Annotated in this window: 55 protein-coding genes and 6 tRNA genes (1 of these 61 running past the window's edge); 25 read left to right on the plus strand and 36 right to left on the minus strand. The window is 65.4% G+C overall.

Going from position 1 to position 55,907, the window contains the following annotated elements:
• Positions 1–378 precede the first annotated feature (378 nt).
• Both WKB25_RS18315 and WKB25_RS18320 read right to left on the minus strand, forming a co-directional pair.
• Positions 379–1,269 (minus strand): M48 family metallopeptidase, encoded by an 891-nt coding sequence (locus WKB25_RS18315; RefSeq protein ID WP_100553057.1) that lies wholly within the window; start codon positions 1,267–1,269, stop codon positions 379–381.
• A gap of 102 nt (positions 1,270–1,371) precedes the next feature.
• On the minus strand, positions 1,372–3,255 hold the full coding sequence (locus WKB25_RS18320) for a formylglycine-generating enzyme family protein (RefSeq protein ID WP_340572194.1): 1,884 nt from the start codon (positions 3,253–3,255) through the stop codon (positions 1,372–1,374).
• 84 nt (positions 3,256–3,339) lie between these two features.
• Between WKB25_RS18320 and rnd the strand changes: the two genes are divergently transcribed.
• A complete protein-coding gene (gene rnd, locus WKB25_RS18325) occupies positions 3,340–4,419 on the plus strand; it encodes a ribonuclease D (RefSeq protein ID WP_340572196.1) in 1,080 nt (359 codons plus the stop codon).
• Between the two features lie 65 nt (positions 4,420–4,484).
• Here rnd and WKB25_RS18330 read toward each other — a convergent pair whose 3' ends face one another.
• Together WKB25_RS18330 and WKB25_RS18335 are read right to left on the minus strand one after the other, a co-directional pair.
• Positions 4,485–6,815 carry a TonB-dependent receptor gene (locus WKB25_RS18330; RefSeq protein WP_340572198.1) on the minus strand — a complete coding sequence of 777 codons (2,331 nt, stop codon included), beginning with the start codon at positions 6,813–6,815 and terminating at the stop codon, positions 4,485–4,487.
• Between the two features lie 153 nt (positions 6,816–6,968).
• Positions 6,969–7,559, minus strand: a complete 591-nt coding sequence (locus WKB25_RS18335; RefSeq protein ID WP_340572200.1) for a helix-turn-helix domain-containing protein — start codon at positions 7,557–7,559, stop codon at positions 6,969–6,971.
• A gap of 101 nt (positions 7,560–7,660) precedes the next feature.
• On the opposite strand from WKB25_RS18335, the gene WKB25_RS18340 reads away from it, so the two are divergent.
• The 4 genes from WKB25_RS18340 (at position 7,661) to WKB25_RS18355 (ending at position 10,745) form a co-directional block, all read left to right on the plus strand.
• Positions 7,661–8,716, plus strand: coding sequence for a sugar phosphate isomerase/epimerase family protein (locus WKB25_RS18340; RefSeq protein WP_340572202.1), 1,056 nt, complete (start codon positions 7,661–7,663; stop codon positions 8,714–8,716).
• A 20-nt stretch (positions 8,717–8,736) separates the two neighbouring features.
• Positions 8,737–9,630: an alpha/beta hydrolase gene (locus WKB25_RS18345; RefSeq protein WP_340572204.1), complete on the plus strand. Its 894-nt coding sequence runs from the start codon at positions 8,737–8,739 to the stop codon at positions 9,628–9,630.
• Positions 9,620–10,534: an alpha/beta hydrolase gene (locus tag WKB25_RS18350; RefSeq protein WP_340572206.1), complete on the plus strand. Its 915-nt coding sequence runs from the start codon at positions 9,620–9,622 to the stop codon at positions 10,532–10,534. The genes WKB25_RS18345 and WKB25_RS18350 overlap by 11 nt, the downstream gene beginning before the upstream one ends.
• 135 nt (positions 10,535–10,669) lie before the next feature.
• Positions 10,670–10,745: transfer RNA gene (locus WKB25_RS18355), tRNA-Ala, on the plus strand.
• Between the two features lie 55 nt (positions 10,746–10,800).
• Here the strand turns inward: WKB25_RS18355 and WKB25_RS18360 are convergent.
• Positions 10,801–10,974, minus strand: a complete 174-nt coding sequence (locus WKB25_RS18360) for a hypothetical protein (RefSeq protein ID WP_340572207.1) — start codon at positions 10,972–10,974, stop codon at positions 10,801–10,803.
• A gap of 180 nt (positions 10,975–11,154) precedes the next feature.
• Between WKB25_RS18360 and WKB25_RS18365 the strand changes: the two genes are divergently transcribed.
• Complete coding sequence (locus tag WKB25_RS18365) at positions 11,155–11,607, plus strand: hypothetical protein (protein ID WP_340572209.1); 453 nt, start codon at positions 11,155–11,157, stop codon at positions 11,605–11,607.
• A 68-nt stretch (positions 11,608–11,675) separates the two neighbouring features.
• On the opposite strand, the gene WKB25_RS18370 is transcribed toward WKB25_RS18365, so the two are convergent.
• Positions 11,676–12,695 (minus strand): NADP-dependent oxidoreductase, encoded by a 1,020-nt coding sequence (locus WKB25_RS18370; RefSeq protein ID WP_340572211.1) that lies wholly within the window; start codon positions 12,693–12,695, stop codon positions 11,676–11,678.
• 337 nt (positions 12,696–13,032) lie between these two features.
• On the opposite strand from WKB25_RS18370, the gene WKB25_RS18375 reads away from it, so the two are divergent.
• From WKB25_RS18375 to dxs, 7 genes are all read left to right on the plus strand, one after another.
• Positions 13,033–13,108 (plus strand) — tRNA-Phe (locus WKB25_RS18375).
• A 42-nt stretch (positions 13,109–13,150) separates the two neighbouring features.
• Positions 13,151–13,226 (plus strand) — tRNA-Phe (locus WKB25_RS18380).
• 185 nt (positions 13,227–13,411) lie between these two features.
• Positions 13,412–13,963, plus strand: coding sequence for a lipocalin family protein (locus tag WKB25_RS18385; RefSeq protein WP_340572212.1), 552 nt, complete (start codon positions 13,412–13,414; stop codon positions 13,961–13,963).
• A gap of 163 nt (positions 13,964–14,126) precedes the next feature.
• Positions 14,127–14,603 (plus strand): LEA type 2 family protein, encoded by a 477-nt coding sequence (locus tag WKB25_RS18390; protein WP_100460875.1) that lies wholly within the window; start codon positions 14,127–14,129, stop codon positions 14,601–14,603.
• Positions 14,604–14,668: 65 nt separating this feature from the next.
• Positions 14,669–16,459 (plus strand): acyl-CoA dehydrogenase C-terminal domain-containing protein, encoded by a 1,791-nt coding sequence (locus WKB25_RS18395; RefSeq protein ID WP_165377693.1) that lies wholly within the window; start codon positions 14,669–14,671, stop codon positions 16,457–16,459.
• Between the two features lie 474 nt (positions 16,460–16,933).
• Entirely contained in the window at positions 16,934–17,599 is a 666-nt protein-coding gene (locus WKB25_RS18400; RefSeq protein WP_025876340.1) for an HNH endonuclease, read from the plus strand.
• A 105-nt stretch (positions 17,600–17,704) separates the two neighbouring features.
• Entirely contained in the window at positions 17,705–19,612 is a 1,908-nt protein-coding gene (gene dxs, locus WKB25_RS18405) for a 1-deoxy-D-xylulose-5-phosphate synthase (RefSeq protein ID WP_340572213.1), read from the plus strand.
• Between the two features lie 319 nt (positions 19,613–19,931).
• Here the strand turns inward: dxs and WKB25_RS18410 are convergent, their stop codons facing one another.
• The 3 genes from WKB25_RS18410 to WKB25_RS18420 all read right to left on the minus strand — a co-directional run bounded on the left by WKB25_RS18410 (position 19,932) and on the right by WKB25_RS18420 (position 21,201).
• On the minus strand, positions 19,932–20,135 hold the full coding sequence (locus tag WKB25_RS18410) for a hypothetical protein (RefSeq protein ID WP_032978640.1): 204 nt from the start codon (positions 20,133–20,135) through the stop codon (positions 19,932–19,934).
• Between the two features lie 174 nt (positions 20,136–20,309).
• Positions 20,310–20,864 (minus strand): DUF3011 domain-containing protein, encoded by a 555-nt coding sequence (locus WKB25_RS18415; protein ID WP_340572216.1) that lies wholly within the window; start codon positions 20,862–20,864, stop codon positions 20,310–20,312.
• Between the two features lie 130 nt (positions 20,865–20,994).
• A complete protein-coding gene (locus WKB25_RS18420) occupies positions 20,995–21,201 on the minus strand; it encodes a hypothetical protein (protein ID WP_340572217.1) in 207 nt (68 codons plus the stop codon).
• A 175-nt stretch (positions 21,202–21,376) separates the two neighbouring features.
• On the opposite strand from WKB25_RS18420, the gene WKB25_RS18425 reads away from it, so the two are divergent.
• The 6 genes from WKB25_RS18425 (at position 21,377) to WKB25_RS18450 (ending at position 23,930) form a co-directional block, all read left to right on the plus strand.
• Positions 21,377–21,544, plus strand: a complete 168-nt coding sequence (locus WKB25_RS18425) for a transcriptional regulator (RefSeq protein ID WP_340572218.1) — start codon at positions 21,377–21,379, stop codon at positions 21,542–21,544.
• A 73-nt stretch (positions 21,545–21,617) separates the two neighbouring features.
• On the plus strand, positions 21,618–21,881 hold the full coding sequence (locus WKB25_RS18430) for a hypothetical protein (protein ID WP_340572219.1): 264 nt from the start codon (positions 21,618–21,620) through the stop codon (positions 21,879–21,881).
• A gap of 12 nt (positions 21,882–21,893) precedes the next feature.
• Entirely contained in the window at positions 21,894–22,127 is a 234-nt protein-coding gene (locus WKB25_RS18435) for a DUF1653 domain-containing protein (protein ID WP_340572221.1), read from the plus strand.
• Positions 22,128–22,179: 52 nt separating this feature from the next.
• A complete protein-coding gene (locus tag WKB25_RS18440; RefSeq protein WP_340572222.1) occupies positions 22,180–22,935 on the plus strand; it encodes a transporter in 756 nt (251 codons plus the stop codon).
• A 76-nt stretch (positions 22,936–23,011) separates the two neighbouring features.
• On the plus strand, positions 23,012–23,584 hold the full coding sequence (locus WKB25_RS18445) for a TetR/AcrR family transcriptional regulator (RefSeq protein WP_340572224.1): 573 nt from the start codon (positions 23,012–23,014) through the stop codon (positions 23,582–23,584).
• A 13-nt stretch (positions 23,585–23,597) separates the two neighbouring features.
• On the plus strand, positions 23,598–23,930 hold the full coding sequence (locus tag WKB25_RS18450) for an SMR family transporter (protein ID WP_089236273.1): 333 nt from the start codon (positions 23,598–23,600) through the stop codon (positions 23,928–23,930).
• Positions 23,931–23,955: 25 nt separating this feature from the next.
• Here the strand turns inward: WKB25_RS18450 and WKB25_RS18455 are convergent, their stop codons facing one another.
• From WKB25_RS18455 to WKB25_RS18465, 3 genes are all read right to left on the minus strand, one after another.
• Positions 23,956–24,129 (minus strand): DUF1328 domain-containing protein, encoded by a 174-nt coding sequence (locus tag WKB25_RS18455; RefSeq protein ID WP_025876319.1) that lies wholly within the window; start codon positions 24,127–24,129, stop codon positions 23,956–23,958.
• A gap of 104 nt (positions 24,130–24,233) precedes the next feature.
• Entirely contained in the window at positions 24,234–24,872 is a 639-nt protein-coding gene (locus WKB25_RS18460) for a LysE family translocator (RefSeq protein WP_205404746.1), read from the minus strand.
• Between the two features lie 99 nt (positions 24,873–24,971).
• Positions 24,972–25,604 carry a cation transporter gene (locus tag WKB25_RS18465; RefSeq protein WP_340572229.1) on the minus strand — a complete coding sequence of 211 codons (633 nt, stop codon included), beginning with the start codon at positions 25,602–25,604 and terminating at the stop codon, positions 24,972–24,974.
• Between the two features lie 160 nt (positions 25,605–25,764).
• Here WKB25_RS18465 and WKB25_RS18470 point away from each other — a divergent pair, with 160 nt between their 5' ends.
• Positions 25,765–26,457: an aspartate/glutamate racemase family protein gene (locus tag WKB25_RS18470; RefSeq protein WP_340572230.1), complete on the plus strand. Its 693-nt coding sequence runs from the start codon at positions 25,765–25,767 to the stop codon at positions 26,455–26,457.
• Between the two features lie 20 nt (positions 26,458–26,477).
• Here WKB25_RS18470 and WKB25_RS18475 read toward each other — a convergent pair whose 3' ends face one another.
• A complete protein-coding gene (locus WKB25_RS18475; protein WP_340572232.1) occupies positions 26,478–27,101 on the minus strand; it encodes a hypothetical protein in 624 nt (207 codons plus the stop codon).
• Positions 27,102–27,119: 18 nt separating this feature from the next.
• Between WKB25_RS18475 and WKB25_RS18480 the strand changes: the two genes are divergently transcribed.
• Positions 27,120–27,629 (plus strand): DUF3011 domain-containing protein, encoded by a 510-nt coding sequence (locus WKB25_RS18480; protein ID WP_340572234.1) that lies wholly within the window; start codon positions 27,120–27,122, stop codon positions 27,627–27,629.
• Between the two features lie 270 nt (positions 27,630–27,899).
• Here WKB25_RS18480 and WKB25_RS18485 read toward each other — a convergent pair whose 3' ends face one another.
• The 10 genes from WKB25_RS18485 to thrS form a co-directional block, all read right to left on the minus strand.
• Positions 27,900–28,784: a hypothetical protein gene (locus WKB25_RS18485; protein ID WP_340572235.1), complete on the minus strand. Its 885-nt coding sequence runs from the start codon at positions 28,782–28,784 to the stop codon at positions 27,900–27,902.
• 297 nt (positions 28,785–29,081) lie between these two features.
• A tRNA-Pro gene (locus tag WKB25_RS18490) sits at positions 29,082–29,158 on the minus strand.
• 67 nt (positions 29,159–29,225) lie between these two features.
• A complete protein-coding gene (locus tag WKB25_RS18495; protein ID WP_005410431.1) occupies positions 29,226–29,582 on the minus strand; it encodes a MerR family transcriptional regulator in 357 nt (118 codons plus the stop codon).
• Positions 29,563–29,862 carry an integration host factor subunit alpha gene (locus WKB25_RS18500; RefSeq protein ID WP_005410432.1) on the minus strand — a complete coding sequence of 100 codons (300 nt, stop codon included), beginning with the start codon at positions 29,860–29,862 and terminating at the stop codon, positions 29,563–29,565. Before WKB25_RS18500 ends, WKB25_RS18495 begins: the two co-directional genes overlap by 20 nt.
• 27 nt (positions 29,863–29,889) lie before the next feature.
• Positions 29,890–32,334, minus strand: coding sequence for a phenylalanine--tRNA ligase subunit beta (gene pheT / locus WKB25_RS18505; protein ID WP_340572237.1), 2,445 nt, complete (start codon positions 32,332–32,334; stop codon positions 29,890–29,892).
• Between the two features lie 86 nt (positions 32,335–32,420).
• Entirely contained in the window at positions 32,421–33,416 is a 996-nt protein-coding gene (gene pheS, locus WKB25_RS18510) for a phenylalanine--tRNA ligase subunit alpha (protein WP_089236281.1), read from the minus strand.
• 194 nt (positions 33,417–33,610) lie between these two features.
• Positions 33,611–33,970: a 50S ribosomal protein L20 gene (gene rplT / locus WKB25_RS18515; protein WP_005410435.1), complete on the minus strand. Its 360-nt coding sequence runs from the start codon at positions 33,968–33,970 to the stop codon at positions 33,611–33,613.
• An 11-nt stretch (positions 33,971–33,981) separates the two neighbouring features.
• The gene (rpmI, locus tag WKB25_RS18520; protein WP_002811096.1) at positions 33,982–34,179 is read right to left on the minus strand and encodes a 50S ribosomal protein L35; all 198 of its coding nucleotides are present in this window, start codon (positions 34,177–34,179) and stop codon (positions 33,982–33,984) included.
• Positions 34,180–34,453: 274 nt separating this feature from the next.
• On the minus strand, positions 34,454–34,996 hold the full coding sequence (gene infC, locus WKB25_RS18525; protein ID WP_089236282.1) for a translation initiation factor IF-3: 543 nt from the start codon (positions 34,994–34,996) through the stop codon (positions 34,454–34,456).
• 49 nt (positions 34,997–35,045) lie between these two features.
• Complete coding sequence (gene thrS / locus WKB25_RS18530; RefSeq protein WP_340572240.1) at positions 35,046–36,947, minus strand: threonine--tRNA ligase; 1,902 nt, start codon at positions 36,945–36,947, stop codon at positions 35,046–35,048.
• Positions 36,948–37,364: 417 nt separating this feature from the next.
• Between thrS and WKB25_RS18535 the strand changes: the two genes are divergently transcribed.
• From WKB25_RS18535 to WKB25_RS18545, 3 genes are read left to right on the plus strand one after another with little or no spacing between them, the layout of a single operon-like run.
• Positions 37,365–37,661 (plus strand): hypothetical protein, encoded by a 297-nt coding sequence (locus WKB25_RS18535; RefSeq protein ID WP_025876254.1) that lies wholly within the window; start codon positions 37,365–37,367, stop codon positions 37,659–37,661.
• Positions 37,661–37,924 (plus strand): hypothetical protein, encoded by a 264-nt coding sequence (locus tag WKB25_RS18540; RefSeq protein WP_340572241.1) that lies wholly within the window; start codon positions 37,661–37,663, stop codon positions 37,922–37,924. The genes WKB25_RS18535 and WKB25_RS18540 overlap by 1 nt, the downstream gene beginning before the upstream one ends.
• A 10-nt stretch (positions 37,925–37,934) precedes the next feature.
• Positions 37,935–39,494, plus strand: coding sequence for a PepSY-associated TM helix domain-containing protein (locus tag WKB25_RS18545; protein ID WP_340572243.1), 1,560 nt, complete (start codon positions 37,935–37,937; stop codon positions 39,492–39,494).
• A 59-nt stretch (positions 39,495–39,553) separates the two neighbouring features.
• Here WKB25_RS18545 and WKB25_RS18550 read toward each other — a convergent pair whose 3' ends face one another.
• Positions 39,554–40,744 (minus strand): glycoside hydrolase family 18 protein, encoded by a 1,191-nt coding sequence (locus tag WKB25_RS18550; protein ID WP_340572244.1) that lies wholly within the window; start codon positions 40,742–40,744, stop codon positions 39,554–39,556.
• Between the two features lie 205 nt (positions 40,745–40,949).
• Here WKB25_RS18550 and WKB25_RS18555 point away from each other — a divergent pair, with 205 nt between their 5' ends.
• Positions 40,950–41,954: a hypothetical protein gene (locus WKB25_RS18555; protein ID WP_340572246.1), complete on the plus strand. Its 1,005-nt coding sequence runs from the start codon at positions 40,950–40,952 to the stop codon at positions 41,952–41,954.
• Between the two features lie 131 nt (positions 41,955–42,085).
• Here WKB25_RS18555 and pnp read toward each other — a convergent pair whose 3' ends face one another.
• The 12 genes from pnp to nuoL form a co-directional block, all read right to left on the minus strand.
• Positions 42,086–44,194, minus strand: coding sequence for a polyribonucleotide nucleotidyltransferase (gene pnp, locus WKB25_RS18560; RefSeq protein ID WP_025876239.1), 2,109 nt, complete (start codon positions 44,192–44,194; stop codon positions 42,086–42,088).
• 147 nt (positions 44,195–44,341) lie between these two features.
• Positions 44,342–44,602 carry a 30S ribosomal protein S15 gene (gene rpsO / locus WKB25_RS18565; protein ID WP_005410445.1) on the minus strand — a complete coding sequence of 87 codons (261 nt, stop codon included), beginning with the start codon at positions 44,600–44,602 and terminating at the stop codon, positions 44,342–44,344.
• A 177-nt stretch (positions 44,603–44,779) separates the two neighbouring features.
• The gene (gene truB / locus WKB25_RS18570; RefSeq protein ID WP_340572249.1) at positions 44,780–45,688 is read right to left on the minus strand and encodes a tRNA pseudouridine(55) synthase TruB; all 909 of its coding nucleotides are present in this window, start codon (positions 45,686–45,688) and stop codon (positions 44,780–44,782) included.
• Positions 45,689–45,797: 109 nt separating this feature from the next.
• Positions 45,798–46,181: a 30S ribosome-binding factor RbfA gene (gene rbfA, locus WKB25_RS18575; RefSeq protein WP_089236289.1), complete on the minus strand. Its 384-nt coding sequence runs from the start codon at positions 46,179–46,181 to the stop codon at positions 45,798–45,800.
• A gap of 99 nt (positions 46,182–46,280) precedes the next feature.
• Positions 46,281–48,926 carry a translation initiation factor IF-2 gene (infB, locus tag WKB25_RS18580; protein ID WP_340572251.1) on the minus strand — a complete coding sequence of 882 codons (2,646 nt, stop codon included), beginning with the start codon at positions 48,924–48,926 and terminating at the stop codon, positions 46,281–46,283.
• A gap of 92 nt (positions 48,927–49,018) precedes the next feature.
• Positions 49,019–50,530, minus strand: coding sequence for a transcription termination factor NusA (gene nusA, locus WKB25_RS18585; protein WP_340572253.1), 1,512 nt, complete (start codon positions 50,528–50,530; stop codon positions 49,019–49,021).
• A 4-nt stretch (positions 50,531–50,534) separates the two neighbouring features.
• Complete coding sequence (gene rimP, locus WKB25_RS18590) at positions 50,535–51,125, minus strand: ribosome maturation factor RimP (protein ID WP_089236292.1); 591 nt, start codon at positions 51,123–51,125, stop codon at positions 50,535–50,537.
• Between the two features lie 356 nt (positions 51,126–51,481).
• Positions 51,482–51,558: transfer RNA gene (locus WKB25_RS18595), tRNA-Met, on the minus strand.
• Positions 51,559–51,642: 84 nt separating this feature from the next.
• Positions 51,643–51,719: transfer RNA gene (locus WKB25_RS18600), tRNA-Met, on the minus strand.
• A gap of 128 nt (positions 51,720–51,847) precedes the next feature.
• Positions 51,848–53,308: an NADH-quinone oxidoreductase subunit NuoN gene (gene nuoN, locus WKB25_RS18605; protein ID WP_340572255.1), complete on the minus strand. Its 1,461-nt coding sequence runs from the start codon at positions 53,306–53,308 to the stop codon at positions 51,848–51,850.
• Positions 53,309–53,323: 15 nt separating this feature from the next.
• Complete coding sequence (locus WKB25_RS18610) at positions 53,324–54,832, minus strand: NADH-quinone oxidoreductase subunit M (protein WP_312108567.1); 1,509 nt, start codon at positions 54,830–54,832, stop codon at positions 53,324–53,326.
• 23 nt (positions 54,833–54,855) lie between these two features.
• Positions 54,856–55,907 carry the 3' end of an NADH-quinone oxidoreductase subunit L gene (nuoL, locus tag WKB25_RS18615; protein ID WP_340572260.1) on the minus strand. The gene runs 1,108 nt beyond the window's last position, so only the last 1,052 of its 2,160 coding nucleotides appear in the window; its start codon lies beyond the right edge, outside the window — the gene reads right to left on this strand; it ends in the stop codon at positions 54,856–54,858.

A 55,907-nucleotide genomic window follows, 5' to 3' on the forward strand; every position in this document is an offset into this window, starting at 1 on the left:
CCCCCCCCCCCCCCCCCACCGCCGCGCCTTCGACAGTTTCCCGATGCCTGGTAGATCCACGCCATGCGTGGATGAATCTCCATCGAGGTCCAATATTTCGACAATTGATCGAAATGCATCCACGCATGGCGTGGATCTACCGTGTCGACCAAGGTCGGCACCTACCAACAGCAGCGGACAACTGCCGAAGGCGGGGTGGGTCCGGTTGCGGGGGCGTGAGCCGCATGGATGCGGCGACCGAGCTTACAGGGACGTACTTGCAGCGTCCCCCACAACCGGTCCCACCCCGCCATCCCACTGATAGCCCGCTGTTGCTGTTGCTTTGGCTGTTGCTCCAGACCTCTGCGGGTGCAGGGCGCAGCCCTGCCGAACCACCCTTTACCTTGCCTGCTCGCAGAACTTCTGCCGGTACTCCAGCGCCTTCGGCATCAACGCCTGCAGATTCTGGATGCGGGTGCCCGGATTGGGGTGAGTCGAGGAGAATTCCGGCGGCGACTGGCCGCCACCCGCCTGACCCATGCGCTGCCACAACGGCACCGCCTCGCGCGGATCGAAACACGCCGCCGCCGCCAGCATCAGGCCTACTTCATCAGCCTGCGTCTCGTGGCTGCGCGCATACGGCAACAGATAGCCGTAGCCCATTGCCGACATCATCATCTGTTGCTGCTGTGCATCCATGCCACTGGCGGCGCCGGCCATCTGGCCGATCTGGGTCAGCTTCTGCTGGGCCATGCGCTGTGCACCGTGGCGCAGCAACGCATGGGCGATTTCATGGCCCATCACCACTGCCATCGCATCGCGGGTGCGTGCAACGGGAATCAACCCCGTATAGACGGCCATCTTGCCGCCGGGCAGGCAGAAGGCGTTCGCCTGCTCGGACGGAATCACGTTGACCTCCCACTCGAAGTCGCGGGCGAAATGTGCCGGTTGCAGCCCGTGTTCCTGCGCCAGCGCGGTCTCGACCACGTCCACCTTGGCGATCAGTCGCTCGGCAATCGCCCGGACATCCCGCGAGACCTGTTCGTTCGGGCCCAGCGGGCGCTCCTGCGACAGGATCTGCTGATAGGCCTGCAGGCCAAGTGCCTTCTCCTGGCTGGCATCCAAGCTGCTGTCGATCAGCACCTTCTCGCCGGTATAGGGGTCGACCGCACGGTTGGAGAACCAGTAGAACGCCGCATAGCCGGCGGCCAGCAGCAGCACCCACCAGCGGATGTTGCCGAACAGGCCACGCCGCTGCTGCGGCGAGCGGGAAAAAGGATCATTGCGCATCGGCTGGTCTTCCGGCTGACCCCGCCGGTCGGCGGGCACGGCGCAATCTTAGTGCGACGCTGCCTGCGGCGGGTGAAGCCGACGCCGATGCGAGCGCGTCCGTCAGATACCGCGGACCAGGCGGAAGCCGATGCGCGCGTTGGTGGTATCCGAATCCTGCGACTGCCGCCAGGCCGCCCGGGTCTGCTCCGGGGCATTGGCCCAGTTGCCACCCCGGATCACCCGTGAACGGCAGCCCGGGTTGAACCAGGCCACACCATCGGCCGGCGCGCGCCGATAGCTGGCATGCCAACAGTCGGCCACCCACTCGCTCAGGTTGCCGCCCATGTCATGCAGCCCGAAGCCGTTTGCCTGGAAACTGGCCACGGGCGCCGGCCCCCACCAACCATCGCCATAGCCGACAAAGGCGTTGTGCCAATGCCTGCCGGAGGGTGAAGCGTCCTTGCTGCCGGTGTAATTGCCACTGCCTTCCGGCGGCAGCCCGGCGTCGCCCCACGGGTAACGGCCACTGCTGCCGGCACGCATCGCGTACTCGAACTCGGCCTCGCTGGGCAGGCGGTAGCTGCGGCCGGTCTGCTCGGAGAGCCAGGTCGCGTAGTTCTCCGCATCACGCACGCTGACGTGCATCACCGGCGAATTGCCCAGTGCCCGCCCGCCGTCATAGTCGGATCGCCAGTCCACCCCGCTGCGACGGATGAAATTGCCACTGCGCTCGTCATAGACCACCGAATGTCCACGCCGGGTCGCACGTGGACGGGCATTGGTCGCCTTCACATAACGCTCGAAATCACCCACGGTGATCTCGGTGATCGCCATCGCGAATCCGCGCTCGAAGCGCACATAGTGCGACGGCCGCTCCGCATCGGTCGCGCCCGGCTCGGTATCACTGGCGCCCATCTGGAATCCGCCGTGTGGCACCACGATCATCTGCGGTCCACGGCCGCCATCACGCAGCGCGTCGCTGAACACCTGCCCCGGCCGGAAGCTGCCGTAATGGGTCGCCAGCTCGATGCGCTCGCGCAGCTGCACCACCACCGCGTCGCCCGGCAAGGCGATGCGCAGCGCTTCGGCCAGCTTCTCGCGCGCAGGCTTCAGTCCCTGCGGGGTGGTCAGATCATGCAGGCCGCCATCGCGCAGCTGGACCAGCGCCGCGGTACGGATCTGCTCGATGCGCTCGAACGCATCGGCGATGGTCGGTGATGAGTCCCGCACCTTGCTGGCTTCTGCCAACCACGCGCCGGCACTGGCGAAATCACGGATGCGCGCGGCGTCCTCGGCCCGCCGGATCAGCCCGCTTTCCGCAGCGGCCAGACCCTGTCGTGCACGGCGGTTGTCCGGGTCCAGCGCCAGTGCCTCGCGGAAGTTGCCGATGGCGCCGTCGCCCGCTTCACCGATCCGGTCGGCACGCAGATCGTCCTCGCCCGCGCGGTTGTAGGCGACCACGCGCTGCGCCGTCTCCACCCGGCCCTGCAGGGCGCGCACCTTCTCATCCTTCGGCGCCAGGGCCAGCAGCACCAGCGCCTGGCCCCCGGCTTCGGCCAGTGCCTCACGCTGCTGCAAGGGCCGCTGCAGCAACGCATCGGCCTGCTGCAGCAACTTCTGTTTCGCGCGTTGCAGCCCCTGCCGCGCCTGCCGATCATCGGGTTCCTCTTCCTGCACCGCCAGCCACAGCGGAACTGCCGCATCGCCATCTTCGTACAGATGCCCCCGCGCGAATGCCTGATCGGCAGCCCGGCGCAGCTGTGCCAGCGTACGCCCCTGGCGATCGACCCGCGGTGGCGTCCACTGCTGGATGTCCTCGTCCGCATCGTCACCGGCAATGGTCACCGTGCCCTGCCTGCTAGCAGGTGCCGGACCGGCCTCTGGTGCGGGATCGGCCGGCTGGCCTGCGGTGCCACCGGAGGTCTGCGCAGGGGGCGACGGCGTGCAACCGGCCAGGCCCACGGCCAAGGCGGTAAACAGCGCGGGCGACAGCAGAAAACGCAAGCAGGGCCTCCTTCGGCACGGATGCGGACCGACGTTAGGCTATTCTCACCTGCCTGAGCAAACACGAGTAGTAGGCCCCGACCTGTGGCAACCTGGATCACCACCCCCGCCGAGCTGGACACATACCGCCAGCAGCGGCCGACCCGCATCGGCCTGGATACCGAATTCATCCGTGAACGCACCTTCTGGCCGCAGCTGGCGCTGGTGCAGATGGCCGTCGGCGAGGACATCCTGCTGATCGACCCGTTGATTCCCGGCATGCCCGAGGCGTTGGCACCGTGGCTGGCCGATGAATCCATCACCAAGGTGATGCACAGCGCCAGCGAAGACCTGGTGGCGTTCAAGTGGACCTGCGGCGTGCTGCCGCGCCCGTTGTTCGACACCCAGATCGGCGCCGCCCTGGCCGGTATCGGTGCTGGCATGGGCTACCAGAAGCTGGTGCAGGAGATCACCGGGGTAGCACTGGAAAAGGGCGAAACCCGCTCGGACTGGATGCGCAGGCCGCTGTCGGAGTCGCAGCTGAAGTACGCCGCCGACGACGTCGAGCATCTGTTCGCGATGCATGATGCGATTTCCGCCAAGCTGGAATCGCTGGGGCGCCAGCAGTGGCTGCACGACGACGGCGAGCGCCTGCTGGCCAGCGTCGCCAATGACGAGGACCGCTGGCCCCACCTGGGCATGCGCTCGGCGCAGTTCCTCGACGCGCCCGCGCAGCGCCGCCTGCTGCGCCTGCTGCGCTGGCGCGATGTGCAGGCGCGCGCCAGCGACCGTCCGCGCAGCTGGATCCTGGACAATGAACTGGCGGCGACCCTGGCACGCACCCCGCCAGCCGACGTGGCTGCATTGAGCAAGCTGTTCGAACAGTTCCCGAAGGCGCCGCGCAAGCTTGCTGCTGCCGTATGGCAGGCGCTGGATACGCCGTTGGCCGACGAAACCGATGCGCCGTTGGCGATGCAGGCCAGCGATGCCAGCAAGCAGCTGCTGAAGAAGCTGCAGGATGCGGTGGCCGAACGCAGCCGCGAGCTCGGCCTGGCCGACGGCGTGCTGGCCTCACGCAAGCATCTGGAAAGCTATCTGGAGCATCGGCAGTGGCCTGCCGCACTGGCCGGTTGGCGCCAGCAGGAACTGGAGCCGCGGTTGCAGGCATTGCTGCCGGCACTCTGAGGAACCGCGGACAACGAAAAACGGCGCTCGATGAGCGCCGTTTTCGATACTCCAACCGATAGTGCTTACCAGTTCATGTTCAGCGAAACACCCACGGTGCGCGGCTCGTTGTAGACCGCGGCCATGTAGTTCTCGATCACACCCTTGAGGTTCTTCTCGTTGGTGATGTTGCGCGCGAACAGCGCCACTTCGTAGGCACCGTAGTTGCCCGAATAGCCGATCTTCAGGCCACCCTCGAAATCACCCTTGGAGTTGAACTCCTGGCTGTCGTACAGCACGAAGCTGGTGTAGCCCTGCTTGTTCCAGTCGGTGGACACGAACATCGTGGCCGCGTCGCTGACCGGGAAGTCGTAACGCGCTGCCAGGTTGATGTTGTACTTCGGTGCGTTCGGCAGCGGGTTGCCGTCGATCTGCGCGAAGGTGTTGGCACCGACCTTGATGGTCGGATCGTTCACCGTGCACACCACCTGGCCGTTCAGGCCGCAGACCTGTGCGTAGACGCGCTTGTCCTTGATCTCGCTGTGCAGCAGGCTCAGGCCGGCGCTCAGGGTCAGGTTCTGGATCGGGCGCAGCTCCATGTCCGCTTCGAAGCCGTAGGCCTTGGCCTTGTCGGCGTTGAACAGCACGCCGTTGCCGTCCGAATCGTTGCCGTTGAGCTGGATGTCGTTGACGGTGTAGGTGAACGCGGTGGCATTCAAACGCAGGCGGTTGTCCCACAGGCTGCTCTTCACGCCGGCTTCCCAGGACAGGATCGTCTCCGAATCGGCGGTGGTGAAGTCGGCATTGAACACAGCCGAACGACCCTGGATGGTCGGACCACGGAAGCCGCGCGCGACCTTCGCATAGACACTCACGTCCGGGGTGACCTGATACATCGCGCTCAGATCCCAGCTCGGGGTCGTGTCGGTCATCTTGACGTCGGTGCGGCCCTTGTAGGTGACCAGGCCGGTGGCGGTATCAGCCGTCTTCAGCAGGCGCGTGTGCTTCTCATCGCGGGTCTGGCGCAGGCCGGCGGTGACGGTGAACTTGTCGGTGAAGGCGTAGCTGAGCTGGCCGAAACCGGCCCACGAGGTGTTCTTGTTGCGCAGGCGCACCCAGTTGTTGGGGTTGCGCGCCGCGCCCTTCAGGAACCAGGCGCGCTGGTAGAAGTCGGTGGTATCGCTGCCGTTGAAGTAGAACGCGCCGGCCTGCCACTGCAGGGCGCTGTCATCGTGGCTGGCCAGGCGGAATTCCTGGGTCCACTGGTCCAGGTCACGGATCTGGCCCATCGACTGGCCATAGCCGTTCGGCACACCATTGACCGGGAAGTTGACCGCGGCGCCGCCGTCGGTGTCACCGCGGCTGTAACCGGAGGTGGTTTCGTACGCGGTGATCGAGGTGAAGTCGATCGCGCCGAAGTCATAACGCGCCTTCACCGAACCGCCGTAGGTCTTGTACGCCTGCGGGTTGTTGTCGGCCTCGTCGTAGGCCACCTGGTCACGCGGCACGTCGGTCTTGTTCGAGCCCTTGGTCAGCGCGTTGCGCAGGAACAGGGTCGAGGTGCCTTCGTAATCGCGGGCGTGGGCCGAAGCAAGGATCGAGAACTGGTCGCTCGGGGTCAGCAGCAGCTGCGCACGCACGTTGCGGTCGTCGAAGCCCCCCATGGCGTTCTTCTTCGGGCTGACCGTGCCGTCGGCGCTGGGGCCGGTGTAGGTGTTGTCGACGTAGTCGTCGCGGTGCTGGTACAGGGCCGACACACGGAACGAGGCAATGTCGTTGATCGGGCCGCCGAAGCCACCGTCGATCGACACGCTGTTGTAGGAGGCGTAGCTGGCGCTGACGCGGCCGCTGTAGTCCTGGGTCGGCTTGAGGGTGTCGAACTTGACGATGCCGGCGGTGGTGTTGCGGCCGAACAGCGAGCCCTGCGGACCGCGCAGCACTTCCACCTGGTCCACGTCATAGACCGGGTTGGACTTCAGCACCACGTGTTCCAGCACGACGTCGTCCTGGATGATCGACACCGGCTGCGACGCACCCAGGTAGAAATCGATGTTGCCCAGGCCGCGGATGTAGAAGCGCGGGAAGATGCGGCCGGTGGTGGTTTCCGCATACAGGCTCGGCACGCGGCCGGACAGCGCCAGCAGGGTGTCGTCGCCGCCGGCGGTGAAGTCGCGCATGCGCTCGCCCTGCACCACGCCTACCGACACCGGCACTTCCTGCAGGTTCTGCTCGCGGTGCTCGGCGGTCACGGTGATGGTGTCCAGCCCGGTCGGGGTCGGAGCATTGTCCTGCGCGGCAGCACCGAAGCTGGCAGCCAGGGCCAGGCCTGCACAGGCCAGGGCCAGCGGATGGCGACGGAAGGAAACGAGGGAGGACGACATGCCCGACGAACGGCGGGAATCGGAATGGGAAGGCATCGAAAGCTCTGAGGAGGCGTCCGTGCGGCCTGCGCTGACCGGGCGGCAAATAGGAGGAAAACTGCGCAAGCGGCCATTATCCTCCAAATTGTTACAATTTCGTTGCGCCGGCAGACAGCAAGGGCATCAAGCCGTTTTCGGCACAGTCCGGCCTCAGCCGGCCTTTGGCAACGGCGCCAGCGCAACCTCGACCATCGCCAACAGGCGTTCGCGGCTGACGCCGTCTCGCGCCTGTACCGAGATGCCATGCAGCACCGTGGCGAAATGATCGCCCAGGGCCTGCACGGACAGATCAGCGGCCAGCCCGCCGGCTGCCTGCGCCTGCTGCAGCCGCGCGATGATCGCCGCCGTGCGCTGGCGACGATGGCTGGCCAGCCAGTCACGTACGCCCTCGCCCTCCGGTGACACGCTGCTGGCCGAGGACACCACCAGGCAGCCATGCGGACGACCACGACGGGTATAGGTAAGCACGGCATCACGCAGCATGCTGCCGATCGCATCGCGCAGTGACGCCTGCTCCAGCGCGCGCGGCGCGAAGCCGCCCTCGCCTTCTTCGTACAGCGCCACCGCTTCGCGGAACAACTGCTCCTTGCTGCCGAACGCGGCGTAGATGCGCGCCGAAGCAATGCCAAGCGCTTCGACCAGGGCCGACATCGAGGTGCCCTCATAGCCGTGCTGCCAGAACAGCAGCATCGCCTTGCGCAATGCCTGGTCCCTGTCGAATTCGCGCGGTCGCCCTGCCATCTGCCTGCCTGCCGTTCTGAGGCGCGCAGTGTAACGCGGGTGTTGACCATCCCGATGCACGCGCCTATTCTTTGTTGATCGACAAACAATTGGAGCAACACATGCAAACCCTCAAAGGCCCCAGCCTGCATCTGGCGCAGTTCGCTGGCGACCAGACGCCGTTCGACAGCCTGTCCGGCATCGCCGCCTGGGCGGCCGGCCACGGCTTCAAGGCCCTGCAGATTCCGGCATGGGACGCGCGCCTGTTCGACCTGGCCACCGCTGCCGACAGCCAGGACTACTGCGACGACATCCGCGGCACCCTGGCCGAGCACGGCCTGCAGGTCAGCGAGCTGACCACCCACATCCTCGGCCAGCTGGTCGCCGTGCATCCGGCCTACGATGAGCTGTGCGATGGCTTCGCGCCGGAAGCACTGCGCGGCAACCCGAAGGCCCGCAGCGAATGGGCGCAGCAGCAGCTGCACCTGGCCGCCCGCGCCTCGCGCCGGCTCGGCCTGCAGGACATGGGCACCTTCTCCGGTTCGTTCGCCTGGCCCTACCTGTTCCCGTTCCCGCAGCGTCCCCCGGGCCTGATCGATGCCGCATTCGATGAGCTGGCGCGCCGCTGGCGGCCCATCCTCGATACCTGCGAGGACAACGGCATCAACCTCTGCTACGAAATCCATCCCAGCGAAGACCTGCACGACGGCACCAGCTTCGAACGCTTCTTCGAGCGCGTGGGCCAGCATGAGCGCTGCCGCATCCTGTTCGATCCCAGCCACTTCGTGCTGCAGCAGCTGGATTACCTGCAGTTCCTGGACATCTACCATCCGCTGATCCGCATGTTCCATGTCAAGGACGCGGAGTTCCGCCCCAATGGCCGCCAGGGCATATACGGAGGCTACGCCGACTGGACCGAACGCGCGGGCCGCTTCCGTTCGCTGGGCGATGGCCAGGTCGATTTCAAGTCGATCTTCTCCAAGCTGGCGCAGTACGACTACGCCGGCTGGGCAACGCTGGAATGGGAGTGCTGCCTGAAGGACCAGGAAGCCGGTGCGCGCGAAGGTGCCGCCTTCATCCGTGACCACATCATTCCGGTCACCGACAAGATCTTCGACGACTTCGCCGGCGCGCCGATCAGCAGCGCCCAGATGCAGCACATGCTCGGCATCGCCTGAGCCCCCACAGGAACATTCCCATGACGAACTTCCCCACCGCTGGCACCCCCGGCGACGATACCCTGCGCCACCACTACCTGCGCATCGACGGCCAGCGCGTGCATTGCGTCTCCGCTGGCAGCGGGCACCCGGTGCTGTTGATCCCGGGCTGGCCGCAGACCTGGTACGCCTGGCGCCACGTGCTGCATGCGCTGGCCGAGGCCGGTTTCGAAGCGATCGCGGTCGACCCGCCCGGCATCGGCGAATCCGATCGTCCCGCGCACGGTTACGACACCGGCAGTGCCGCCGCGGTACTGCATCAGACCATGCAGGCCCTCGGCCACGAGCGCTACCAGGTGGTCGGCCATGACATCGGCATGTGGATCGCCTATGCGTTGGCCAGCGACCAGCCGCAGGCGGTGCAGCGCCTGGCCGTGACCGAAGCGGTCATTCCCGGGCTGGCACCTGAGCCGGGCATCTTCGCCGCGCCAGCCGACAACATCTTCCTGTGGCACTTCATGTTCAACCAGGTGGCCGATCTACCCGAGGCACTCATCAGCGGTCGCGAACGCGCCTACCTGGATTTCATGTTCGACCGCTGGTCGTACCGGCGCGATGCGGTGGCCAGCGAAACCTATATCGCTGCCTACAGCCGGCCCGGCGCGTTGCGTGCAGGGTTTGCCTGGTACCGCGCGATCCCGGAAACCATCCGCCAGAACCAGATCCGCGCACAACGCCGGTTGACGATGCCGGTGCTGGCCATCGGCGCCGAGCACGCCACCGGCAACGCCCCGATGCTGACCCTGCAGCCGCACGCCGATGACCTGCGCGGCAGCGTCGTGCCGGGCTGCGGCCACTTCATCATGGAAGAAGCACCGCACGCCTTCCTCGCCCAGCTGCTGCCATTCCTGCAGGAGGCTGACCATGCCGCTTGAACCTGCGTTGCAGGCGTTCGCCGATGCAGTGGCGGCGCAACCGTTGCCGGACGATCTGCTGGAACTGCGCGCGCTCAGCGAGCAGGCGCTGCCCACACTGCAGGGTGCCACCGAGGCGGTATCGCATGTCGTGGAGCACGTCATCAGCGCGCGCGACGATCATGCGCTGGTCGTGCGCCTGTACACGCCCGCAGCCGCCAGCAGCGAGCCGCGCCCTGCCCTGTTGTTCGCCCACGGCGGTGGCTGGTTCCAGTGCTCGCTGGCGGTCTATGACGGCCCCTGCCGGGCCCTGGCCAATGCCAGCGGTCATGTCATCGCGGCCGTCGGCTATCGCCTGGCCCCGGAGCATCCGTTCCCGACGCCGCTGCACGACGTCGCCGACGCCTGGCTGTGGCTGCACGCCAATGCCACAGTCCTGGGCCTTGATCCAGCGCGTCTGGTCATCGGTGGTGACAGCGCTGGCGGCAATCTCGCCGCCGCGTGCTGCCTGCTGCTGCGCGATCAGGGACTGCCACTGCCATCGCATCAACTGCTGCTGTACCCGGCACTGGATGCCACCATGTCCAGCAGCAGCTACCGCGAGTTCGCCGACGGCTACTACCTCAGCGCCGAACTGATGCAGCGCTGCTGGCAGGCCTACCTGGGCGACGGTGACCGCCGACAGGCACTGGCCTCGCCCCTGCACGCCCGCGATCTGCGCGGGCTGCCGGCGGCCACAGTACTGAGCTGTGAGTTCGACCCGTTGCGCGACGAAGCTGAACAGTACGCCGCGCAGCTGCGGGAGGCGGGCGTGGACTGCACGCTGGAGCGCCTGCCGGGAATGATCCATGCCTGCATCCACCTGCATGGTGTGTCGGCTGCGACCGACATCGCGATCCAGCGCGCGGCGGCCCTGCTGCCCTGAGCCAAGCCTGCAGCGGCGCAGATCACCTGCGCCGCTGTGTTCGGCCTGCCCCTTTGCAGCCGGCACCGGCCAGCGCTATGCTAGGGACGTCACGTGGCGCCAGCTCCGCTGCCCACGGGATGCAATACCCCCCATGGGGCCATAGCTCAGCTGGGAGAGCGCGTCGTTCGCAATGACGAGGTCAGGAGTTCGATCCTCCTTGGCTCCACCATATGAAAAAACAGAAAGCCCCGGCTCTGCCGGGGCTTTCTGTTCTGGCCAGACGCTCAGGCCGGGTCCTGCCCGCCGTCCTTGCGCACCGGTGAACGCGAATGTGCATCGCGCACCTTCTGATCCTGTTGGCCGGGACGCTGCTTTGCCACTTCATCCTGCTGCCGGTCCTGCCGACTCTCCTGCACACCCTCGTGTGCGTTCGTGGTCTTCTTGTCGTGTTCGGTCATGAATCGCTCCCACGGCGCCGGCAACAGGCCGGCGTGACGCAGACAACGCTATCCGCGCCTGCGTGATGCGGTGGTCGGCTGCCCGCGAACAGCGCGTGCATCCATCACGCTCCTGCAGTGCTTGTGATCGTCATCGTCGCGTGGTCACAATCGGCGAGTCACCTCGCACAAGGACGCGCCATGTATCGCCCTGCCCTGTTGATCCCGCTGCTCCTCGCCACTGGCTGCGCGCATCGCCTTGACCGGCAACCAGCGCCGCCACCGGGCTATATCGGCAACTACGAAGCGGTGCGTGCGGCGCAGGATGATCCCTCTCGCGGCATCTCCGGCGTTTTCGTGCTGACCGTGCAGGCCAGCGGTACCGAAGGCGAGCGCATCTACCTCAACAGCGAGCGCGATTACCGACATCCACTCAACATCACGCTCAACATCGATGCCGCGCTGCGCCCGGAACTGGAAAAAGCGTTCGGCATGAAGCTCGAACAGCTGCAGAACCGGCGCCTGCTGGTGCGCGGTACTGCGGGTCGGGTACGCATCGCCTTCATCGATTCGAACGGCCGGCAGAGCGACAAGTACTACTACCAGACCCAGATCCAGATCCGCGACGCCAATCAACTGCGCTTCGCCCAGTAGGCCAACGAACGGCGTGCGTTGAAGAAGGAAGGCACCGGAATGTTTCGGCGCCTTCAAGACGCAATCGCTCAATCCAGCTTCACCACCAGCTTGCCGAAGTTGCGCCCCTGCAGCAGGCCAAAGAAGGCTTCCGGTGCATTCTCAATCCCCTGCACGACGTCTTCGCGGTACTGGATACGCCCATCGCGCAGCCACTGCGGCATGTCGCGCTCGAAATCCGGCCACCGATGCTTGAAGTCATGGACGATGAAGCCCCGCACGGTCAGCCGCTGGCGCAGGATCTGGCTGAACAGTGCCGGCAGCCTATCCGGCCCAGGCTGCGCGACGCCGCGGGCGTTGTAGGTGGCGATGGTTCCGCATACCGGAATGCGCGCGAAATCATTGAGCAGCGGCAGCACGGCGTCGAGCACATGCCCGCCCACATTCTCGAAATACACGTCGATGCCATCCGGTACGGCAGCACGCAGCTGCGCTGCAAAATCGGAGGCGCGATGGTCCAGCGCCACATCCACGCCCAGTGTTTCCAGGTACGCCCGCTTGGCCTCGCCACCGGCGATGGCGACCACGCGTGCACCCTGCAGCTTGGCCAGCTGCGCCACGGTGGCACCGACCGGGCCACTGGCCGCGGCCACCACCAGGGTCTCACCGGGTTGCAGCTTGCCTATTTCGATCAGGCTGGAGTACGCGGTGAACCCCGGCATGCCGTACACGCCCAGCGCCGTGCTCAGCGGCAGCCCGGCCGGATCCAGCCGCCGGCCGATCGCATCGCCCGCCACCACGGCATGGGTCTGCCAACCACCAGGGGCCAGCACCAGGTCGCCCACCGCCAGGCCAGGCGCCTGCGACTGCAGTACTTCGGCCACGGTCTGGCCTTCCATCACCGCATCCACGGCCACCGGCGGCGCGTATGACAGGCCATCGTCCATGCGTCCTCGCATGTACGGATCCAGCGACAGGTAACGGTTGCGCAGCAGCACCTGGCCGGGTGCCAGCGCCGGCAGGGCCGTCTGTTCGAGGCGGAAGTTGGCGGCGACCGGCGCACCTTGCGGACGCGAGGCGAGCACGATGCGGGTGGTTGAATCGGACATGTCCAATGGCTCTGCTGCGGGCAGCGTCGGGGAGGGGAACCGCGACAGTACGCCGCGTCCTGCCCTCGTGGGCGCTATGAAAACAGCGTTCCATCGGTGCCTCCCCATTCCGCCGCTGCATCGCTTGCCCCGTCAGCTTTGGCGCCAGCGACGGGCTGCTGTTTTCCGCGTCCAGCATTTCCGGCCAAGCTGGCTCAACGCAGGATCAACCACTTGCAGGGCCTTCCACCGGCCGCAGACACCAATGTGAAGGTTTTTTTCCAAAACGCTTGCCGAACCTGTCCTACGTCCGTAATATGCGCGTCCTCGGCAGCGACATCGCTGCAACGAAACAAGTGGCCGAGTAGCTCAGTTGGTAGAGCAGGGGATTGAAAATCCCCGTGTCGGCGGTTCGATTCCGTCCTCGGCCACCACTTTCGAAGACCTGCAGAAATGCAGGTCTTTTTTTTCTACATGGCCGAGTAGCTCAGTTGGTAGAGCAGGGGATTGAAAATCCCCGTGTCGGCGGTTCGATTCCGTCCTCGGCCACCACTTTCGAAGACCTGCAGAAATGCAGGTCTTTTTTTGTCTGTGATTTGTCTGTGACTTTCCGACCAAGCACCACGTGGATCACGCCGCATCGATCCTGCGCGGATGCGGCCACACCGGTTGACGAAACATTCACACCTCCGCGTGCCGGGCAACCTACGCTCCAGAGTCCTGCCCGGAGCCGCCCCATGCATCTGCGCCCTGCCCTGCTCGCCTGCCTGCTGCTTTTCGCCGCACCGGCACTCGCTGCCGAGCCCGTGCGCGCCGTCAGCGAACTGGACATCGATCGCTACGCCGGCCAGTGGCACGAGATCGCCCATCTGCCGGTATCGTTCCAGAAGCAGTGCGTGGGCGAGATCACCGCCAACTACGGGCTGCGCCGCGATGGCCGCATCAGCGTCACCAATGCCTGCCGCAAGGCCGATGGCGAGCGGGTTGTCGCCGAAGGCGTGGCGCGACCCGTTGCGGGACAGCCCGGGCAGCTGCAGGTGCGCTTCGTTCCCGACTGGCTGAGCTGGGTGCCGCTGGTCTGGGCCGACTACTGGGTGATCGCGCTGGACCCGGACTACCAGTGGGCGATGGTCGGTGAACCCGGTCACAAGTATCTGTGGATCCTCGCGCGCCTGCCGGAGATGGACCGCGCCCTGTTCGACCGGCTCAAGGCAAAGGCCGAAGCAATGGGCTACGACCTCGCACCGCTGCGCATGATGGCGCCCCTGCGCGACGCGCCCGCCGATTGAGGCGCCGCCCAACCGGGGCACGCTACGTCCGTAATCCGGCATCGCGCACGCCTCGCGTACATCTTCACGCGCTACCCTCTGTGGCCGGTCGCCGCAGGCGACCCATTCCACCATACGCCGTAGTATGCTTATTCCACGCACCGCCTTCAGAGGACCTGCGCCCATGCTCCACCGCTTCCGTACCGCCTTGATCGTCCTGTGCACCCTGGCCCTGGTCGCTTGCGGCGATGGCATCGTCAAGCGTGTCTCGGAACCGGCCGCGAGCCTGCAGCAGCTGACCGTGCAGGCCAATGGCGACTGGACCGTCGCCCTGCGTCTGCAGAACTACAGTTCGATGCCGATGAGCTTCGACGACGTCGCGCTGGCCTTGACCATCGGCGACACCGAGGCCGGCCCCCTGTCCGCCAAGCCGGGCATCTCCATCGGCGGCGTTTCCGCCGATGTCATCAACGTCAACTTCAAGCCCAGCCCAGCCGCACGCCTGGTGATCGCCGACGCGCTGGCCAGCAACCGCACCCTCGCCTACAGCCTGAAGGGCACGGTGTCGGCCACGCCGCAGGAAAAGAAGCAGCGCACCTTCGATATCAACAGCCGCAGCACGCTGAACCAGGCCCCGGGCCTGCCCGGCGTACTTCGCTGATCTCCGCTTTCCGCCGCGACGCATCGCGCCGCTCCCCCTGTTACTGATCAAATCGAGACGCACCGATGAGCAGCTACACCGCCCCGCTTTCCGACCTTCGTTTCGGCCTGCACGATGTGCTGAAGGTCGAGCCGCTGTTCGCCCGTCTTGGCTTCACCGACGCCACCGCCGATGTAGTCGATGCCGTGCTGGAAGAAGCCGGCCGCTTCAGCGCCAGCGTACTGGCCCCGCTCAACAGCGTGGGTGACGAGATCGGCTGCGTGCTCGACCAGGCCAGCGGCGAAGTAACCACCCCACCCGGCTTCAAGCAGGCCTACGATCAGTTCGTCGACGGCGGCTGGACCGGCCTGACCGCGTCGCCGGAACTGGGCGGCCAGGGCCTGCCGCACACGCTGGGCGTGCCGCTCAATGAAATGATCAACGCTGCCAACCTCGCCTGGGGCAATTTCCCGCTGCTGTCGCACGGCGCCATCGAAGCGCTGAAGCAGCACGGCGAAGCCTGGCAGCACGAGGCATTCCTGAAGCCGCTGATCGAAGGCCGCTGGACCGGCACCATGTGCCTGACCGAGCCGCATTGTGGCACCGACCTGGGCCTGCTCAAGACCAAGGCCGAGCCGAACGCCGATGGCAGCTATTCGATCACCGGCACCAAGATCTTCATCACCGCCGGCGAGCACGACCTGACCGGCAACATCGTGCACCTGGTGCTGGCCAAGCTGCCCGACGCTCCGCCGGGCGCCAAGGGCATCTCGCTGTTCGTCACCCCGAAGTTCAAGGTCGATCGCGACGGCAACGTCGGTGAGCGCAACGCGCTGCGCTGCGGCTCCATCGAGCACAAGATGGGCATCAAGGGCTCGGTCACCTGCGTGATGAATTTCGATGGCGCCCAGGGCTACCTGGTCGGCCAGCCGCACAAGGGCCTGCAGGCGATGTTCACCATGATGAACACTGCACGGTTGGGTGTCGGCCTGCAGGGCATCGGCCTGTCCGAGCGCGCCTACCAGAACGCGCTGAAGTACAGCCGTGAGCGCCTGCAGTCGCGTTCGCTCAGCGGTGCGAAGTTCCCGGAAAAGCCGGCCGACCCGATCCTGGTGCATCCGGACGTGCGCCGCATGCTGCTGACCATCAAGTCGCTGGTTGAAGGCAGCCGCCTGCTGGCCCTGCATGCCGCCACCCTGATCGACGTCGCCCACCATGCGGAAGATGCCGGTGAGCGCGAGCGCGCTGACACCCTGGTGAGCTTCCTGACCCCGATCTCGAAGGCCTGCCAGACCGAATGGGGCATCGAGAACACCTACAACGCCCTGCAGTGTTTCGGTGGCCACGGCTACATCCGCGAACACGGCATGGAACAGCTGGCCCGCGATGCCCGCATCACCACGCTGTATGAAGGCACCACCGGCATCCAGGCGCTGGACCTGATCGGCCGCAAGACCGCGTCCAGCCAGGGCGCTGGCCTGAAGCTGATGCTGGCCGAGATCGAAGCGTTCGCCAAGGCGAACGAGGGTAACGAAAGCCTGGCCGAGTTCATCGGCCCACTGCGCGCCAAGGCCGCCGAATGGGGCAAGCTGACGATGGACGTGCTGCAGCGTTCGGCCGCCAACCCGGACGAACTGGGCGCTGCCAGCTACGACTACCTGTTCTATTCGGGGTATGTGGTGCTGGCCTACTGGTGGGCCCGCAGCGTTGCCGCCGCCGATGCCAGCGCACACGGCGCAGCATTCGCCCAGGGCAAGCGCGAGACCGCGCGTTTCTACTTCGCCCGCGTGCTGCCGCGCACCCTCAGCCACGCCGCCGCCATCCAGGCGGGTGCCGCACCGCTGATGGCAATGGACGACGAACGCTTCGGCGCCTGAGCCGGGCCGCAGCCGGCACCTGCGGTAGTACCGGCCGCTGGCCGGCAACTGCAGCAGCTGGAGCAACAGCAACAGCTGGTTTCCTGCGGAATGGCGGGGTGGGTCCAATTGCGGGGGGCGGCGCAAGTACGTCCCTGTAGCCTCGGTCGCGCCATCCATGGCGCTCACGCCCCCGCAACCGGACCCACCCCGCCTTCGACAATTCCCCGCGGCTGTTGGTAGGTGTCGACCTTGGTCGACACGTAGATCCACGCCACGCGTGGATGGAAACCACCGAAATCCATCTGGAGAAAAGCCCCCTTTTGTTAAAGGGGGCGCGCCGGCAGGCGCGGGGAATAGGAGGAATGCGTGGGCATCCCAACCCGCCATCGGCGGGCTGGGATGCGGAATGCGCGGACCTGAATCTTGCGATTTGGGTTTCGCCCTCCGTGCGATACCCAAATCGCAATGATTCAGGTATAAGCTGTTTTCCCGATGGAGACAGACACTACACGCTTGGGTCTGATCGAAGCCGGAGCTCCGTTTTCTGCTCCGGGCGCCGAAGCATCGCCCAACGCCACGACGCTGCATCGCCCCGGCACGGTCCGGTTGCTCTCACTTGATGGCCACGGGCGGGTCCTGGACTGGATCACCTGGCAGGACGCCGCCTGCCTCTACGCCCGCGACGCCGTCGCCTGGACCCTCGGCGACCCCTGCCTGCACATCCACGGTGGGACCAATCGTCGCAGTGGCATGCAGAGCGGGATGGACCTGCACCCGATCATCGCCGCGCGCGGCCATGCCCGCTCACGTGCGCTGGACCCGACGCCGAACCTGACCAACCCGGCCCTGTTCGCCCGCGATGCCCATCTCTGCCTCTACTGTGGCCAGCAATTCGGCCGCCCGACCCTCACCCGCGACCACGTCATGCCCTTGTCCAAAGGCGGCCTGGATACCTGGGAAAACGTAGTCACTGCCTGCTTCCACTGCAATTCGCGCAAGAGCGACCGCACCCCGCAGCAGGCCGGCATGCCGCTGCTGGCGGTGCCCTATCGGCCGAGCTGGATCGAGCACCTGATCCTGTCCAACCGCAACATCCTGGCCGACCAGATGGCATTCCTGAGGGCCCAGCTGCCCAAGCGTTCCAAGCTCTGCACCTGAACACCTGAAATTGCAACCCTCACCGTCCTGTCACGGACGGCGGCGTTTGCTTGCCCCACCCCCGTTTGAGGGCGAAAATGGGCGTTCAGAACAAGTGCGAACATGATGATCGACTCTGCCCGCTATCCCCGCCTCGCGCGCATCCAGACACCGGATGACCTGCGCACGTTCGACGAATCCGAACTGACGGCGGTTGCCGATGAACTGCGTGCCTACCTGATCGAATCGGTAGGCAAAAGCGGCGGCCATTTCGCCGCCGGCCTGGGCGTGATCGAGCTCACCGTGGCCCTGCACTACCTGTACCAGACCCCGGTGGACCAACTGGTTTGGGACGTCGGCCACCAGACGTACCCGCACAAGATCCTGACCGGTCGCCGCGACGAGATCCACACCGTCAAGCAGAAGGATGGCGTCGCGCCGTTCCCCAAGCGCGAAGAAAGCGAATACGACACCTTCGGTGTCGGCCACTCCTCGACCTCGATTTCGGCAGCACTGGGCATGGCCATCGCGCGCCAGACCGAAGGTGACGACCGCAAGGTCGTGGCCGTGATCGGCGACGGCGCGATGACCGCCGGCATGGCGTTCGAAGCGCTGATGCACGCCGGCGGCATGGAACCGGAACCAAACCTGCTGGTGATCCTCAACGACAACAACATGTCGATCTCCGAGGCAGTGGGCGGGCTGACCAAGATGCTCGGCCGCGCCACCGGCAGCCGCACGCTCAATGCGCTGCGCGAAGGCGGCAAGAAGATCCTCGGCGACAAGAAGAACAACCCCGCCCGTTTCGTGAAGCGCTGGGAAGAACACTGGAAGGGGATGTTCGTGCCGTCCACGATGTTCGAGGAGATGGGCTTCCATTACACCGGCCCGATCGACGGCCATGACCTGCCGGCGCTGCTGTCCGCGCTGAAGACGCTGCGTGCCTCCAAGGGCCCGAAGCTGCTGCATGTCATGACCACCAAGGGCAAGGGTTACGAGCCGGCCGAAGGCGACCAGATCGGCTACCACGCGGTGGGCCCGTTCGATCCGGACAAGGGCCTGGTGGCCAAGACCGGCGCGAAGAAGCCCACCTATACCGATGTGTTTGGCGACTGGCTGTGTGACGCCGCCGCGGCCGAGCCCCGCCTGTATGGCATCACCCCGGCGATGCGCGAAGGCTCCGGCCTGGTGCGCTTCAGCAAGGAGTACCCGCAGCGCTACTTCGATGTGGCCATCGCAGAGCAGCACGCGGTGACCCTGGCTGCAGGCATGGCCACCCAGGGTGGCAAGCCGGTGGTGGCGATCTATTCCACCTTCCTGCAGCGCGCGTACGACCAGCTGGTGCATGACGTGGCCATCCAGGATCTGGATGTGCTGTTTGCAATCGACCGCGCCGGCGTCGTCGGCCCGGATGGTGCAACCCACGCCGGCAACCTCGACCTCAGCTTCCTGCGCTGCGTGCCGAACATGGTGGTGATGGCCCCGTCCAACGAGGCCGAGTGCCGGCAGATGCTCAGCACCGGCCTGCAGCACCCCGGCCCGGCTGCGGTGCGCTACCCGCGCGGCAGCGGTACCGGCGTGGATGCCGGCAGCGATCTGTCGACCCTGCCGATCGGCAAGGGCGAGCTGCGCCTGCAGGGCAACCGTGTCGCCCTGCTCGCCTTCGGCAGCACCGTCGCCGCCGCCGAACAGGTGGGTCGCGAACTGGGTTTGAGCGTGGTCAACATGCGTTTCATCAAGCCACTGGATCGCGAACTGATACTGGCGATGGCCAACCAGCACGAGGCGCTGGTGACGATCGAGGACAACGTGGTGGCGGGCGGCGCCGGTTCGGCCGTGGCCGAACTGCTCAATGCCGAGGACGTGCTGCGCCCAGTCCTGCACCTGGGCCTGCCCGATGCCTTCCAGCATCACGCCAGCCGCGAGGACCTGCTGGCCGAGGCCGGCATCGATGCGGCTGGCATCCGCGCGGCCCTGCTCAAGCGCTGGCCGCAACTGGCTGCCGGCAACCCGCCACTGAGCGCGGCGGGCTGAGCACCGCCGGGGTTATGGGGCCACGTCACGCGTGGCTCCCCACGCCCCTCATCCACGCATGGCGTGGATCTACCAAGGCACTGGTGACGCAGAAATACATCCACGCATGGCGTGGATCCATCAGGGCACTGGTAGCGCAGAAATACATCCACGCATGACGTGGATCCACCAGGGCGCTGGTGACGCAGAAATACATCCACGCATGGCGTGGATCTACCAGGGCACTGGTAGCGCAGAAATACATCCACTGGTGGCGCAAAAGCAAAAGTAGATCCACGCCATGCGTGGATGCCGCAAACCCTGCCGGCGGAGGGCGTGCTCAGCCGTAGCTGATCGCCTCGACAAAAGCACCGCTGGACTCCACCCGCACCGAGGCGCGCTGGCCGGTGTCGGTGAAATGCAGGCGGGCCAGGGTTTCGGCGAAGTCAAAGGCACGGACGCCATCGCGGAACTCGATCGGTTCCGGCTTGTCCGGGTGCAGCACGCGCCATTGGCGCTGCTCACATTGCAGTCGGATCAACATGCGTTGCTCACTCCTTGAACAGCGTATCGACGACGAGAGAATGACCGCACCAGGCACGACAGGGATGGCCAGTGCGAACCGGGACGCGCGAGGCGTCCCGGGAGTCGACAATACGAGGAAAGAAGTGTGATCGCTATCAGATTTCTCTGATCTTGAGCCGATTGCGTCGCCCGCTCAGTTCACCTGGAACTGGGCCCTGCAGCCGTTGCTGACCCAGATACCACGGCGGTCCCAGCCCCAGCTCTGGCCTTCGATGCAGGCACTGCGCGATTCCTGCCGTACCAGACGCACGCCGCGACGAACCTGTGCATCACAGTACTGCTGGCGCCGGTCATTGGAGTGGCAGGCAATCACCTGGCCGCCACCACCCCACTGGTTTCCGCCCCAGCCGTTGCCGCCGCCACCGCCCCAACCACCGCCCGGCCGCCGGTATTCACCGACGAATTCGGCGCGGCAGCCCTGGGTAACCCAGACACCGTAACGGGACTGGCCCCAGGTCTCACCTTCCACACAGGGGGAGCCGGACAACTGGCGGATCATGCGCGCGCGCCCTTCCAGCCGGCACTCGTTGCTGCGGTTCTTGATCGATTCACAGCGCACGATGCCATTGCCGCCACGATCATCGTAGCGATCGTCGTAGCCATAGTTCTGCGCCTGCGCGCCGCCAGCGGCAGCCATCATCGGCAACAGGGTGCACGCCACGGTGCGCCAAGTAAGTCCCTTGCCCATCCCTCGTCTCCAGGTGAATACGGTGGAGGCAAGCATCGGGGATTCTCGGCGTGGCGCACAGAGGGAGCTGCGACGGCGGTTTTTCCCCCATTCAACCAACCCAACCGCAACTGACTGCGGCTGTGCCGGTTCAGCGGCCGAAGTGCAGCGCGTCGACTGCGGTGCCCAGTGCTTCCACGCGCACCGTGCTGTGCTGGCCGGTACGGCGGTGATGTTCGCTGGCACGCGAGGCAGCGGCGTCGAAGGCGGCCGCGCCGGTGCTGAACACTTCGCTCGCGCGCGTCTGCGGATCCAGCACGGACCAGCGCTGGGCATTGCATTGGACAGTGATGACCATCGTAGGCTCCTGCGTTTCTGGGAAATCCGGGACCGGCACAAAGCCGATCTCCGATGCCCGACCAGCCTAGCCAGCGCCTCGGGGAAGACCTATCGGATTTATCCGAAAACTCCCTACCGGCACCTCAGAAAGCGCCGCCCATCACATCCCTGAGGCCATTTAGGAAATCCATTCCGTGACCCTTGTCACGAAGTCAGCCGCGCTTCACACTACCGTCATCAACAGGGGCCCCTTCCACATGCGCACCTCGCTTCCACTACAGCGTTCGACGCTGCTGAAATTCTATTTCGCCGCCAGCTACGTGATATTGATCGAGGAACTGGTCCGCGCATCGCTGAGTTGAGGCTTGGCCAGCGAGGCTTGCCGCCGCTGTGGGGACCGCACAGACTGTCGGTTTACGGCACGGAGCCGCACCCATGAAAGTCCTGTTCCTGATCCCGCTGCTGGCCCTGGCCGCGTGCGCCAGCCCGGAAAAACCGGTCACCCGTGACGCCGCCACACCCGTGGTCGGTGGCGACCGCGATGCGCACGGATGCATCGGTTCGGCCGGCTATCAGTGGTGCGAGCACAGCCAGCGCTGCGAGCGGCCGTGGGAACTGGCGCAAGCACAGGGCCTGGCCAACACCGCCGACGCCATCGATGCCTACTGCGCCACCCCGGCAACGCCGGCGCGCAGGTAACGGATGCCGCCAATGACCGATCTGTCCCCGCTGCCCACGCTGACGCCTGGCCGCTACCGCCACTTCAAAGGTGGCGAGTACGAGGTGATCGACATCGTCCGCAGCAGTGAAACGCTGCAGCCGATGGTGCTCTATCGCGCCCTGTATGGCGAAGGCGGACTGTGGGTGCGTCCCTATCCGATGTTCATTGAACAGGTGCCCGGCGAGCACGGCCCGCAGGCACGCTTCACCCGCATCAGCGACTGAACGGCGCGGCTCACGCCGCGCATGCTGAAGCATCCCTGCGAGACGGAGCCGCATGCGCCACACCCTGTTGTTCGTCCTGTCACTGGCCAGCACCCCGGTGCTGGCCGCAGAACCGCCCAGCTTCGACCGTCCCGGCATCGGCTTCGGCACCGACACGGTACCGCGTGGCGGCCTTGCCGTCGAAGTGGGCCTGCCCAGCTATCAACGTGATCGTGATCGCGACGGCCTGCTTACGACATCGCTGTCCAGCGACCTGCTGTTGCGCACGGGCCTCGCGCCCGGCTGGGAACTGCAGTTGGCGTCCACACCGTGGCAGCGCCAGCGCGAACGTGGCCCTGACATGCCACGCACGCAGCAGCGTGGCGCCGGCGACAGCACTGTGGGAGTGAAATGGGCCGGTCCCGGCAGTACCGAGCGCACGGCCTGGGCGCTGCTGGCCAGCGGTGTGATCGCGCGTGGCGATGCCGCCTTCAGCGACGGCCGCCAGTACGCGCTGGCCGCCAGCGTCGAGCACACCTTCAACGAGCGCTGGAGCGGTGCGCTGTATGGCAGTCATCAGCGCGGCGCGGGCCAGCGCAGCACGACCTGGTCGCCAAGCCTCGCGTTGAGCGTGACCGATCGGCTTGGTACCTATCTCGAAGCGGGCTTCACCCACGCCAAGCAGCAACCCGACCAGGCCGTCGCCGGCGCAGGCCTGACCTGGATGCTGCGGCCGAACGTGCAGCTGGACGCCTCTTTCGATCTCGGCCTCAATCGCAACAGCCCCGACCTGCAGCTTGGCACCGGCATCGCGTTCTATCTGCGGTGACCTGCTGAACTGATCGTGCGCGTCGGGTGCATCGCCCCCGCGCTACAATCATACCGTCCAGTCGGTTTCGTTCCCCATGCCAGAATCCCCTCCCCGCTCCCGCCGCAAGGCGCCCGACAGCGTGCGCCAGGCGCTGCTGCACGCGACCGCCCATACCATCGGCCAGAATGGGCTGGCGGCCCTCACCGTGCAGGACGTGGCCGACGCGGCCGGTGTCAGCAAGGGCGCGCTGTTCCATCATTTCAGCAGCAAGCAGGACCTGGTCGAGGCAACGCTGACCTCGCTCATCGCCGACTTCGAGGACAGAGTGCGCGAGGTGCTGCGGCAGTCCCCGCCCCGCCATGGCGGCTTCAGCCGTGCCTATGTGCAGGTGAATTTCGAACATCTGCTGCAGCAGCAGCAGATCAACGACATCGGGCTCACCATGGGCAGCATGCTGGAACCGGCGCTGCTGGCGTATTGGCGCACGTGGCTGCGCGGCATGCTGGCCGAGTTTCCGGATGAGGCCTGCGATCCGCGCCTGTACGCCGCGCGTTGCGTCGCCGATGGGTACTGGGCCACCGCCTATGGGCGGCCCTTGGACGAAAACGAACGCCAGAACGCCCAGGCCATGGCCCTGGAGGCACTGAAGCTGTGCGAACCAGCATGAGCGGGAGACTGCGATGAACCCCTATTTCTACCTGGCCGGCGCGATCGTGCTGGAAGTGATCGCCACCTCCCTGCTCAAGGCATCCGAAGGCATGACCCGCCTCGGTCCGACGCTGGGCGCGCTCGCCGGTTACGGTGTGTGCTTCTACCTGCTGTCGCTGACGATGAAGTCGATCCCCACCGGCATTGCCTATGCCATCTGGTCCGGCGTCGGCATCGTGCTGATCTCGCTGATCGGCCTGCTGGTGTTCAAGCAGCGCCTGGATGCGCCGGCACTGATCGGCATCGGCCTGATCTGTGCCGGCGTACTGGTCATCAACCTGTTCTCGCATAGCAGCGCGCATTGAGCGCGCCACTGCACGAACTGCCGGGCTAGGCGACCTTCTTCGCGACGGTCATGCCGAGCACGAAAAGTACGACAGCGATGATGATGCCGGCCCAGAACAGGAACTTGGCAATGCCCACCGCAGCGCCGGCAATACCGCCGAAACCCAATGCACCGGCGATCAGGCCGATGATGGCGAAAATGATGGCCCACTTGATCATGTCGATCCTCTCCCTGGCGGGAATACTGAAGGTGCGATCAGGTTAGGCAGGCCGCGATGCCACACGCGTGAACAGGTCGCAGGCGCGGCGTGAAACGATCCGGCTCAGCGCGGCCGGAAGCGCAGCAGCGCCACTGCGAAGGCGAGAAACACGCTGCCGACCAGGCGTTCGAACCAGCGTTGCGCAAAGGGCTTTGCCAGCCAACGGCGCAGCCCATGTCCGCCCGCCGCGTACATCACGTACCAGAACAGTTCGCAGGTAGCGAAGGTGGCCACCAGCACCGTGTACTGCACGGCCTGGCCACGCGCCGGGTCGACGAACTGCGGCAGGAACGCCGCGGCGAACAGCAGCAGCTTCGGATTGCTCAGCCCCACCAGCAGACCACCACGGAACACCGCCCAGGCACCGTGCACCGGCGCCAGCGCTGCATCGACGTCTGTCGCCACCGGCGCCTGCCGGTAGCTGTCCCGCCAGGCCTTGATGCCCAGCCAGGCCAGGTAGGCCACACCCAGATAGCGCAGCACATCGAACAGCATCGGCGACGAGCGCAGCACCGCGCTCAGGCCGGCTGCAGACGCCGCAAGCACCAGCAGCATCGCCAGCAGGCAACCGGCCATGGCGGGCACGCTGCGACGGAAACCCAGGCCGACACTGCGCCCCAGGATGTGCAGCATGTTCGGACCCGGCGTGCCGCACAGCACGAACACTGTCGCCAGAAACCACCACCAGGTATGCAGGGCCATCACTTCGTCCACCGGAATAATCCCTGCAAGGATAGTGCGCAGCGGCGGTCACCACCATGCACAGTCCCGGGTCGAATCGACGGTTACAGCTGCTGCGGCTCAGCCGCTGGCAACGCGTGACGCACGCAGCTCGGCCATCGCGATGCGCAGCACCCGCAGCGCCGAGCGCAGGAACACGACCAGCAGTGCGACGGCGACCAGCAGGTCCGGCCAACCGGCACCGAACAGCGCCACCAGACCCGCCGCCAGCACCACTGAAATGCCCTCGAAGATATCGTTGCGTGCGCATTCCCAGGCCGATGCCAGGTTCACGTCATCCTTGCGATAGGGCGTCAGCAGCCACAGGCAGAAGCCATTCGCGGCAAGATTCAGCAGCGCGGCCAGGCCCATGCTTTCGAACAGGGGAACCTGCGGATGCGCCAGCCGCCATCCGATCTGTACCGCCACTGCCACCGCCGCCGCCAGGATCAGCGCCCCCTTGAACAACGCAACCCGCGCCTTGGCCGCCACGCCGGCACCCACCACCAGCAGGCTCAGCAGGTAGGTAGCGGCGTCACCCAGGTTGTCCAGCGCACCGGAGAGCAGCGCGGACGAGTGGCTGTACCACGACGCGGCGACCATCATCAGGAACGTCGCCAGGTTGATCAGCAGCACGATCCACAGCACCCGCCGGTGGCGCGCCTGCATGGCTGCCACATCCAGCGTCTTGCCGCAGCCACAGCATTCGCCCATCGCCCCGCCCTCTGCCTGTCGTACCCCATTATCACGCCGATCAGGCGTGCCGACAGCGGCATCGACGGGCCCATCTGCGATTGCGCGCCCCGGCCACGCCGGCACGCGGCGTCCCGGCCTGCGATGTGCTGCAATGGCACTCCCCGGCACGGAGAGACGCATGAAGACGCTTGGCCTGATCGGTGGCATGAGCTGGGAAAGTTCGGCGCAGTACTACCGCCTCATCAACGAAGAAGTACGCGCGCGGCGGGGTGGCGCGCACTCGGCGCAGTTGCTGATGTGGTCGCTGGATTTCGCCCGCATCAAACAGCTTCAGCACGACGGCGACTGGGACGCGCTGGGCAACGAGATGGTCGATGCCGCACAGCGGCTGCAGGCCGGTGGCGCCGAACTGCTGCTGATCTGCACCAACACCATGCACAAGCTCGTTGCTGAGATCGAGGCGGCCTGCCCGCTGCCGCTGCTGCATATCGCCGACCCGACCGCCACGGCGATCGTACAGGCCGGTCTGCAGCGTGTCGGCCTGCTCGGCACGGCCTTCACCATGGAGGAGGACTTCTACCGCGGGCGGCTGAGCGAGCGCTTCGGCCTGGATGTACTGGTTCCGGAGGCCCACGACCGCCGCGATGTACACGCGATCATCTACCAGGAGTTGATCGCCGGCGTGGTCAGCGAGCGATCACGGCAGGTGTACGTCGAGGTGATCGAACGCCTGGTTGCCCGCGGTGCCGAAGCGATCATCCTGGGCTGTACTGAGATCATGCTGCTGGTGCGTGCCGAAGACAGCCCGGTGCCGCTGTTCGACACCACGACCCTGCATGCGCGCGCGGCGGTGGACGCGGCGTTGGCATGACGCAGGAGGGGTCCGCTCGGTCATACCGATGATTCCGGCTGTACCGCCAACGAAGTGACCAGCCATTCCACCACCGGTGGCGAATCACACAGGAAGAACACGGCGTCGCCGCTGCGGGCTTCGGTCAGCATCCGGTAGACGCTGATCGCCACGCCCGATTGGCTGGCGATGAAAATCTCACTGCTGCGCGGCCCGTCGGTCTGGCGGGAAACCAGCCGCAAGGCACGCCGGGCCTCTACCGTATCTTCCGGCTCGGCTTCGCGGGTCAATTCCAGGCCACGCAGGCCCCAGGCAACAAAAACACGCTTGCCCTTGAACGTCGTGTCCAGGACCTGCACTTCGACCGCGCCCGTGCCGGCCGACCGATGAATGACGATACTGCTGATCAACGCAACCCCCTGTGGTCGTCGTGGTCCGCACATCCTTGTCCGCACCCGCGCCAGCAGCCACAGGCGATGCCCGAAGACCGCGTCCGAAAGCGCTGGAACGTGTAAAAAACTGTAAACCGATGCAATCGGATGTGCCGGGGATGATACGGGATGTAACGCCCTGCATGCGCAGCCGGACACTTGTAAATCCGTCCTGAGCCAGCGCAGGCCCCGGTCGTCGCAGAGCGCCCCACGTGCGCCATTCTTGCGTCCCATTCCCAACCCGAGGTTTCAATGAGCCTTCGCCTGCTACTGCCCCTGGGCGGTTCTGCGCTTGCCCTGCTGCTGGCCGCAACCACTGTCTCGGCCCAGGATTACGACAGCAGATCGTCACCGCGCACGACGTGCGAATCACACTTCAACAAGACCCAGCAGTGCCCGTTCGAAGGACACGCGCGACTGGCGCGACAGCTGTCGGTGACGCGATGCGTGGAAGACGACAACTGGGGACAGCGCCGCGGGATGCTGTGGGTCACCGACGGCTGCCGCGCCGAATTCGTCGCCGAAGAGCCTGGACGAGGCCGTTGGCCCGGGCGTGACCGCGACCGTGATCGCGACGGCGAACGCCTGGTCTGCGAATCCTACGAAAACAAGGAGAAACAGTGCCGCATCCGTGTCCGTCACGACGTGCGGCTGGTCAAGCAGAAATCGATCACCACCTGCACCGAAGACCGCAACTGGGGCTGGGACCGACGCGGCGTATGGGTAAGCAATGGCTGCCGCGCCGAGTTCCGCGTCTACTGAGTGCAATGACTGCGGCTGCATCCTCGTTGGAACGAGGCTCCCACAGCAGCTGGCATCTACTAGTGGCGCGCTGGTAGTGGCGCGCTGGGCGTCGCCCCCTCATTTACCCAGGCTTCGCTGCAGCCGGGCGGGACGAGCTCCACCTTCCACGGGCCTTGTTCGCGACCTGGCCCGCCCCGGTCAGCGGCAGCGGAGTGCTGTTAAGCCGTCGTCCGCGACGCACGTTGCGACGCGGATGAATCCGGTGCTCCACCAGCCTTGCCGCCCCCTTCAGACAGGTTTCATTCGCCGCGGCACCAAGTGACCAAAGAAGTAACGCTCCCCTACATCAAAGTGCATGGGCGACGCGAGATAGCGGTCCAGGATGCCAGATGCCTCTTTGGGCTGAAATATGCCTCCATCACCGTAGAACCTGGAGCAGTCCCCCCCGGAGTACACTTCAAATTTACGCCTCCAGACTAGGAAGCTTCCCCAATCGATCCACTGTGCGCTGTCCTTCGATACCAGCGCCTTTCTCATGAGCCAGACTTGTTGATTCATATCGACGACCCTCCCGCCTGAGATCGATACCCCATCGTCGCCAAAGGCGGCCTTCAACTCGACCAGCCGCGCCTCTACGGCCCTGGTGTACTCGACGTCACTCAGCCCACTGGCGAAGAACCTTGGCTCGCCATGCATTGGATCCAGCAGGTTGACAATATTCGTCTCGATGGCAGCTCGATCGGCGCGCCGGCTCAGCGCACGCCTGGCCTCAAGCATGAAGGGAACCAACCAAAGAACTCCGGACCACTGCGCAGCGAGACTCGCCTCGATGCGTAAATAGTTCGGCCCCTCGAGCATGAGCTCTGCAAGGAACTCCAGGTCGTCATCAAGCCCAGCATCCGCGGTGATACCCAAGCAAGCCGATACCAGTGTCGGATCATTCTGCTGATCCAGTATCCAGTGTCTCAGCCTCGATACGTGGCTGAAGTCTGCGCTCTTTGCGCGTTCCAAGACCCATGACAAGGCGATCCAGGGGTCCTCCATCGGCAACTCGTCCGCCGAGATGATTGCCGTCGGCAGGCATTCCGAGTAGTGATATCCGCGCCCCTTCCAGTAGAAACAACCTTCAAGGTACTTCGGCCTTTGGGTGTGTTTGTAGGTGAATTTCTTCATGGCGTACGCAAGATCATAGATGCACTCGTGATTGCCCGGATAGACGACCTATCTGCCACCCAGCGGCACAGCCCAAGTGCATCGCGCAATCACCGTGCCGCTGCCGGCTGCAGGCGCCGACCTTGCCGGCGACGCTTCTGCGTTCGTCATCGCGCATGGTCGGCAAGGAAGTTCCCTGGCGGCCAGTGACCACGGATATCGCGAAACCGCGATAGTGGCGGAATAGTGGATACGAAGTGACCACGACGAAAAAGGGCCTGCACCGAATGGCGCAAGCCCTTGTTCAATCTCAGCTATTGGTCGGGACGGCCGGATTCGAACCGACGACCCTCTGCCCCCCAGGCAGATGCGCTACCAGGCTGCGCTACGCCCCGACTGATGCTGCGATGTGCCCGCCAGTGCGGCGGGCCGTGAAGTATAGCGGATTACGGCGGAAATGGGTCAGCGACGCAGCAGTTGCAGCACTTCTTCCAGTTCCATCCGTACCTGCTTGATGATCTGGTTGCTCAAGGCCGATTCCTCGCGCGCATCCGGACCATCCAGGCGCAGGCGCGCGCCACCGATGGTGTAGCCCTGTTCGTACAACAGGCTGCGGATCTGCCGCACCATCAGCACGTCGTGGCGCTGGTAGTAACGACGGTTGCCACGGCGCTTGGCCGGCTCGAGACTGGGAAACTCGGTTTCCCAGTAGCGCAGCACGTGCGGCTTGACGTCGCACAGTTCGCTGACTTCACCGATGGTGAAGTAGCGCTTGGCCGGAATCGGCGGAAGTTCGCGGTTACTGCCCGGATCCAGCATAAGCTTCCACCCTCTCCTTGAGCTTCTGGCCCGGACGGAAGGTAACCACCGTACGGGCGGAAATCGGAATTTCCTCGCCGGTCTTGGGGTTGCGACCCGGGCGCTGGTTCTTGCGCCGCAGGTCGAAATTGCCAAAGCCCGACAGCTTCACCTGACGTCCCTGTTCCAATGCTTCACGCAGCACATCGAAGAACGCGTCGACGAATTCCTTGGCTTCCCGCTTGTTCAGACCGACTTCGTCGAACAGCTTTTCCGCCATCTCCGCCTTGGTCAATGCCATTGCCTGCTACCCCCGAGTGCTGCCCGCTCAGCCGCGGATCCGGGCGTGGTGTTCACGCTCGATGGCAGTGACCGCCTCGGCCACTACCGCTTCCACGTCGCGGTCCGTCAGAGTGCGCGACTTGTCCTGCAAAATCAAGCCCATAGCGAGACTCTTGAATCCCGGCTCGACGCCCTGGCCGACATAGCGGTCGAACAGGTTCAGCTCGCGCAGCAGCGGGCCGGCAGCCTGGTGGATGGTCGCCGCCAGGTCACTCCAGGCCACCTGTTCAGGTACCAGGAAGGCCAGGTCGCGGCGCACCGCCGGGTAGCGCGACAGTTCACCGGCGCGCGGCAGCGCACGGGCGGACAGCGCTTCCAGATCCAGCTCGAAGGCGTACACGTCCACGTCGATGTCCATCGCCTTGGCCAGGCGCGGGTGGATCTGACCGATCCAGCCGATCGCCACGCCGTCGCGGAAGACTTCGGCCGAACGCACAGGATGGCCGTAGGCACGGGTGGACGGGCGAAACTCCAGCACCGCGCCACTGGCAGCGGCCAGTGATTCCAGGTCGCCCTTCAGGTCATGGAAATCAACCTTGCGGGTCGGCAGGCCCCACTGCACCGCCTGCGCTTCACCGCAGACCGCAGCGGCCACGCGCGAGGTTTCCAGCGGCGCCGGCCGGCTTTCGCCGAGCGACGCGTCACCGGCCTGCTGGGCGAACACCCGGCCGATTTCGAACAGGCGCACGCGGCCCAGCTGGCGGGCGGCATTGCGGCCCAAGGTGGCGACCAGGCCCGGCAGCAGCGCCGGACGCATCACTGCCAGCTCGGCCGACAGCGGGTTGGCCAGCGGCACCAGGTTGTCGCGCAGCTGCCACTGGCTCAGCAGTGCGTCGTCGACGAAGGCGAAATTGACGGTTTCCTGCAGGTCGCGGGCAACCAGCTGGCGGCGCACGCTGAGCGTGTCCAGCTGGGTCTCGGTCGGCATCGCCACGCGCGATGCACCGCCCGGCAGCGTGGTCGGAATCTGCTCGTAACCGTGGATCCGGGCCAGCTCCTCGATCAGGTCTTCTTCGATGGCGATGTCGAAGCGGCGGCTCGGCGCGGTGACCTGCCAGCCTTCGCCAGCGATCGCCACCTGCATGCCCAGCGCACGCAGGATGCGCTCGACTTCGGCGTCTTCGATGGTGATGCCCAGCACGCGGGTGATGCGCGCGCGGCGCAGCAGGATCGTCGCCGGCTGCGGCAGGTCGGCCTCAGCAGCTCCCGGCATCCTGCCTCCCGCGGCACTTGCGCTGTCCTGCGCGGCGCGCGCCTCGGTCACCGGTGCCGGGGTACCGCCGGCCAGGTCCAGCACCAGGCGGGTGGCGTATTCGATGGCGGTACGCGGCAGCGCCGGGTCGACGCCGCGCTCGAAGCGGTGGCCGGCATCGGTATGCAGGCCCAGCTTGCGGCCACGGCCCATGATCGCGGCCGGCGCGAAGTGTGCCGCTTCCAGGAACACGGCCGTGGTGTCATCGGTGACGCGAGTATCGAAGCCGCCCATCAGGCCAGCCAGGCCGACCACGCGGTCAGCATCGGTAACCACCAGGAAGCTGTCGTCCAGCGCAGCATCACGGCCATCCAGCAGCTTCAGGCTTTCACCGGCGCGCGAACGACGCACACCGATCGTGCCCTGCAGGGTGCCCAGATCGTAGGCGTGCATCGGCTGGCCCAGCTCGAGCATCACGTACTGGGTGATGTCGACCAGCAGCGACACCGGGCGCACACCACTGCGGCGCAGGCGCTCGGCCATCCACAACGGGGTCTTCGCCGCGGCGTTGACACCTTCGATGACACGACCGAGATAGCGCGGCGCTTCAGCACCGGCATCAAGCTGGATCGCCAGCTCGCGGCTGCCCTGGGCAGCAATCGGCTCTGCGATGAAATCCAGTACTTCGCTGCGCGTGGCTGCTGCAACGTCGTAGGCGATGCCGCGGATGCTGAAGCAGTCGGCGCGGTTGGGGGTCAGCTTGATCTCGATGCTGGCGTCCGGCAGGCCGAGGTACTCCAGCAGGGCCTGGCCGACCGGCGCGTCGTCCGGCAGTTCCAGCAGGCCGGAGGCATCGTTGTCCAGGCCCAGCTCCTTGGCCGAGCACAGCATGCCGTTGGATTCGACGCCGCGCAGCTTGGCCGGCTTGATCTTCAATTCACCGATCTGCGCACCGACCATCGCCAGCGGCGCGACCAGGCCCGGGCGCGCATTTGGCGCACCACATACGATCTGCAGCAGCTCAGCCTGTCCCGCATCAACCTTGCATACCTGCAGGCGGTCGGCTTCGGGATGGCGCTCGGCTTCGACGATACGCGCGACGACCACATGCTGCAGGCCATCGCCAAGCGCGGTCACCTCTTCCACTTCCAGGCCGATGGCGGTCAGCACCGCGCTGAGCTCATCGCGCGAGGCAGTGGTCGGGACGTGGCTGCGCAGCCAGTTTTCGGAGAATTTCATGGTGTCACCCTGGTGGGCCCGGCGCATGCGCCTGGGCTTCGGATTCAAGTGCAGCCGGGCATGGCCCGGCACGACATGGTTGTGGCTTACGCGAACTGCTTCAGGAACCGCACATCGTTCTCGAAGAACGCGCGCAGGTCGTTGACGCCGTAGCGCAGCATCGCAAAACGCTCCACGCCCAGGCCGAAGGCAAAGCCGGTGTAGCGCTCCGGATCGATGCCGACGTTGCGCAGCACGTTCGGGTGGACCATGCCGCAGCCGAGCACTTCCAGCCAGCGGGTGCTGCCGTCGGGCTGCTGCCAGGCGATGTCCACTTCCGCGCCGGGTTCGACGAACGGGAAGTAGCTGGGGCGGAAGCGCATCTCGAAATCGCGTTCGAAGAACGCGCGCACGAACTCGGACAACGTGCCCTTCAGGTCGGCGAAGGTCGAGTGTTCGTCAACCAGCAGGCCTTCGACCTGGTGGAACATCGGCGAATGGGTCTGGTCGCTGTCGCTGCGATAGACCTTGCCGGCGGCGATCATGCGCAGCGGCGGCTGGTGCTCGCCCATGTAGCGCACCTGCACACCGGAGGTATGCGTGCGCAGCAGTCGGCCGTCACCGAAGTAGAAGGTGTCATGCATGGCGCGCGCCGGATGGTGCGGCGGGAAGTTCAGCGCCTCGAAGTTGTGCCAGTCGTCCTCGATCTCCGGACCTTCGGACAACTCATAGCCCAGCCGGCCGAAGATGCCGGTGATGCGCTCGAGGGTGCGGGTGATCGGGTGCAGGCCGGCGCGTTCGCCACTGCGGCCCGGCAGCGTGATGTCGATTGCCTCGGCGGCCAGGCGCGCATCGAGTGCGGCATCTTCCAGCACTGCCTTGCGCTCGCCCAGCGCGCTGCTCAGCGCATCGCGGGCCTGGTTGATGGCCTCACCGGCCGCCTTGCGTTCGTCGGCCGGCAGCGCACCGAGCTGCTTGAGCTGCGAGGTGATGCTGCCGCTCTTGCCAAGCAGGGCCACGCGCAGCTGTTCCAGCGCGTCCGGGCTCTGCGCGGCGGCCACATCGGCCAGCGCCTGGGAAGTGAGGGATTGGATGTCGCTCATGGGTAGCCGGAACTCCAGTCGGTCTGCCATCGCGATGCGCGAAGGGCCGCGCCGTCGCAACCGCTTGCCGGTCGCCCGCCATCTGCACGGCCGCGCCCGGCACAAAAAAGAATGGGGAAGGACTTGCGCCCTTCCCCATGCATTGCCTCTACCTGACACCGTTCTCCGTGAACGGCAACGGCATCGGGAAGGACTTATGCCGCCAGTGCGCCCTTGGCCTTTTCGGCCAGTGCAGCAAAGCCAGCTGCGTCGTGCACGGCGATGTCAGCCAGAACCTTGCGGTCCAGGGTGATGCCAGCCTTCAGCAGGCCGTTCATGAAACGGCTGTAGCTCAGGCCGTTGATGCGGGCAGCCGCGTTGATGCGGGTGATCCACAGCGAACGGAAGTTGCGCTTCTTCTGCTTACGGCCGATGTAGGCGTACTGCTGTGCCTTGATGACCGCCTGCTTGGCGACGCGGAAGACCTTGCGACGGGCATTGTAGTAGCCCTTCGCCAGATCAAGGATTTTCTTGTGGCGGCGACGCGCCTGTACGCCACGCTTAACTCGTGCCATTTTTCAGTTCCTCAGAGGTAAGGGAGCATGCGGTCCAGACGGCCTGCGTCTTCTGCGCGGACGTGATTCGTCTGACGCAGGTTACGCTTACGCTTGGTCGCTTTCTTCGTGAGGATGTGGCTACGGTTGGCGTGGCCGCACTTGTACTTGCCCGAGGCGGTCTTGCGGAAACGCTTGGCCGCCGCCCGGTTGGTCTTGATCTTGGGCATTGCAATGTCCTTGATGGGATATGACCCTGGTTTCTGACTGATCTGGCGGCGGCCTGGGCCGCTCTTTCCGTCCTGCCATGATCGGCGTACGACCCGTCCTGGGTGGGTCGAGCCGGGCATGATACAGGCAAAACCACCCTGTAACCAGCCCCCATACAGCTTTTCATCCGCAACCCGGCCGCGCCGGTCCCGGAAAAGCAAAAGGACGCCAGCGGCGCCCCTTCACCTTCATCCATTCAGCCGCCAGGCGCCCCGCGAGGCAGCCCGTCAGGCCTCAGGTCTTCTTCTTCGGCGCGATCATCATCACCATCTGACGCCCTTCCAGGCGCGGACGGGATTCGATGACGATGTCCTCGCCCAGATCACCCTCGATCCGGCTGGCCATCTCGCGACCCAGTTCCTGGTGGCTCATTTCGCGGCCACGGAAACGGATGTTGACCTTGATCTTGTCGCCTTCTTCAAGGAAACCGCGCATCTTGCGCAGCTTGATCTGGTAGTCGCCCTCGTCCGTGACCGGACGGAACTTCACTTCCTTGATCTCGACCTGCTTGGTCTTCTTCTTGGCCTCGCTGGCCTTCTTCTGGGCTTCGAACTTGAACTTGCCGAAGTCCATGATCTTGCACACCGGCGGGTCGGCCTGCGGCTGGATCTCGACCAGGTCCAGGCCTTCATCTTCGGCCATGGACAACGCTTCGTCTCGCGTCAACACGCCGATCATTTCTCCGTCACTGCCGATCACGCGGACGCGCGGCACACGGATTTCCTGATTCTTGCGGTTCTGTTTGTTGTCAGGGGTACTGATATTGCGATCTCCCAAGGGTGTCGAACCCGGCCCGGGCGCCAATGCGCACGGGCCGGACCTTTGTTTACGCGCCCTCGGCCTGGAGCCGCTCGGTGAAGGCCTGAAGGCTCATGCTGCCGAGATCTTCGCCAGAACGCGTACGCACCGCCACAGCGCCGTTTTCCTTCTCGCGGTCACCAATGACCAGCAGGTACGGCACGCGCTGCAGCGTGTGCTCGCGAATCTTATAGCCGATCTTCTCGTTACGCAAATCGGCGCTGACGCGGAAGCCTTGATCCGCAAGGCTTTTGGTCACGGCAGACACGTATTCAGCCTGCGCATCGGTGATATTGGCCACCACCACCTGGGTCGGCGCCAGCCAGACCGGGAATTGACCGGCATGGTGCTCGATCAGGATGCCCAGGAAACGCTCCATCGAGCCGACGATGGCCCGGTGCAGCATCACCGGATGCTTCTTCTGGCTGTTTTCGTCCACGTATTCAGCGCCCAGACGGCCAGGCATCATGAAATCGACCTGCATGGTGCCCAGCTGCCAGGTACGGCCGATGGCGTCCTTCAGGTGGTACTCGATCTTCGGGCCGTAGAAGGCGCCCTCACCCGGCAGCTCCTGCCATTCCACCCCGCAGCTGGACAGTGCCGAGCGCAGCGCGCCCTCTGCCTTGTCCCACGTGGCGTCATCGCCCAGGCGCGATTCGGGGCGCAGCGCGATCTTGACCTGGATCTCCTCGAAGCCGAAGTGCTGGTACACCGCCAGCGCCTGCTGGTGGAACGCGGTCACTTCCGCCTCGACCTGGTCTTCGGTGCAGAACACGTGGCCGTCGTCCTGGGTGAAGCCACGCACGCGCAGGATGCCGTGCAGCGCGCCGGAGGGCTCGTTGCGGTGGCAGGCGCCAAACTCACCGTAGCGGATCGGCAGATCGCGGTAGCTGTGCAGCCCCTGGTTGAACACCTGCACGTGGCCCGGGCAGTTCATCGGCTTGAGCGCGTAGGTACGCTTCTCCGACTCGGTGAAGAACATCGCGTCCTGGTAGTTGTCCCAGTGGCCCGACTTCTGCCACAGCGACACGTCCAGGATCTGCGGGCAGCGCACTTCGCCGTAGCCGGTGCTGCGGTACACCTTGCGCATGTACTGTTCGACCACCTGCCACAGCGCCCAGCCCTTCGGGTGCCAGAACACCAGGCCCGGGGCCTCTTCCTGCAGGTGGAACAGGTCCTGCTGCTTGCCGATGCGACGGTGGTCGCGCATCTCCGCTTCTTCGATGCGCTTGATGTATGCATCGAGCTGCTTCTTGTCGGCCCAGGCGGTGCCGTAGACGCGCTGCAGCTGCTCGTTCTGCGCGTCGCCGCGCCAATAGGCGCCGGAAATGCGGGTCAGCTTGAAGGCCTTCAGGAAGCGCGTGTTGGGCACGTGCGGGCCGCGGCACATGTCCACGTATTCCTGGTGGTAGTACATGCCCATCGCCTGGATGTCAGGCGACATGTCCTCGATCAGGCGCAGCTTGTAGTCCTCGCCACGGGCCTTGAAGATCTCGATGACTTCCGCACGCGGGGTCACCTTCTTGATGACGTCGTAGTCCTGCGCGATCAGCTCGCCCATGCGTTTTTCGATCGCCGCCATGTCGTCCGGGGTGAACGGGCGCTCGGAATAGATGTCGTAGTAGAAGCCCTCGGCGATCACCGGGCCGATGACCATCTTCACGTCCGGATAGAGCTGCTTGACTGCGTGGCCGACCAGGTGGGCGCTGGAGTGGCGGATGATTTCCACGCCCTCCTCGTCCTTGGCGGTGATGATGCGCAGGGAGGCATCGTGGTCGATGACGTCACTGGCATCGACCAGCACGCCATCCACCGAACCGGCGATGGTGGCCTTGGCCAGGCCGGCGCCGATCGACTGGGCGACGTCCATGACGCTGACGGGATGTTCGAATTCGCGGCGGCTGCCGTCGGGAAGGGTAATCGTGATCATTGCAATGGCTTCATGCGGGGCCCGCCGGGCGGGCTGGAAAGCGCTCCCGGGCCAACGCCCGGGCAATAAAAAAGCGCCGCGAGGGCGCCTGGAATACAGGGCCTTCGGGGCAGGTCAACAGTGGGCGGAGGTAGTGCTCATGTCGCACGCTCGGCCGGCGCTGGGCGCGGGCCACCTTGTTCCAGGTTGGGGTTGCCGATGATCTTAAACCAGTGGCCGACAAAGCCCAAGCGGCGCCTGAATGGCGCTGGCTGGCGGCGTGAAAACGCAATGATTACCATGTGCGCGCACCCAGCCACCGTGCCGGCCTGCCCGCTTCCCCCAGGACCCTGCAATGCGCCACCCGCCCCGACCGGCGCCCGCCGGTCCCGCCCGTGCCCCGCGTTCACCGGCATTGTGCCGGGCCCGGAGCCCCCGATGATCACCGTCGGCCTGTCGACCTTGGGCTTCTGCAGCCTCGGCATGCTGTCGGCGATGTTCTCCGCGCTGGCGTTCTATGCCGCCTCCCCGCACTGCCGCTGGCCACGGCTGCGCCGTGCCGGGCGCCTGGGCCGGCAGATCGGCCTGGTCGCCGCTGTCGCCGCGTTGTGGCTGTGGATGGCCGAACTGGGATTTGCCGCCGGCCTGGTGGCGATGCTGTGCACCTGGATGCTGGCCGCCATGCTGCTGCCGGCACTGGCCGCATGGCACCGCCCCGATGTGGAGCCGCGCTGATGTGGTCGCGCGCGCTGGCCGGCATCGTCGCCGGCTTCTTCCTTGCCGCTGCGGCGACCGGCCTGGTCGCCTGGCTGCCGCCGGGCCCCTGGCAGAAAGCCCTGGTGCCGAGCCTGATCGCGTTCGTCCCGTTGTGGATGCTGGCCGCACTATGGGCCTTCAGCTTCCGCAGCGCGTTGCGCGCCTGGCTGACCCTGGCCGGCTGTGCGGCCCTGGGCTTTGCCGTACTCGGCCTGCTGCGCCTGGCCGGCGCAGTGCAATGAGATCGACTGCATGAAATTCAGTTCACAGACCCTGCGCACGTTCACCACCCTGCACACCTGGGTCGGCCTGGTCGCCGGCTTCGGGCTGTTCGTGGCGTTCTATGCCGGCGCGCTGACCCTGTTCCACCACGATCTGCCGGTATGGCAGACACCCGGCGCAGCAACCGCCTTGCCAGCCGGCCTGGATGACGCCCAGTACCTGCTCGACGATGTGCTGGCCACGCATTCCGAAGCACGGCGCCACGTCGGCATGACCTTCCCGGGCGTCGATCATCCGCAGCCGCTGGCCTACTGGCAGGCCGAAGACGGCAGCTGGCGCTATGCATGGCCGGGACAGACCGGCGGCAGCCCGACGCCACCGCAGACCGGGCTGGCCGAACTGGTCAACGAACTGCATTACAGCCTGGGCCTGCCGGTGGCCGGCGTCTACGTGATGGGCATCGTCAGCCTGCTGTACGGCATGGCCCTGCTCAGCGGCTTGGTGATCCACCTGCCCAGACTGCTCGGCGATCTGTTCGCGCTGCGTCCGGGCCGCAACCTCAAGCAGCAGTGGCAGGACGCGCACAACGTGATCGGCGTGCTCAGCCTGCCGTTCCATCTGATGTTTGCGGTGACCGGCGCCCTGCTCTGCCTGGTGTTCATGCAGATGGCCGTACTCAATCCCCTGATCTACGACGGCAAGGCACTGCAGGCGGTACCGACGGCGATGGATACCGCGCCGCTGCGCGAGGCCAGTGGCATCCCGGCTGCACCGGGCAGCCTGCGCGAACTTCATGCACGGGCGCTGGAAGTGGCGCGTGCGCAGGGCGTGGCCAACTTCGAACCGGCGTACCTGAAGCTGGCCAATGGCGGTGATGCCAACGCGACCATCGAGATCACCGGCGAGGCCAGCGGCACGCTCGGCCCGCTCGGCGCTGTCGCGCTGGATGTCGAAAGCGGCCGCGTGCTGGCCAGCCAGCTGCCCGGCCAACGCGATGCCAACCACGCCACGCTCAGTGCCGCCTATGCCCTGCACTTCGGCGAATTCGGCAACGGCGTGGTGGTCTGGCTGTACTTCCTGCTGGGCCTCGGCGGCGCCTTCCTGTTCTATTCGGGCAACCTGCTGTGGATCGAGTCGCGCCGCAAGCGCCGTCAGCCGCAGCAGTCACGCGCGGCCGTCAACATGGCGCGGGCCACGGTGGGTGTCTGCATCGGTCTGTGCGTGGCGATCTCGGTGGCCTTCGTAGCCGCACTGGTGCTGGAGCGGGTCGCCCCTGCCCAGGTCGACCACGGCATCCGCTGGGCCTGCTTCGTGACCTGGGCGGCGTGTGCGCTGTGGGCAGCCCTGCGCCGCCCGGCACAGGCGGCGCGCGAGCTGCTGTGGGCCGCAGCGATCAGCACCGCGCTGGTGCCGGTGGCACACGGCGCCCTCAACGGTGACTGGCTGTGGTTGGCCGCCGCACGCGGCCACTGGCCGTTGTTCTGGATCGATGCGATGGCACTGGCGATGGCCTTTGGCTTTGCCCGCCTGGCGTATGCGAGCCAGCGGCGGGCCCGCAACGGTGACCCCAACAGCGTGTGGGCAAACTGACCATCCGCCATCGATGATCGGTTTGAGCGCCGGGAATGGCCCGGCGCTGCCAGAGCCGCTCAGTCGCCGACGCGGGCCTTCTGCCACGGCGCCAGCATGGCGTTGAGCAGGCTGGCCTGGTCGTCGTCACCGGTCAGCTCCCACATGAAGACACCGGCCAGGCCCTGCTCGCGCGCGAACTGCGCCCGCAGCCCGATCGAACGCGGGTCTTCATAGCTGATGAAAATCTTCTCGGTCGGGTTGTACAACCACGGGCTCTGTGCCTGCGGCTGCCAGTGTTTGTTCCAGCCCGGCTGGTCGAGATAGCGTGCCTTGATCACCCGCCAGTCGCCGGCATCGGCTGGAGCGCTGTAGGCCTGGTACAAGCCATCTGCCGACTCGCCGGTGACCTTGAAACCGCGCCCATAGAACGGCACGCCCAGCACCAGCTTGTCCGCCGGCACACCGTGCTCGCGGTAGTACTGCACGGCACCGGCAACGTTGTTCCAGCGCCGCAGTTCCGGCGCCAGCGGGTCGGCCGGCACTTCATGCAGGGGGGCATTGAAGGTCGACACCGCCGAGAAGCCGGTACCCATGTCGTAGCTCATCAGGTTGATGAAATCGAACACCTTGACCAACGCCGGCAGATCGTAGCTGGCGGCGGGATCGTAGGGCCCATCGGTCTGCAGGCGGCCCGCCGCCAGCGCCGCGGTCAGCAGCATCGGCTGCCCCGCCGTTCTGCCACGTGCATCCAGCGCCACGCGGAAGGCCTGCGCAAGCTTGGTCAGGTTGGCGCGGTCCTGCGGCCGGTGCGCCAGCTCCTTCGGGCCGCCGCTGACCGGGAACTCCCAGTCGATGTCAACGCCATCGAAACTGCCGGCATGGCGCTCGAAGAACAACGCCATGCACGAGTCGACCAGGCGCCTGCGGCTGGCCTCGGTCAGTGCAGCGTCGGAGAATCCGCCGGCACCCCAGCCACCGATCGAAATCAACGTGCGCAGGTGCGGATGACGGCGCTTGAGCTCGGCCAACGCGGCGAAGTTGGCCGGCGCCTCTGCACCAATCACGCAGCGTCCGTCCTCGATGGTGGAAAACGCATAGAACAGATGGGTGAGTCGTTCGGCCGGGATGCTCGATACCGGATAACGCTCGGCAGAACCACCGGGATAGTACGCACCGAAGATCGGCGGTTGCGCCGGCGCTGCCTGCGCTGCACTGGGCAGGGCACTGGCGATCAGCACTGCAAGTACGGCCATGGTCTGGCGGAACATGGAAACTCCCGGGTCGAAGGCGCAGCCACGTTAGCAAACACATCGCTCCAGCGTGCGGATGTCCGTGCAAGTCGTCCGCTGGACAGTGGCCGGGCAAGGGAAGCTGACACGGCCGTGGCTGCGCAAGGTCGGAAGCACTTCGCAGCAGGACAAAACACGACCCGCCTGGGCTAAGGTGGCGCTGGATCTTCAATGGCACACGGACATGACCGCAGACCACGACGCAGACGACGAACTGCTGGACGACGAAACCCTCGAAAAGCTGCAGACAATGGAAGCGCGTGCCTATGCGGCGTTCGATGCTGGCGACCTGGCGGAAGCCACTGCCCTGTTCGGCGAGCTGATCGAACTCACACCGGAACTACCCAATCTGCACTACATGCGCGGGTTGGCGCACAAGTACCTGCGCAACTGGCCGGCATCGCTGCAGGACAACCTGCGCTCGGAACAGCTGCGCGATGCATTCGACGAGGCCACGGCATGGAACGCCGGCATTGCCGCCACCGGCGCCGGTGACTGGGCTCAGGCGCGCCGGCAATGGACCCGTTGCGGCATCACACTGCCCGAAGGCGAAGGCCCGATCGACGGCAATTTCGGCGTTGCCTGTGTCCGCTTGAATCCGTGGTCCAGCGGCGAGACCGTATACATGCGCCGGTTGGATCCGGTACGCGCAAGGCTGGAGAACGTACCGCTGCCTGAGAGCGGATTCCGCTTCGGCGACATCGTGCTGCACGACGGCGCATCCACCGGGCATCGCAGCCATGGTGAGCGTCAGGTACCGGTATTCAACGCCATGCAGCGTCTGCAGCAGTCGGACATGGCAACCCATGCCGTGTTCGTGCAGTGCGATGGGCCGGAGGACATTGCCGCGCTGCGTGCGCTGACCTTGCCGGGCATCGGTCTGGCCGAGGACTGGACCCATTCGGTGCGGCACCTGTGCCTGCGCTGCAGCTATGGCACGCCGCACCAGCACGATGACGACCGTGGCGATGACGAGACCCGTGATGATGATCACTGGAAGGGCGAACGCAACCTCGGCATCGCCGCACAGAGCCGGGCCGCAGTGGAGAAGCTGATGGCGGTATGGACGGCAGCCGGCAGTGGGCGCGTGCTGGAGGCAATTGAACAGCGCGAGCATCCACTTCCGGACCCGAAGCCCGGCCAGGTCTGGTGGCTGGGGCACGAAGATGCAGAGGAACCGTCGCCGTAGCGTCTTGCCTGGCGAGTGCTGCAGGCAAAGAAAAAGCGGGCCGAAGCCCGCTTTTTCATTTCGGTGTGTCAACCAAGGTTGACACCTACCGGAATCGAGGTGTGTCAACCAAGGTTGACGCCCACCGTCGATTACTCGGCGGTGGCGCCTTCGCCTTCCTCGACGGCCTTCATCGACAGGCGGATACGGCCCTGCTTGTCGACTTCCAGCACCTTGACCTTGACCACATCGCCTTCCTTCAGCACGTCGCCGACCTTCTCGACGCGGTCGCTGGAGATCTGCGACACGTGCACCAGGCCGTCCTTGCCCGGCAGGATGGTGACGAACGCACCGAAGTCCATGATCTTGGCGACCTTGCCTTCGTAGATGCGGCCCGGCTCGACGTCCGAGGTGATCTGCTCGATGCGGGCCTTGGCAGCCTGCGCAGCGATGGCATTGACCGACGCGATGACGATGGTGCCGTCATCCTGGATGTCGATCTGGGTGCCGGTTTCCTTGGTGATGGCCTGGATGGTCGAACCGCCCTTGCCGATCACTTCGCGGATCTTGTCCGGGTGGATCTTGATGGTCAGCAGACGCGGCGCGTAGTCCGACAGCTCTTCGCGCGGAGCGGTCAGGCCGTGGGCCATTTCGCCCAGGATGTGCAGACGGCCAGCCTTGGCCTGCTGCAGAGCCTGCTTCATGATCTCTTCGGTGATGCCTTCGATCTTGATGTCCATCTGCAGGGCGGAGATGCCCTCAGCGGTACCGGCAACCTTGAAGTCCATGTCGCCCAGGTGATCTTCGTCACCCAGGATGTCGGACAGGACGACGAAGCGATCGCCTTCCTTGACCAGGCCCATGGCGATACCGGCAACCGGTGCCTTCACCGGCACGCCGGCGTCCATCAGGGCCAGCGACGAGCCGCAGACCGATGCCATCGACGAGGAGCCGTTGGATTCGGTGATTTCCGACACGACACGGATGGTGTACGGGAAGGATTCCAGCGACGGCATCACTGCCAGCACGCCGCGCTTGGCCAGACGGCCGTGGCCGATCTCGCGACGCTTCGGGCCCATCATGCGGCCGGTCTCACCCACCGAGTAGGGGGGGAAGTTGTAATGGAACAGGAAGTTCTCTTTGTACTCACCGGAGACGGCGTCGATGACCTGGCCATCACGGGCGGTGCCCAGGGTGATGGTCACGATGGCCTGCGTTTCGCCGCGGGTGAACAGCGAGGAACCGTGGGTACGCGGCAGGATGCCGGTCTTCACTGCGATCGGGCGGACGGTGTCCAGCGCACGGCCGTCGATGCGGACCTTGGTGTCCAGCACCGAGTTGCGCATGGTGCTGTATTCCAGCTCGCCGAATTCCTTCGACAGCTCGGCCGGGTTCCAGCCTTCAGCGGCCACGCGGCCAGCCAGCGACTCGACCACGTCCTTCTTGATCGCCGAGATGGCGTCGCGGCGCTGCAGCTTGTCGCGCACCTGGAAGGCTTCGCCCAGACGCGGGCCGATGGCTTCCTGCAGGGCGCTGATCAGCACGTCGTTCTTGGCCGGGGCGACCCAGGTCGACGGCTTGGTGCCGGCTTCGACGGTCAGCTCGTTGATGGCGTTGATGACCTTCTGCATTTCGCGGTGACCGAAGGTCACAGCGCCCAGCATCACGTCTTCGGACAGCAGCGCGGCTTCGGATTCCACCATCAGCACAGCGTTGGCGGTACCGGCAACGACCAGCTCCAGCTCCGAATCCTTCAGTTCGGTCACGGTCGGGTTGAGGATGTACTCACCGTTCTTGTAACCCACCTTGGCGGCGGCGATCGGACCCTTGAACGGGGTACCGGCCAGCGACAGCGCAGCCGAGGCACCGATCAGGGCCGGGATGTCACCATCGATGTCCGGGTTCAGCGACATCACCGTGGCGATGATCTGGACTTCGTTCTTGTAGTCTTCCGGGAACAGCGGGCGGATCGGACGATCGATCAGACGCGAGATCAGGGTTTCCTTCTCGGTCGCGCGGCCTTCGCGCTTGAAGAAGCCACCCGGGATACGGCCACCGGCGTAGAACTTCTCCTGGTAGTCACAGGTCAGGGGGAAGAAGTCCTGGCCCTCACGCGCGCTCTTGGCGGCAACGGCGGAGACCAGCAGCACGGTATCGTCGAACTTGACGATGACGGCGCCACCGGCCTGGCGGGCGATTTCGCCGGTCTCAAGCGTGACGGTGTGCTTGCCGTACTGGAAGGTTTTGGTGATTTTTGCCACGGGGGTGTCCTTGGGGATGCTGTCTGCGAATGGACCGGGGGCGACCCTTGCCGCCAACGGATGACCGGTCGTTCCGGTCTGAAAAAGGTATTGCGGTGCTACAAAACAAAACCGCGGCGCATCGCTGCGCCGCGGGGGATTCGTTGCTTAGCGACGCAGGCCAAGCTTCTCGATCAGGGCCTTGTAACGCTCGACGTCCTTCTTCTTCAGGTAGTCGAGCAGGCTGCGGCGGCGGTTGACCATCTGCAGCAGACCGCGGCGGCTGTGGTGATCCTTCTTGTGGGTCTTGAAGTGGCCGGTCAGCAGTTCGATGCGGGCGGTCAGCAGTGCAACCTGGACTTCCGGGGAGCCGGTGTCAGCCGAGCTGCGCTTGTTGTCTTCAATGACCTTCTGGGTGTCGATCGACATGTCTTTTTTCTCTGTGATGCGTGGCCGGCAGGAACGCGCTTTCGCGCACCGCCTGGCTCGCCGTGAACCAACAAATGGATGAAACCCGCCTTCGGCAGGCTGCCGTAAAACGGCCGCGGAATTGTAACGGCCAGGGGGCTTTGGAACAAGGTCCGGGGCTGAACCTGGCTTCCCCGTTCAGAGGTTGAAGCGGCGCTGCGGGGCCAGCAGACCGCTATCGTCGACCTGGCCCAGGCCCTGCGCCACCGATCCGGGACCGAACACGGCCACCAGGCCGCGCGGCCAGGAAGGGCCGCGCTGGCGCTGGCCCACGCAGAAACGCTGGGTCTGCTCGGCGTCCAGGTCAATCCGGGGGTACTCGGACAGACCGGCCGCCAACGGCAGCAGCAGCGCGTCCATGGCGGCCTCGTCCTGTGCCTCCACCAGCGCCCTCAGCTGATCCAGGGTGACCATCGCCGGCTCGCGGAACGGCTCGACCCACAAACGACGCAGGGCACTGATGTGCGCCCCGCAGCCCAGCGTTTCACCAAGATCACGGGCCAGACTGCGGATATAGGTGCCCGAGCCGCAGGTGACCCGCAGCCGCAGCCGCTCGGGCTGCTGCTCCAGCATCTTGATGGCATGGACCTTGACCTGGCGCTCGGGCGCCTCGATGGCGTCGCCTCGACGGGCCTTCACATAGAGCGGTTCCCCGCCCTGCTTGAGCGCGGAATAGATCGGCGCACGCTGCAGGATGTCGCCCAGCAGCGGCGCGATCGCCGCCTGCAGGGTCTCGGGACTGATCGCAGGCACCGGCCGCTCAAGCAGCACCTGGCCCTCGGCATCATCGGTATCGGTGGTCTGGCCCAGCACGATCTCGGCGTCGTAGGCCTTGGCCGAGCCCAGCAGCAGGCCGGCGATCTTGGTGGCTTCGCCGAAGCACAACGGCAGCAGGCCGGTGGCCAGCGGGTCAAGGCTGCCGGTGTGGCCGCCCTTCTCCGCACGGAACAGGCGACGGGCGACCTGCAGCGCGGCGTTGGAGCTCATGCCGGTCGGCTTGTCGAGCAGCAGGATGCCATCCAGGCGGCGGAACTGAATTCGGGTCATGACAGGTACGGGTAGCGCCGGGCCATGCCCGGCGAGCGCGCAGCGCGGTCTGCATCAGACATCGCGCAGCCGGAATGCAACAACGCCGGGCATGCCCGGCGTCGCGCGGTTATTCTTCGTCGCCTTCGCGACGCTTTTCGGCGGCCACGGTATCGGGCAGGTCGCGCAGCAGGTTGTCGATGCGCTCGCCACGATCGACCGAGTCGTCGTAATGGAAATGCAGCTCCGGCACATGCCGCAGCTTCATCGCGCGTGCCAGCTCCATGCGCAGGCCCCAGGCCAGTTCCTTCAGGCCCTTCATGGCTTCAACCGAACGTTCCGGCATCAGCGCGGTGACGAACACCTTGGCGTGGGCCATGTCGCGGGTGATTTCCACGTCGGACACGCTCACCGAGGGCAACCCGTGCTCGCGCACAGCGTTGTGCACCAGGGTGCCGAGTTCACGGCGCAGCTGGGCGGAGACACGGTCGGTTCGATGGAAAGTCTTGGGCACGCGGCAGGCTCTTGATTCGATTGTGGCCCGACCGAGGTCAGGCCCTATAGTTTACGGGATGAAACGAGACCGGCCCGTGAGGGCCGGTCCGTCGCAGCATTACAGGGTGCGCGGCACTTCGATACGCTCGAAGCACTCGATCTGGTCACCCGGCTTGACGTCGTTGTAAGCCTTCACCGCGATACCACACTCGGTACCGTTGCGGACTTCCTCGACGTTTTCCTTGAAGCGGCGCAGCGATTCCAGCTCGCCTTCGAAGATCACCACGCTGTCGCGCAGGACACGGATCGGCTTGTTGCGCTTGACCACACCCTCGATGACCATGCTGCCGGCGACGGCACCCAGCTTGGAGCTGCGGAAGACATCGCGGACCTCGGCGATACCGATGATCTCTTCGCGGATCTCCACGCCCAGCAGACCGGAGGCCACCTGCTTCACCTGATCGATCACGTCATAGATGATCGAGAAGTAACGCAGGTCCACGCCGTTGGATTCGATGATGCGACGGGCCGAAGCATCCGCACGCACGTTGAAGCCGATGACGGTGGCCTTCGAAGCGGCGGCCGAATTGGCGTCCGACTCGGTGATGCCGCCCACGCCGGAGTGGATCACGTTGATGCGGATGTCGTCGTTGGACAACGCCACCAGGGCCTGGCTCAACGCCTGCACCGAACCCTGCACGTCGGCCTTGATGACCAGGTTGAGGACCTGCTGGCCCTCGCCCTTGCCCAGCGTCGCCATGATGTCTTCCATGCGGCTGCCAGCGGTGGCGACCAGGCGCGATTCACGGCGCTTGGTCTCACGCTGCTGGGCAACGTCCTTGGCCAGACGCTCGTCGTCGACGACGACGAAGTCGTCACCGGCTTCCGGCACGCCGGACAGGCCCAGGACCTGCACCGGGATGGACGGACCCGCGAACTCCGGCTGCTTGCCGGTTTCGTCGAACAGCGCACGCACGCGGCCGTACTGGATACCGCACACCAGGTAATCGCCCTTCTTCAGGCGGCCCTGCTGCACCAGCACCGTCGCGATCGGGCCACGGCCCTTGTCCAGCGACGATTCGATGACCACGCCGTTGGCACGACCCTCGTCGACCGCCTTCAGTTCCAGCAGCTCAGCCTGGACCGAAACAGCTTCCAGCAGATCGTCGATGCCCAGGCCGGTCTTGGCCGAGATTTCCACCATCTGGGTGTCGCCACCGAAGTCTTCGGCCACGACCTGCTCGGACAGCAGTTCGTTCTTGACCCGCATCGGGTCGGCGCCGGACTTGTCGATCTTGTTGATCGCCACGATCAGCGGCACACCCGCCGAACGGGCGTGCTGGATCGCTTCCTTGGTCTGCGGCATGACGCCATCATCGGCCGCCACGACCAGAACCACGATGTCGGTCAGCTTGGCACCGCGGGCACGCATCGAGGTGAACGCGGCGTGGCCCGGGGTATCCAGGAAGCTGATGACGCCCTTCGGCGTTTCAACGTGGTACGCACCGATATGCTGGGTGATGCCGCCGGCTTCGCCGGTGGCGACCTTGGTGCGACGGATGTAATCCAGCAACGAGGTCTTGCCGTGGTCGACGTGGCCCATGATGGTGACCACCGGCGGACGCTGCACGGCCTCGCCCTTGTTCTCACCCGCCGATGCCAACAGCGCGTCTTCGGCGTCGTTGTCGCTGGCGCGGATCGCCTTGTGGCCCAGTTCTTCGGTGACCAGTGCCGCGGTGTCGTGGTCGATGGACTGGGTGATGGTGGCCATCACGCCCATCTTGAACAGCGCCTTCACCACCTCGCCGCCCTTCAGCGCGAGCTTCTGCGCCAGGTCGGCTACGGTGATGGTGTCGCCGATCGCCACTTCACGCACGACCGGTGCGGTCGGACGCTCGAAGGCGTGCGGGCCGGAGTTGCCACCGCCGCGCGACATGTCGCGACGGCCGGATGTCGGACGGCTGCCCGGACGACCACGGTTGTTGCTGTTGTTGCTGTTGCCACGGCGCGCACGATCGGCGGCGGACAGGTGCATCTGACCGGCAAAGCGGTCACCCGGTCCACGCTCGTTGCGCGGCGCGTTGCGGTTGTTGCGGTCGTCGCTGCGCGGCGGCGCTGCACTACGCGGAGCAGCCGGGGCTGCGGCCGGAGCGCGCGGCGGGCGCGGCGCGGTTTCATCGATCGGAGCACGCACCTTGGGCTTGTTGGCAGCCAGGGCCTCGGCAGCCTTGGCGGCAACCGCAGCTTCCTCGGCCGCCTTCTTCTCGGCCTCGGCACGCTCCTTGGCAGCGACTTCTTCCTCGCGTGCACGGACGATGGCCTCGTCACGCAGGCGGTCCTTCTCGGCCAGTGCCTGCTGCTCGGCAAGGTTGCGCGCGCGCGACTCTTCCAGCTTGCGCAGGATGTCGGCACGCTCTTCGTCCGGGGTCATCGCGCGACCACCATCGGCCTTGACGTAGGTGCGCTTCTGGCGCACTTCCACGTTCACGGTTGTCTTGCTGCGACCGGAACTGACCGTCACTTCTTGTTGCTTGCGACGGTTGAGGGTGATCTTCTTGGCAGACTGATCAGTCTCTTCCGGGGCCTGCTCGGGCTTGCCGTGCGAGCGACGAAGGAAGCCCAGGAGCTTCACTTTCTCGGAGCTGGTCACGACCTGATCGGGACCGCTGAACTTCATGCCGGCACCAGCCAGCTGTTCCAGCAGTTTTTCGACCGGTGTATTGACCAGTTCAGCAAGCTTGCGGATGGTGGTTTGCTGCGACATTCGGATCCTATGATCTTGTGGGCGCCCCCCCGCATCTGGAGGTGGCGCGGATTCTACGCCCTGATCGGCTCAGGGCCCTGTTCATTGCCGGCTCATTCGCCGCGTTCCAGTCGGGCGATTTCCTCGGCACGCGCGGCCAGGATCAGCGCCGCGGCGCGCTCCTGGTCCAGCCCTTCAATGCCGAAGTCCATGACCTCGTCGGCGGCCAGGTCGGACAAGTCCTCGCTGGTACGCACGCCGTGGCCGGCCAACGCATATGCGGTGGCTTCGTCCATGCCCTCCAGGGACAGCAGGTCCTGCGCCGGCTGGCCCTCCTCCAGGCCTTCCTCGACTGCCAGGGCCTCATTGAGCAGCGCATCGCGGGCACGTGCGCGCAGCTCTTCGACGATGTCTTCGTCGAAACCTTCCACGGCCAGCAGTTCGCCGACCGGTACATATGCAATTTCCTCGACCGTGCCGAAGCCTTCGCTGACCAGGATGCCAGCGATTTCCTCGTCCACTTCCAGCTTGTCCATGAAGAGCTGGCGGGCCGAAGCCTGCTCGGCTTCCGACTTGGCGGTCACCTGGTCCTGGGTCATCACGTTGAGCTGCCATCCGGTCAGGCGGCTGGCCAGGCGCACGTTCTGGCCGCCCTTGCCGATCGCCTGGGCCAGGCGGTCTTCAGCAACAGCCAGGTCCATCGAATGCTTGTCTTCATCGACGATGATCGACTGCACTTCGGCCGGCGCCATCGCGTTGATGACGAAGTTGGCCGGGTTCTCGTTCCACAGGACGATGTCCACGCGCTCGCCGTTGAGCTCGTTGGACACGGCCTGCACGCGCGAACCACGCATGCCGATGCAGGCGCCGATCGGATCGGTGCGCTGGTCGTGGGCCAGCACGGCGATCTTGGCGCGGTCGCCCGGATCGCGGGCACAGGCCTTGATTTCCACCAGGCCCTGGCCGACTTCCGGCACTTCCAGCTTGAACAGCTCGATCATGAATTCCGGCGCAGCGCGGCTGATGAACAGCTGCGGGCCACGCGGCTCCGAACGCACTTCGGCCAGGTAACCGCGGACGCGGTCGCCGGCACGCAGGACATCACGCGGAATGCCCTTGTCCTTCGGAATGAAACCTTCAGCGTTGCCGCCAAGGTCGACATAGATGTTGCCGCGCTCGGCGCGCTTGACCACACCGGTGATCAGCTCGCCCACACGGTCGGCCCACGCATCGACAACCTGCTGGCGCTCGGCTTCGCGCACGCGCTGCACGATCACCTGCTTGGCGGCCTGGGCGGCGATGCGACCGAAGTCGGGGTTCTCGATCTGCTCTTCGATGTAATCGCCGACGTCCACGCCTTCGGCTTCGTCGATCGCGTCCATCAGGCGGATCTGGCGATCCGGCGATTCCATCACCACGTCATCGGCCACCACTTCCCAGCGGCGGTAGGTTTCGTAGTTGCCATCCTTGTGATCGATGACCACGCGGGTCAGCACTTCCTCGTCGGGATAGCGCTTCTTCGCTGCCGAGGCCAGGGCGGCCTCGATGGCATCGAAGATCACTTCACGCGGCACGCCCTTCTCGTTGGCGACCGCGTCCACTACCAGCAACAGTTCCTTGCTCATTGGCTCACTCCGCGCGCGGCTTCTTTGCCGCCGGCTCGTTGGAAGAAGAATTCTTGTTCGGCTTCGGACGCTTCGGTGCCGGACCGGTCGGCTTGCTCGGGGCCAGCCCCAGCGCCACCCAGTCAGGCATGATCCGCGCCTTGTCGATGTTGTCGGCCGACACCACCAGTGCGGTGTTGTCGACGATGAAGGTGATGCTGCCCTGCGCCTCGTCGATCGCGTCGATGCGACCCTGCAGGCGGCGGCGGTTTTCCTGCGGCAGTTTCAGGGTGACCTTGGCCGATTCGCCGAGGTGACGACCGAACTGCTCCAGGTTGAACAGCGGGCGATCCACGCCCGGCGAGGACACTTCCAGCGTGTAATTGCCGCTGATCGGGTCCTCGACGTCCATCTGTGCGGAGACTTCGCGGCTTACCCGCTCACAGTCGTCCACATTGATGATGCGCTCCGGCTGTTCCGCCAGCGGCACGTCGATGTAAAGGCGAAGGGTCGCACCGCCGGGGGCCGGCAGATACTCAACGCCCAGCAGCTCCAGGCCCAGCGACACAACGGTCGGGGCGAGCAGATTCGCGATGTCGGTTGCCTTGTCGCTCACAGCCTGCCTTGATCTCTTGGTTGGGTGCCGGCCGTGGCCAGCATGGAAACATCACGCCCCGAAAACGACGAAGGGCCCGCTGGGCCCCTTTTCCGGAAAGACTCCGGTGACTGGATTCCGGTTGCAACGCGCTGAACAAGCGTGTTGCGGCCCTCCTTCCGGGTGGATCTCCGATGGGGAGCGCCGCCGTCAGGGGTACTTCTAGGCCGCTGATGATAGCCCCTGCACCGCTCTGGTGCAAGGCTGCGGCCGTGCTGAAACGCTCCGCTGCGCTCCCCGGGCATGGCCCGGCGGATCGGCGGAAGCGCCAAAGAAAAACGCCTTCGAAGCAGAACTTCGAAGGCGCATTCTTTACTTGGTAGCGGGGGCAGGATTTGAACCTGCGACCTTCGGGTTATGAGCCCGACGAGCTGCCAGACTGCTCCACCCCGCATCATAAGCGGAATTATGAGGGGTAACTTCAAAACCTGCAAGCTTTTCCTCATTCATCGAAAAGGTTGGCGCCGATTCGATGTGTTGGTAGCGGGGGCAGGATTTGAACCTGCGACCTTCGGGTTATGAGCCCGACGAGCTGCCAGACTGCTCCACCCCGCACCGGAAGTGTTTGAACCGCTGCCCCACTCTGACGAGGGAGGCGCTCCGCAACGATGTTCTGGCTGAACCGCTGCAGTGACAACTCAAGCTGCGTATATTACACGAATCGCGCAGCTTTGTGTCAACTTTTATGCAAGATGCGCAAATGCCTGCTGGCACCAGACCATGATCGGGTTCCAAGCCAGGCCCAGCGCCAGCAATGCCAGTGCGTTCACGCCCAGCACCACACCCAGCACGCGGTCCTTGCTGCGCGGCATGGCCTCGCCCACCGGCTCATCGAAGTACATGACCTTGATGACACGCAGGTAGTAGAAGCAGCCGACCACCGCGCACAGCACGCCCAGGATCGCCAGCCACAGCAGGCCGCCGTTGATGGCGGCGCCGAGCACGGCCAGCTTGGTCCAGAAACCGAGGAACGGCGGGATGCCTGCCAGCGACGCCATGATGCACAGCACGAGGCCGGCCATCCACGGGTTGCGGGCATTCAGGCCCTTGAAGTCCTCGATGTTCTCGGCCTCGAAGCCGGCGCGCGACAGCGCGATGATCGCGCCGAAGGCGGCGGTCGACATGATCGCGTAGGCCAGGGCGTAGAACAGCGCCGCCGCATAACCCTGCGAACCGCCACCGGCGATGCCCATCAGCAGGAAGCCGATATGCGAGACCGTGGAGAACGCCAGCATGCGCTTGAGGTTGCTCTGCGCGATGGCCATCAGGTTGCCGATCACCAGCGAGACCGCGGCCAGGCCTGCGATCAGCAGCTGCAGTTCGGTCGACAGCGGGCCCACGCCCATTTCAAGCAGGCGGTAGGCCATGCCGAAGGCAGCCAGCTTCGGTGCCGAGCTGATGAACAGCGCGATCGGTGCCGGAGCACCCTGGTACACGTCCGGCAGCCACATGTGGAACGGTGCGGCACCCAGCTTGAAGGCAACACCGGCAATCATGAATACCGCGCCGGTGATCAGCAGCACGCGCTCTTCCGAGTGCGGGATGGCGGCCTGGATGGCATCCAGGTGCAGGCTGCCGGTGGCGCCGTAGATCAGCGACATGCCGTACAGCAGCAGACCCGAGGCCAGCGAGCCGAGGACGATGTACTTCATCGCCGCTTCCGAGGCCAGGCCGTTCTCACGGTTGCTGGCGACCAGTGCGTAGGAGCACAGGGCCAGCAGTTCCAGGCCCAGGTACACCATCAGCAGGCTGCCTGCGGAGACCAGGATCATCATGCCGGCGGTGCCGAACAGGATCAGCACCGGAATCTCACCCTGGAACAGCTTGCGCTCGCGCAGGTAGCCCCAGCCGTAGATCAGGGTCAGGCCGCTGAGCAGCACGATCCCGGTCTTCATCACGTCCGCGGCGGTATCGCGCACGAACATGCCATGGAAGACCTCCCCCTGCCCGCCCACGCCGGTGGCCAGCATGAACAGCACCACGGCCAGTGCGGCGACCGAGAACAGGTGGGTGACGATCTTGTTCCGCTCGCTGACGAACAGGTCGAGGATCATCAGGGCGAAGGCGCTGCCGATCAGCACCAGCTCGGGAGCGAGCGGTGGCAGGTCAGCGGCGGTCAGTGGCAGCAGCGGCGAGGTGGTCATCATCAAATCCTGGAATTACAGCAACTTGCTGGATGCGATCTGCATCGCCAGCTTTGCGATCGAGGGCTCCATCAGGTCGGTCAGCGGCTTGGGGTAGATGCCCAGGGCCAGCACGCCAATGGCGAACACGCCCAGCACCAGCCATTCGCGGCCGTTGATGTCCTTCAGTTCGGCGACGTGGCTGTTGGCCACCTCACCGAAGAAGATTCGCTTGTACAGCCACAGGGTGTAGGCCGCACCGATGATCAGGGTGGTGGCCGCGCCCAGGGCGATCCACGGGTTCCGCTGGAACGCCGACAGGATGACCATGAATTCACCGACGAAACCACTGGTACCCGGCAGGCCCGCGTTGGCCATGAAGAACAGCATGGCGAAGGTGGCGAACCAGGGCATCACGTTGACCACGCCGCCGTAATCGGCGATGCGGCGGCTGTGCATGCGGTCGTACAGCACGCCGACGCAGGAGAACATCGCGCCGGACACGAAGCCGTGCGAGATCATCTGCACCATGGCGCCCTGCAGGCCCAGGCGGGCCGCATCGACGTTGCCGGCTTCACGCACCAGCCACAGGGCGATGAAGGTGCCCAGGGTGACGAAGCCCATGTGCGCGATCGACGAATAGGCGATCAGCTTCTTCATGTCGTCCTGCACCAGGGCGACCAGGCCGACGTAGATCACCGCGATCAGCGACAGTGCGATGACCAGCCATGCCCATTCCTGCGATGCATCGGGGACGATCGGCAGGTTGAAGCGCAGGAAGCCGTAGCCACCGATCTTCAGCGCGATGGCGGCCAGGATCACCGAACCGGCGGTCGGCGCTTCCACGTGCGCGTCCGGCAGCCAGGTGTGCACCGGGAACATCGGCACCTTGACCGCGAACGCGATCAGGAAGGCGAAGAAGATCCAGGTCTGTTCCTTGCCCGACAGCTGCAGTGCATACAGGTCGGCCAGCTGGAAGCTGCCCCCCTTCATGTACAGGTAGATCAGCGCCACCAGCATCAGCACCGAGCCGAGGAAGGTGTACAGGAAGAACTTCAGCGCGGCGTAGATGCGGCGCGGGCCGCCCCAGACACCGATGATCAGGAACATCGGGATCAGCATCGCCTCGAAGAACACGTAGAACAGCATCGCGTCCGTGGCCGAGAAGATACCGACGGTGACACCTTCCAGGATCAGGAAGGCGGCCACGTACTGGTTCACGCGCTTGTCGATCGCGCTCCAGGCACCGATCAGTGCGAGCACGCTGACCAGCGTGGTCAGCAGGATCAGCGCTACGGCGATGCCGTCCACGCCCAGGTTGTAGCCGATGTTGTAGGTCGGGATCCAGGCGTGGGTCTCGACGAACTGCAGCGCGTCGATGCCCGGGTTGTAGCCGCCCAGCAGCGAGAGACTCGCCACGAAGGTCAGCACCGCGACGCCCAGCGACGCCCAGCGGGCGGTCTGCGCATCACGGATCGCAAGGATCAGGGCACCGCCGAGGATCGGCAGCCAGATGAGGACACTGAGTAGAGGCCAGTTCGACACGTCTTCTTATTCCGTACAGGTCATCAACGCAGGTAATGCATCAGCACGCCCAGGAGGGCAATCAGGCCGATGATCATCGCGAAGGCGTAGTGATAGAGGAAACCGGATTGGGTACGGCGCAGCACGCTGGCTGCGACGTCCACAACACGTGCCGAGAGATTGACCACGCCGTCGACGATGTTGCTGTCGATCCAGCGCGAGACCTTGCCCAGCTTGACGCTGCCACCGGCGAGGCCATCGATCCACAGCTTGTCGAAGCCGTACTTGTTTTCCAGCACGGACACCACCGGAGCAAAGGCCTTGCGCGCCTTGCCCGACAGGTCCGGCTTCCACAGGTAGAACAACGCAGCCAGCAGGAAGCCTGCCAGGGTCAGCCAGAACGGCGGCAGCATCATGCCGTGCAGCGCGAACGCCACCGGACCATGGAACTCCTCGCCCAGGAAGGCCACGGTGTTCTTGGCCGGATCGTAGAAATCGACGATGCCGGTGAAGAACGTGTTGACCTGGCCCTTGATCGCCTCGTGGGCGTGGTGACCGGCCCAGTCGGTGCCGTGCAGCATCGGACCGATGCTGAAGAAACCGATGGCGATCGACGGGATGGCCAGCAGGATCAGCGGCAGCGTCACCACCCACGGCGTTTCATGCGGTTCGTGCGGACCGTGGCCGTGGCCGTGGTCGTCATGCGCGTCGGCATGGTGTGCGTCGGCGGCATGGTGGTCGTCATGACCATGGCCGTGATCATCGTGTGCATCGCGGAAGCGTTCCTTGCCGTGGAAGGTCAGGAACAGCAGGCGGAAGCTGTAGAAGCTGGTCACCAGCACGCCACCCAGCACCGCCCAGTAGCCATAGGTGGCCACCCAGCTGTCCTGCATGTGGGCATGGATCTCGGCGGCCTCGATGATGGTGTCCTTCGAGTAGAAGCCGGAGAAGAACGGCGTACCGACCAGGGCCAGAGTGCCGATCCACATGGTGATGAAGGTGATCGGCATGTACTTGCGCAGGCCGCCCATCTTGCGCATGTCCTGCTCGTGGTGCATCGCGATGATGACCGAGCCGGCACCGAGGAACAGCAGCG

Source organism: Stenotrophomonas sp. G106K1 (assembly GCF_037969685.1).
GTDB lineage: Bacteria > Pseudomonadota > Gammaproteobacteria > Xanthomonadales > Xanthomonadaceae > Stenotrophomonas > Stenotrophomonas lactitubi.

Excerpts from the sequence above, each read along its gene's own strand:
- WKB25_RS18420 (WP_340572217.1), bottom strand. The coding sequence starts at position 21,201 with ATGGTCATCACTGTCCAATGCAATGCCCAGCGCTGGTCCGTGCTGGAT.
- WKB25_RS18470 (WP_340572230.1), top strand. The coding sequence starts at position 25,765 with ATGAAGACGCTTGGCCTGATCGGTGGCATGAGCTGGGAAAGTTCGGCG.
- WKB25_RS18475 (WP_340572232.1), bottom strand. The coding sequence starts at position 27,101 with ATGGGACGCAAGAATGGCGCACGTGGGGCGCTCTGCGACGACCGGGGC.
- WKB25_RS18540 (WP_340572241.1), top strand. The coding sequence starts at position 37,661 with ATGTGGTCGCGCGCGCTGGCCGGCATCGTCGCCGGCTTCTTCCTTGCC.
- pheT (WP_340572237.1), bottom strand. The coding sequence starts at position 32,334 with ATGAAATTCTCCGAAAACTGGCTGCGCAGCCACGTCCCGACCACTGCC.
- WKB25_RS18340 (WP_340572202.1), top strand. The coding sequence starts at position 7,661 with ATGCAAACCCTCAAAGGCCCCAGCCTGCATCTGGCGCAGTTCGCTGGC.
- WKB25_RS18445 (WP_340572224.1), top strand. The coding sequence starts at position 23,012 with ATGCCAGAATCCCCTCCCCGCTCCCGCCGCAAGGCGCCCGACAGCGTG.
- WKB25_RS18350 (WP_340572206.1), top strand. The coding sequence starts at position 9,620 with ATGCCGCTTGAACCTGCGTTGCAGGCGTTCGCCGATGCAGTGGCGGCG.
- WKB25_RS18390 (WP_100460875.1), top strand. The coding sequence starts at position 14,127 with ATGCTCCACCGCTTCCGTACCGCCTTGATCGTCCTGTGCACCCTGGCC.
- WKB25_RS18460 (WP_205404746.1), bottom strand. The coding sequence starts at position 24,872 with ATGGCCCTGCATACCTGGTGGTGGTTTCTGGCGACAGTGTTCGTGCTG.
- infB (WP_340572251.1), bottom strand. The coding sequence starts at position 48,926 with ATGTCGCAGCAAACCACCATCCGCAAGCTTGCTGAACTGGTCAATACA.
- WKB25_RS18360 (WP_340572207.1), bottom strand. The coding sequence starts at position 10,974 with ATGACCGAACACGACAAGAAGACCACGAACGCACACGAGGGTGTGCAG.
- WKB25_RS18495 (WP_005410431.1), bottom strand. The coding sequence starts at position 29,582 with ATGCTGGATCCGGGCAGTAACCGCGAACTTCCGCCGATTCCGGCCAAG.
- WKB25_RS18535 (WP_025876254.1), top strand. The coding sequence starts at position 37,365 with ATGATCACCGTCGGCCTGTCGACCTTGGGCTTCTGCAGCCTCGGCATG.
- WKB25_RS18395 (WP_165377693.1), top strand. The coding sequence starts at position 14,669 with ATGAGCAGCTACACCGCCCCGCTTTCCGACCTTCGTTTCGGCCTGCAC.
- rplT (WP_005410435.1), bottom strand. The coding sequence starts at position 33,970 with ATGGCACGAGTTAAGCGTGGCGTACAGGCGCGTCGCCGCCACAAGAAA.
- WKB25_RS18365 (WP_340572209.1), top strand. The coding sequence starts at position 11,155 with ATGTATCGCCCTGCCCTGTTGATCCCGCTGCTCCTCGCCACTGGCTGC.
- WKB25_RS18335 (WP_340572200.1), bottom strand. The coding sequence starts at position 7,559 with ATGGCAGGGCGACCGCGCGAATTCGACAGGGACCAGGCATTGCGCAAG.
- pheS (WP_089236281.1), bottom strand. The coding sequence starts at position 33,416 with ATGAGCGACATCCAATCCCTCACTTCCCAGGCGCTGGCCGATGTGGCC.
- dxs (WP_340572213.1), top strand. The coding sequence starts at position 17,705 with ATGATCGACTCTGCCCGCTATCCCCGCCTCGCGCGCATCCAGACACCG.
- WKB25_RS18480 (WP_340572234.1), top strand. The coding sequence starts at position 27,120 with ATGAGCCTTCGCCTGCTACTGCCCCTGGGCGGTTCTGCGCTTGCCCTG.
- nuoN (WP_340572255.1), bottom strand. The coding sequence starts at position 53,308 with ATGACCACCTCGCCGCTGCTGCCACTGACCGCCGCTGACCTGCCACCG.
- WKB25_RS18415 (WP_340572216.1), bottom strand. The coding sequence starts at position 20,864 with ATGGGCAAGGGACTTACTTGGCGCACCGTGGCGTGCACCCTGTTGCCG.
- WKB25_RS18500 (WP_005410432.1), bottom strand. The coding sequence starts at position 29,862 with ATGGCATTGACCAAGGCGGAGATGGCGGAAAAGCTGTTCGACGAAGTC.
- WKB25_RS18400 (WP_025876340.1), top strand. The coding sequence starts at position 16,934 with ATGGAGACAGACACTACACGCTTGGGTCTGATCGAAGCCGGAGCTCCG.
- WKB25_RS18435 (WP_340572221.1), top strand. The coding sequence starts at position 21,894 with ATGACCGATCTGTCCCCGCTGCCCACGCTGACGCCTGGCCGCTACCGC.
- thrS (WP_340572240.1), bottom strand. The coding sequence starts at position 36,947 with ATGATCACGATTACCCTTCCCGACGGCAGCCGCCGCGAATTCGAACAT.
- WKB25_RS18370 (WP_340572211.1), bottom strand. The coding sequence starts at position 12,695 with ATGTCCGATTCAACCACCCGCATCGTGCTCGCCTCGCGTCCGCAAGGT.
- truB (WP_340572249.1), bottom strand. The coding sequence starts at position 45,688 with ATGACCCGAATTCAGTTCCGCCGCCTGGATGGCATCCTGCTGCTCGAC.
- nusA (WP_340572253.1), bottom strand. The coding sequence starts at position 50,530 with ATGAGCAAGGAACTGTTGCTGGTAGTGGACGCGGTCGCCAACGAGAAG.
- WKB25_RS18410 (WP_032978640.1), bottom strand. The coding sequence starts at position 20,135 with ATGTTGATCCGACTGCAATGTGAGCAGCGCCAATGGCGCGTGCTGCAC.
- rpsO (WP_005410445.1), bottom strand. The coding sequence starts at position 44,602 with ATGTCGATCGACACCCAGAAGGTCATTGAAGACAACAAGCGCAGCTCG.
- WKB25_RS18440 (WP_340572222.1), top strand. The coding sequence starts at position 22,180 with ATGCGCCACACCCTGTTGTTCGTCCTGTCACTGGCCAGCACCCCGGTG.
- WKB25_RS18430 (WP_340572219.1), top strand. The coding sequence starts at position 21,618 with ATGAAAGTCCTGTTCCTGATCCCGCTGCTGGCCCTGGCCGCGTGCGCC.
- WKB25_RS18315 (WP_100553057.1), bottom strand. The coding sequence starts at position 1,269 with ATGCGCAATGATCCTTTTTCCCGCTCGCCGCAGCAGCGGCGTGGCCTG.
- WKB25_RS18545 (WP_340572243.1), top strand. The coding sequence starts at position 37,935 with ATGAAATTCAGTTCACAGACCCTGCGCACGTTCACCACCCTGCACACC.
- WKB25_RS18485 (WP_340572235.1), bottom strand. The coding sequence starts at position 28,784 with ATGAAGAAATTCACCTACAAACACACCCAAAGGCCGAAGTACCTTGAA.
- WKB25_RS18450 (WP_089236273.1), top strand. The coding sequence starts at position 23,598 with ATGAACCCCTATTTCTACCTGGCCGGCGCGATCGTGCTGGAAGTGATC.
- WKB25_RS18555 (WP_340572246.1), top strand. The coding sequence starts at position 40,950 with ATGACCGCAGACCACGACGCAGACGACGAACTGCTGGACGACGAAACC.
- WKB25_RS18455 (WP_025876319.1), bottom strand. The coding sequence starts at position 24,129 with ATGATCAAGTGGGCCATCATTTTCGCCATCATCGGCCTGATCGCCGGT.
- WKB25_RS18550 (WP_340572244.1), bottom strand. The coding sequence starts at position 40,744 with ATGTTCCGCCAGACCATGGCCGTACTTGCAGTGCTGATCGCCAGTGCC.
- WKB25_RS18345 (WP_340572204.1), top strand. The coding sequence starts at position 8,737 with ATGACGAACTTCCCCACCGCTGGCACCCCCGGCGACGATACCCTGCGC.
- WKB25_RS18385 (WP_340572212.1), top strand. The coding sequence starts at position 13,412 with ATGCATCTGCGCCCTGCCCTGCTCGCCTGCCTGCTGCTTTTCGCCGCA.
- WKB25_RS18330 (WP_340572198.1), bottom strand. The coding sequence starts at position 6,815 with ATGCCTTCCCATTCCGATTCCCGCCGTTCGTCGGGCATGTCGTCCTCC.
- rpmI (WP_002811096.1), bottom strand. The coding sequence starts at position 34,179 with ATGCCCAAGATCAAGACCAACCGGGCGGCGGCCAAGCGTTTCCGCAAG.
- WKB25_RS18465 (WP_340572229.1), bottom strand. The coding sequence starts at position 25,604 with ATGGGCGAATGCTGTGGCTGCGGCAAGACGCTGGATGTGGCAGCCATG.